Genomic DNA, 57,671 nt, shown 5'->3' with positions numbered 1-57,671 from the left:
CAGCCGCTCCAGATCACCGAGACCATCGGCTTCTTCGGGGAGCGGGTGTCGCAGGTCTGGGCGGAGCTGCCGAAGCTGCTGCGCGGCCCGGACCTGGAGTGGTACCAGTCGATCATGGACGAGCTCATCGGTGAGGGCGTCCCGGAGGAACTGGCCGCCAAGGTCGCCGGTTTCTCCTCCGCCTTCCCGACGCTCGACATCGTCGCGATCGCGGACCGCACCGGCGCCGCTCCGCTGGACGTCGCCGAGGTGTACTACGACCTCGCCGACCGCCTCGACATCACCCAGCTGATGGACCGGATCATCGAACTGCCGCGGGCCGACCGCTGGCAGTCCATGGCCCGCGCGTCCATCCGCGAGGACCTGTTCGCGGCGCACGCGGCGCTGACCGCGGACGTGCTGTCGGTGGGCAACGGCGACTCGACTCCCGAACAGCGCTTCAAGGCGTGGGAGGAGAAGAACGCGGCGATCATCGGGCGCGCGCGGACGACCCTGGAGGAGATCCGGGGCTCGGACGACTTCGACCTGGCGAACCTGTCGGTGGCGATGCGCACGATGCGCTCGCTGCTGCGCACGCACGCCTGACCCGCTCGGCCTGGGCCCCGGCCCCCGGAACACGTTCCGGGGGCCGGGGCCTTCGGCTTGTGCGGCCGGGTCCGCGGTGAGGGCGTCAGGCCTTGGTGAAGGCCTCGTACGCGTCGCAGACCTCCGCCGAGGGGCCGTCCATGCGCAGGACGCCCGACTCCAGCCAGATCGCCCGGTCGCAGGTCTGGCGGACGGTGCCGATGCCGTGGCTGACGAGGAAGACGGTGCCGGCGTGTTCGCGCAGTTCCTCGATGCGGGCCTGGCTGCGGCGCTGGAAGGCCGCGTCGCCGGTGGCCAGGGCCTCGTCGATCATCAGCACGTCGTGGTCCTTGGCGGCGGCGATGGAGAAGCGCAGCCGGGCGCCCATGCCGGAGGAGTACGTCCGCATGGGCAGGGAGATGAAGTCGCCCTTCTCGTTGATGCCGGAGAAGTCGACGATGCCCTGGTAGCGCTCGCGGATCTGCCGCTTGGACATGCCCATCGCGAGCCCGCCGAGGACGACGTTCCGCTCGCCGGTCAGGTCGTTCATGAGGGCGGCGTTCACGCCCAGGAGGGACGGTCGGCCCTGCGAGTAGATCGCGCCGCGGGCGACCGGCTGGAGGCCGGCGATCGCGGCGAGCAGGGTGGACTTGCCCGAGCCGTTGGAGCCGATGAGGCCGATCGCCTCGCCCTTGTACGCGGTGAAGCTGACGCCCTTGACGGCGTGCACCTCGCGGATGCCGGGGGCGGGTCCGCGCGAGAAGATCCGGCTGAGCGCGGCGGTGGCGCCGCCCTTGCGGGCGCCGGAGCCGTGCACCTTGTAGACGACGTGGACCCCGTCCGCGATGACGGTGGGGGTTCGGGTCGCGGTGTGGGTCGCGGTGCGGGTTGCGGTGTCAGCCACGGCCGTACTCCTCCTCGGCTTTCCAGAAGTAGATGAAGCCGCCGACGCCGGCGAGCAGCGCCCAGCCGATGGCGATCGGCCACACGTGGGCGGGCAGCGACTGGGCGGTGAAGCTGTCGATCAGGGCGAAGCGCATCAGGTCGATGTAGACGGCGGCCGGGTTGGCCTTGAGCGCGAGGGAGACCCACTGCGGCAGGTGGTCCGTCCTGAGCAGCGAGTCGATGGACCACATCACGCCCGAGGAGTACATCCACGTCCGCAGGACGAAGGGCATCAGCTGGCTGACGTCGGGACTCCTGCTGCCGATGCGGGCCATGACGAGGGCGCAGCCGGCGCAGAAGACGGCCGTCAGGAGGAGGGCCGGGACGGCCAGCAGCCAGGACGGGCCGGGCCTCTGGCCGAAGGCCAGGAGCAGGAGGATCAGGGCGGCCATCGAGACGAGCAGCTGCTGGAAGAGCTGGACGACGGTGGAGAGGGGGAGGGCGGCCCGCGGGAAGTGCAGCGCCCGGACCAGGCCGCGGTTGCCGTGGACGGCGCGGGTGGCGGCGTTGACGGAGCTGCCGATGAAGTCCCAGACGAAGACGCCGGTGATCAGGAACGGCACGTAGTCGGGTACGTCGTGGCTGGCCCGCATCACGATGCCGAAGACGAAGTAGTAGACGGCGGCGTTGAGCAGCGGGGTCACCAGATGCCAGACCTGGCCGAGCCGGGCGGTGCTGTACGTGGCGTGCATGCGGGCGGTGGCGTACGCCGTCACGAAGTGGCGGCGGTCCCACAGCTGGGCGAGGTAGTGGGGAAGGGTCGGGCGGGCGCCGCTGACGGTGAGGCCGTGGGCTGCCGCCAGGGTCGCGGGGCTCGGGGGGTGCGGGGTGGGTGTGGTGGTGGCGGTCGCGGTCACGGGAGTCGCTTTCGACGGGGTCAGGGCGTCGCTGGCGACGGAACAGGTCCGTATCGTCGCTACGGTGAGGCTAGGCGGCGTAGCGACGGAACGCAACCGTATCGTCGTGACGTCGGGCGCGGCTATGCTGTGGGCATGACCATGGATCCCGCCGCCTCTGCCGCTCCCGCCCGCCGCGCTCCGGCCGGGGCCGCCGTCCTGCGCGAGGACGTCACCGAGGCGATCCGTGCGGCGGTGCTCGCGGAACTGGCCGCGGTCGGCTTCGCCCGGATGTCCATCGAGGGTGTCGCGCGCCGGGCCGGGGTCGGCAAGACGGCCGTGTACCGGCGGTGGAAGTCGAAGCTGCACCTGGTGCTGGACCTCGTGGGGGCCTTCGCCGCCGACGGGCTGCCGGTGCCGGCGACCGGGTCGCTGTACGGGGACGTACGGGCGCTGCTGGAGGTCATGTCACACGTGCTGCGGCACCCGATCGCCTCGGCGGTGATCCCGGACCTGCTGGTGGAGGCCGCGCGGAATCCCGAGATCGCGCAGGCCGTGCGGGGCGCGGTGCTGGACGGCCAGCGGAGGCTCGCCGAGGGGATCGTTGCGGAGGCCGTTGCGCGGGGCGAGCTGGCGGAGTCCGTGACCGCCGAGCGGGCGCTCGATCTGGCGATCGGGCCGTTGTACTGGCGGCAGGTGGTCGTACGGGACGAGGTGTCCGCGGGCTACCTGGACGAGTTGGCGCGGTCGGTGGTGGCCGGGCTGACCGTCGCCTCCGGCTGACCGGGGGGCCGCGCGCCGCGCCTTCTCCCCGCCCCGCCCTTTCGCCATCCCCCAGACTCCGTCCGGGGGGACCCCCAGCTGGGCTCCGCCCCGGACCCCGCGCCCCAAACCCGCCCGGACTCCGTCCAGGGGTACCCCAGGACTCCGTCCAGGGGTACCCCTGGCGGGGCTGGATGGTGCCGACGGGGATGGGCGTGCACGGCGCGGCCGACCGTCGACGGACGGAGTCCGGCGCAGCGGCGCGAGCCGGGGAGGCCCCCTGGGGCCGAGCCGTGCGAGGGGTGCGTCAAGAGAGGAAGATGTGGCGGACTACGCGTTCCGCCGCGTTGCCGTCGTCGTACGGGCAGAAGCGGGAGCGGAACGCCGTGCGGAGTTGGGTGGAGCGGGAGCCCTGCCAGTGGCCCGTGGAGAAGATGTCGACCAGCTCGTCCTCGGTGCGGGCGATCGCGCCCGGCGGGAACGTCCGCAGGTCGAAGTACGTGCCGCGCGCGGCCTCGTACGCCTCCCAGTCGTCCGCGTGGATGACGATCGGCCGGTCCAGTGCCGCGTAGTCGAACATCAGGGACGAGTAGTCGGTGACGAGCGCGTCGGAGGCGAGGCAGAGTTCCTCCACCGACGGGTACGCCGAGACGTCGATCAGCCGGGGGTGCGGGTCGGGGGACCAGCCGGTGTCCGCGTACGTGAGGTGGCTGCGGGTCAGCAGCGTGAAGCGGGGGCCGAGATCGCGCAGGACGCGCTCGAAGTCCAGCGGGTCGGGCCGGCTGCGCCGGTAGTCGCGGTGGGTCGGGGCGTACAGGATCGCCGTGGAACCGGGCGGGATGCCCAGGCGTTGGCGCAGTTCCAGGACGTCGGACGGGGTGGCCCGGTGGAAGGCGTCGTTGCGCGGGTAGCCGTACTCCAGGGTGGTGTACGAGGACGGGACGGCCTTCTCCCAGACGAGGGTGGAGTGGCGGTTCGCGGAGAGCAGGTAGTCCCACTGGTCGGCGCCGCGCAGCAGGCCGGCGAAGTCGGCGGTCGGGGTGGCGGCCGGGCGGTCCTGGAGGTCGAGGCCGACGCGCTTGAGCGGGGTGCCGTGCTGGGTCTGGACGAGGATCTGGCCGGGCCGCTTGACCAGCGCGCGGTCGAAGTTGACGTTGGTGGTGAGATACGTGGCCCGGGCCAGCGCCGTCCAGTACGCCGCCGATCCCGGGCGCAGGAGGGCCGTCTGCCGCGGGAGGGTGGCGGCGTGCTGCGGGTCGCAGATCCAGGCGGTGCGCATCCCGGGGGCCAGCTCGCGCAGCTTCGCCTCGATCGCCGCCGGGTTGCAGGCGTAACCGCCGTGCCAGTAGGCGGAGAAGACGGCCAGCTCAGGGCGCAGCGGGAGGAGGCGCTGGAGACGGTAGTGCAGGCGGAGCGAGGATTCGCGCAGGCCGCGCCGCAGGGTGGAGGAGCCGCGGCCCGTGGCGAGGGCGGCCGAGCGCACGGCCGACAGCAGCCGGTACGTACGCCGGACACCGAGCCGCATCAGCGTGTGCCGTAGCTGGTCGGTGCGGGTCAGCGACAGCGGCAGCGCGCCGCCGCCGCCCGGCGCCCGGTAGCGGCGCAGCAGGGCGGAGGCGCGGGAGAAGAACTCGGGGCGGCTGGCGCGCGGGAGGCGCCGCGGGTCGGCGTACAGGGCGCAGAAGTGCTCGGCCATCCGCCGGTGCACGGCGGGGCGCCAGCGTTCCAGCTCGGGGCGGCCGGCGAGGTAGGCGAAGAGCCGGTCGTACTGGTCGAAGATGTCGAGGTGGCGGCGGCTGGTGGTGGTCAGGATCGAGCCGGTGCGGCGCTGGCGGTAGTGGACGCAGACCCGGTCCAGGACGGCGACGGACTCGGCGGCCAGCAGGGCCGGGTAGGTCCAGGGGGTGTCCTCGTAGAACCCGGGCGGGAAGGTGAGGCCCTCGCGCTCCACGTACTCGCGGCGGTAGGCCTTGTTCCACACCACCATCAGCATGCCGAGGAGCGCCGGGCGGTCGGCGAGCCGGAAGCTGGCCTGGCCCTCTTCCGACAGACGGTGCGCGAGGCGGTTGCGGACCATTTCGCCGGTCCAGAAGGTGCGCGCGTAGTCGTAGATCAGGACGTCGGGGGAGCCGGTGGCCTTCAGCCGGTCGGTGATGGCCTGGAGGGCGCCCGGCGCGAGCGTGTCGTCGCCGTCGAGGAAGATCAGGTAGTCGCCGGTGGCCCGGGCCAGGCCCTCGTTGCGGGCCGGGCCCAGTCCCAGGTTGTGCGCCAGGTGCACGGCGGTGATCCGGGGGTCACGGGCCGCGTAGTCGTCGATGATCGAACCGCAGGCGTCCGGGGACGCGTCGTCGACCGCGATCAGTTCCAGATCCGGGTGCGACTGGGACAGGACAGAGTCCAGACTCTCCTGGAGGTACGCCTGAACCTTGTACGCGGGCACGATGACGCTGAACCGGGGCACGGCACATCCAGGGGTCGGCGCGGGCATATTGCCCAGGAACCGCGGGCGTGGCGATCGGGTTACGCAGCGTGTGGCATTCGAGTTACGCAGCGTCAACGTCCCACGTCACCCCCTTGATGGGATGGACCGTTTGAGCCTACTTGACCGCGCCCGCCATCACCCCCGTCACGAACTGCCGCTGGAACGCGAAGAAGACGACGAGCGGCACCACCATCGACAGGAAGGCGCCGGGCGCCAGTACGTCGATGTTGTTCCCGAACTGCCGTACCTGCTGCTGGAGTGCCACCGTCACGGGCGGATTCGACGAGTCCGCGAAGACGAGCGCCACCAGCATGTCGTTCCACACCCACAAGAACTGGAAGATGCCGAGAGAGGCGATCGCCGGACCGCCCAGCGGCAGCACCACCCGCCAGAACAGCCGCAGTTCGCCGGCGCCGTCGAGCCGGGCCGCCTCCAGCAGCTCGCGCGGGATCTCCGCGAAGAAGTTGCGCAGCAGGAAGACGGCGAAGGGCAGTCCGAAGGCGACATGGAACAGGACCACGCCCGCCGTCGTCTCGAACAGGCCGATGGTGCCGAAGAGTTCGGACACCGGGATCAGCGCCACCTGTACGGGAACCACCAGCAGACCCACGACGATCAGGAACAGCCAGTCCCGGCCCGGGAACTCCAGCCAGGCGAAGGCGTAACCGGCGAACGCGCCCAGCACGAGCACGAGCAGCGTCGCCGGGACGGCGATCGCCACCGTGTTCAGCAGGGAGCCGGTGATCGTGTCGTTCGCCAGCAGCTGCGAGTAGTTCGACGCCGTCAGCCGGGACGGCGCGGTCAGCACCTGCCACCAGCCGCCCTTGTTCAGGTCGGTGGGGGACAGGAAGGAGGAGAGCAGCAGCCCGAGGGTGGGTACCAGCCAGAACAGCGCCGCCAGCAGCAGGAAGACGCGCAGCGCCCCGCCCGCCACCCGCGCGGCCAGCCGTCCGGACGCACTCCGCGCGGCGCTCATCGGGCCCCCTCCTTCCGCAGCCGGCGGATGTTCACCAGCATCACCGGGACCACCAGCGCCAACAGCACCACCGCGATGGCGCTGCCCAGCCCCGGATCGGCGTCCGTGCCGAAGGAGGTCCGGTACAGCTGGAGGGCGAGGACGTTCGCGTCGTCCTGGACCGCCCCCGGCGCGATCACGAAGACCAGGTCGAAGATCTTCATGACGTTGATGACGAGCGTGACGAGGACGACCGCGAGGACCGGCGTCAGCAGCGGCACGGTGATCCGCCGGAACACCTGCCACTCGCTGGCCCCGTCCACCCGCGCCGCCTCCAGCAGCTCGCGCGGTAGGGCGGCCAGCCCGGCCCCGATCAGCACCATCGCGAAACCGGCCCACATCCATACGTACGCCCCGATCACCGCCGGGGTGACCAGGACCGGGCCGAGCCACTCCACCCCCGCGTACGCCTCGCGGAAGTTCGCGGCGGGCAGCCGCAGCAGTGCCCCGTCGGCCCGCGCGGGCAGGGTGAAGGTGCCGTCGGCGCGGGCGGTCGCCGAGGCCACCACCTTGCCGTCCTTGACCGCCTCGATCCGCATCCCGGCGAAGGCCTGCTCGGTGGCGTCGACCGCGTTGGTGCTGCCGCCCCCGCCCCGGGTGAAGTCCTGCCACACCGTGCCGGTGACCTTGCCGGGCTCGGCGTCGGCCGCCCGCGCGGTACGGGTCCCCTCGGGCAGGGCCTCCGGGGCCACCCCGACCAGCGGGAGCAGCACCGGCGCGCCCGCCCGTACGGGGTCACGCGTCACGAAGGCCCCCGCGTCGGCGGGCTCCAGCGGGGAGTCCCGGCCCGGGCGGGCCTTGGGGAAGGCGGAGGCCTCCGCGAAGGTGTCGTGCACCCCGACCCAGACCGCGTTGGCGACACCCCGGTCGGGATCGTGGTCGTAGACGAGCCGGAAGATGATGCCCGACGCCAGCATCGAGATGGCCATCGGCATGAAGACGAGCAGCTTGAACGCCGTGCCCCAGCGCACCCGTTCGGTGAGCACGGCGAAGATCAGGCCCAGCGCGGTGGCCACGGTGGGCGCCAGCACCACCCACAGGGCCGTGTTCTTCAGGGCCGTGCGGAAGCCGCGGTCGCCGAAGATCTCCTGGTAGTTGCCGGCGCCGACGAAGGAGTCGCCGGAGCGGTCGAAGAAGCTGCGGTAGACCGAGTAGCCGATGGGATGCACGACGAGCGCGCCCAGCAGCACCAGGCACGGGAGGAGGAACGCCGCCGCGACCAGGCGGCGGCGCCGGGCCTCGGCGGAGCGGGCCGTCCTCCCGGCCGGGGCGGCGGCGGCAGCGGATGCGCTCGTGGTGCCGGTGACCTTGGCCGTCACGGGATCAGTTCCCGTAGGCCTTGGCCGCGTCCGCCTCCAGTCTCGCCTGGACGCCCGCCACGTCGGACGGGTTCGCCAGGAAGTCCTGGAGCGCCTTCCATTCGCCCGCGCCCGGAGTCCCGCCGAAGGCGGCCGGAGCCTGGTCCGACATGTCGAAGCGGAAGTCGTCGCCCGCCGCGATCAGCGCCTTCGCGATGTCCCGCTGGATGGCGTTCGGATACGCGGCCGGGTCGACGGCCTTGTTCGGGGAGATGAAACCGCCCTCCCGGGCCTGGATCTCCGCCGCGTCCGGCGAGGCGAGGAACGTCAGCAGCGCCTGCGTGCCCTTCGACGGCTTCAGGGCGACCGCCACGTCGCCGCCCGAGACCACCGGTGCCTTCGCGCCCACCGACGGGAAGGGGAAGACGAGCGCGTCCTCGCCGACCTTCGCCTCGGTCTGCGCGATGTTCACCGCCACGAAGTCGCCCTCGAAGACCATCGCGGCGGCAGGCCGGTCACCACCGGTGAAGGTCTGCGTCACCGACTTCGGGAACTCCGTCGACAGGGCCCCGCTCGGCCCGCCCGCCAGGAAGTCCTTGCGCCCGAACAGCTCGCCCAGCGTGGTCAGCGCCTGCTTGACGCTGTCGTCCGTCCACTTGATCTCGTGCTTCGCCAACTGGTCGTACTTCTCCGGTCCCGCCTGCGAGAGGTACACGTTCTCGAACCAGTCGGTGAGGGTCCAGCCGTCCGCGCCGGCCACCGAGACCGCCGGGGTGCCGGAGGCGGACAGGGTGTCGGCCGCCGTCAGCAACTCCTTCCACGTCGTCGGGGGTTTGACGCCCGCCGCCTCGAAGGCCTTCGCGTTGTACCAGATCAGCGACTTGTTGGCCGCCTTGTAGTACACGCCGTACTGAGTGCCGTCCACCGCGCCCAGCGCCTTCCAGCCGGCCGAGTAGTTCGCGTCGAGCTGCGCCTTCGCCTCCGGCCCCACCGGCTGCGCCCACTTGTTGCGCACCGCCGACACCAGCGCCCCCACCTGCGGGAGCAGCGCCACGTCCGGCGGCTGACCGCCCGCGATCTTGGTGCCGAGGAAGTTGACGATCGGATCCTGGGCCGGGACGAAGGTGACGGTGGCGCCCGTCCGCTTCTCGAACTCCTTGAGGACCTTGGTGAAGTTCGCCTGCTCGGGGCCGGTCCAGACGGCGGCGACCGACAGCTTCTCGCCGGACAACTGCGGTAAGGCCACCGGGGGCCTGGTCGCGGTCCGGTCCGACGGCGGGTCCTTCGGATCCGGGGCACCCCCGCACGCGGTGAGCGCCAGCGCGCCCGCCGCGACCAGGGCTGCCCACGCGCGGGTCCTACGGTCCCTGGAACGGCTCCTCGTACGGTCTTTCGTGCGGTTCGCTCCGTGCTGTCTGTGCATGGTTCGCCCCCGATGGCGGTGTGGCCGTGGTGTGTCCCGTGCCACAAGGTCTACGCCGACCCACGCACCCCCGCAATACCGCCTCGCGGGGGTCAGGGCGCCGGCGGGAAGAGCACCGGGACGGCCGAGACCAGATGGGAGGCCCGGTCGAGGGCGCTGGCCAGGAGCGCGAGGTCGGTGGGACCGTTGCCCAGCTCGCGGACCGGGCGGCGGGCCGGCGGATCGCCCATCCGCTCCCACTCCACCGGGACCACAGTCGGCCTCAGCGTCGCCGTCCGCGGGATGCGGCCCGTGACGCGGCCGCCTTGGAAGGGGATCGCACGTCCGTCGGCGTACCGCAGCAGCCCGCGGCCCGGGCCCGGTTGGTCCGGAGCGCCGAGTTCCACCCGCAGGGTGGCCAGCCGTGCCAGCTCGGTCTCGCAAGTGCGGTCCGGACGGGCGCTGGTGGCGATCAGGTGCACGCCGAGCCGGGTGCCCTCCCGGGCCACCGCCTCCAGCGCCCGGACCACCGAACCGGCCGAGGGACGGCCCGTACTGCCCAGCCCCGGCGCGACCAGCGCGTCGAAATCGTCGACCAGGACCACCAGGCGGGGCAGCGGGCTCGGACCCGCCGCCGGATCCGTACGGGTCGCGGACGCGCGCAGCCGCAGGGTGCCGCTGCGCTGGGGGTCCAGATCACCGCGCAGCTCGCCCTGGGTGGGCCGGCGGGGCGAGACCATCCGGTCCGACAGCTCGCGCCGGGCATGCCACTCGGCGAAGGGCACGCCGTCCAGCAACTCGTGGCGGCGCTTGAGCTCCGCGCCGAGGGCCTGTGCGAACTCCCGCATGCGCAGCGGATCGGAGGCCACCAGATGCGCCGAGACGTGCGGCAGCTCCGTGCACGGCAGCAGGCCGTCCCCGCGCTCGCCGCCGGCCCCGTCGAGCAGGACCAGACCGAGCCGGTCGGGGCGGGCCGCGGCGGACAGGGAGGCGGCGATGGAACGCAGCAGCTCGGTCCGCCCGCTCCCGGCGGGTCCCTCGACGAGGAGGTGCGGACCGTCGTGGACCAGCTCGGCGCCGACCGCCCCGCGCCGACCCGTGCCGAGGACGACCTCGGCGAGGCCGCCGACGCCCTGGCCCTGATCGGTGGCGGCCGCCCAACGGGCCATCAGCGACGCCGGGGTGGCGCGCGCCAGCCCCAGCTCGTCCAGCAGCCGCGAGGTCTGCGGCAGGCTGGCCGCGGCCGGTCGGTACCCGGCCGCCGCGCCCGCCGCGTCCGCCCCGTCGGCGCGCAGCGGGGACAGGGCGCGGGCGAACCGCTCCGCCCAGGCGCCGGAGACGGCGTCGGCGACGGCGGTCGCGCCCGGCTGGACCGGGGCTCCGCCGCTGACCGCGAAGGTCCGTACGGCGGTGGCGACATCGCCGCTCAGCAGGGCCACGGTGGCACAGCCCCGGAAGGCGGGGGTGCTGGCGCAGGCGTCCTCGTACGTCGCGGTCACGGGCGAGGCGGCGGTCGCGGCCGGAGCCTCCGCGAGCGCGAGCACATGGATCCCGGCGGCCGGTCCGTGCGAGGCGAGCCGGCCGGTCAGCTCGCGCAGCGGGCCCGCACCGGGATCGCCGTCCAGGACGACGAGGGTGCGGGTGCCGTCGTACGCGTCCACGGCACGGCGCAGGGCGGCCGGGTCGGCGGCGGCCCAGTGGGTGCCGAGGGGGCTGTCGTCGAGGCGCCGGGTCAGTTCACCGGCCCGGGCGGCGGCCTGATCGCGGTCGTAGGCGAGCAGCAGCCGGCAGTCCTGGCCGTGCGCGGGCCGTACGTGGGGCAGCCAGCCGAGCCAGCCCCAGTCGCGGCGGCGTTCCGGGAGCGGACGGGCCCGGTCGGCCGCGATCAGAACGATCTCCAGCTGCCCCGGGGCGTGCAGCCCGGCGAGCTGGGCGACCACCGAGCGGGCCACCCCGGTCAGCCGGGCCCGCGGCCCGGCGATCCCCAGCGAACCGCTCCGGCGCAGCGCTACGCGGCTGCCCGCGCCGAGACCGACGTCCAGCAGCGCCGGATGTCCGGGCCCGCGCGACCACAGCCGCCCGGTCGGCCCGAGCGCCGCCAGCAGCAGCGCGGCGGGATCGTCGGCGTCGGGAACGGCGGCCACCACGGCCTCCGGCCCGACCGCCACGGCCTCGGCGAACTCCTCCCCGCGCACCCACTTCCGCGCCCAGGCCCCGATCCCCCCTCGCCGCTTCGCTCCGCTGGGTGCGGGGTTGCCCTGCGCCCCGGCCAGGGGGCTCCCGCCGACCGAACCTCCGGGGCGGTACCCCGTACCCGCGCTACCGGCTGCGCCGGCGGGGCGGTGTGCCGGGCTGGGGTTACCGGCTGCGCCGGGCCGGCTTCCGGGGCGGTGCTCCGCGCCGGACGTCGGTGCGGTCGGCCATGCCCCGTGGGGTACGGGGTTTCCGGGGCGGGGCCCGGTGGCGGGACCGTCGGTCGCGCCGGGGTTCCCCTGGTGGGGTACGGGGTTTCCGGGGCGGTGGCCCGTGCCGGGGTTTCCGGGGCGGTGTCCGGGGGTCGGGTTACCGGCTGCGCCGGGGTGCCACTGGTCGGGGGCGGGGTTCCCGGGGTCGGCTGCGCCGGGGGTGTCGGCGGGGTTTCCGGGGCGGAGCCCTGGGGCGGGGGCGGGGGCAGAGCCCCCGTTTCGGGAAGGGGCGGGGTGGGGGAAATGCCCTTGCGGGCCCGAGCCCGGCCCGGTGGCCCGGTCGGCGCCGACGGGCGTACCGCCCCGGGCCGGGGGCCAGGCCGAGCTCGCGTCCGCGTCCCCGCTCGTGCCGGAGCCGGCCCGGGCCCCGTCCGCGTCCGGGCCCGTGTTCCCGCCAGGGGCCGTCGTGCCGTCCGAGGTCGGGCCCGCGTCTGAGGTCCCGCCGGAGCCGACCGCGCCGCCCGGGGTCGAGGCCCAGGCCGTGCTCCCGCCGGAGGCGGCCACGCCGCCCGGGGCCGGGGCCCAGGGCGCGTCCGGGCCGCCCGTGTTCCCGCCGGAGGCTCCGGCGGCGCCCGGGGTCGGGGCCGTGCCGGGGGTCCCGGAGCCGGCCGTGGCGCCCGGGGCCCAGGTCGTGCTCTCGCCGGAGGCGGGCGGCAGGGTCCCCGGGAGCGAGAGGTGGCCCTCCAGGTCCGGGATCACCGGCAGCGGCTCCGTGCCCCCGGCGGCCAGCCGAAGGGTCGATTCGCCGATGCGCAGCAGCGCGCCCGGGGGCAGGGCGATCGGCCGGGGCCCCACGACGGCGCCGTCCAGCGTCGTGCCGTTCGTCGATCCGAGGTCGGCCACCGCCACGCGGCCGTCCGGCATCACGGTCACCGCGCAGTGCAGCCGTGACACGTCGGGGTCGTCCAGCGGGACGTCCGCGTCCGCCGAGCGTCCGATCCGTACCGCGCCGGGGTGCAGCAGGTGCACCCCGCCCGCGTCCGGGCCGGCCACCACGTGCAGCTGCGGCACGTCGAGGCCGTCGTCCGGCAGGGGGTCGGCGTCCGGCACGGGCGTGTGGAGGGCCAGTACGGCGCCGTCCACCAGCGGCGGCTCGCCCAGCGAGGCCCGCTGGAGGTCGAGCCGCTGTGATCCGGCGTACAGCACCACCGTGCCGCCGGTGTCGGGTCCGCCCACGGTCGCCGCGAGTCCGGAGGCCACCGCGGCGAGCGGGGTGCCGACGGGTGCGGTGACGAGCACGTCACAGCTGGCGGGGGCGGTGGCGGCCTGGTGGCCGCTGCGCGACCCGAGGACGGTCAGCCGGATCTGCATCGCCGTCAGCGGTCCCTTCTGCGCGGAGCGCAGTGCACGGTGCGTGCGCCCGGCAGGGGGAACGGCGGGACGTGCCTGCCCTGTTGCCCCCCACCCGGCACGGACGCGTCGTCCGGTCAGGTATGCCGGAAAGCGGGGCTCCCGTCCCCGCGTTCCGTACGAATGCATCCTCGCACCTGTCGCGGACAACACGCCCGGCACCCGCCGACAAGTGATCTTGATCGGTCGCCGCACGGTCCGCTCGCCGTACCTTTACGGACAGAAACCTGAGGGAAATCGCCCCCGGCATACCCCGCAAACCTCACCCTCCGTACATATGTGCGGCAACCAACCTTCGCCGACCTGCGTCCTCCCGGGGGACACCCCCTAGAGTTGGGCCGGAAACCCACACAGCGGAAACCCGCACAGCGGAAACCCGCACAGCGGAAAACCGCAACACCGGCATGAAGAGCACCGGCAGAAGAAGACGACAGCAGGGGAGCGCGAGACGTGCGGCCAGTCGGCAGCAAGTACCTGCTCGAGGAGCCGCTCGGACGCGGCGCCACGGGCACTGTCTGGCGTGCCCGCCAGCGGGAGACCGCCGGCGCGGAGGCAGCCGTCGCCGGGCAGCCCGGCGAGACCGTGGCCATCAAGGTCCTCAAGGAGGAGCTGGCCCAGGACGCGGACATCGTGATGCGCTTCCTGCGCGAGCGCTCGGTCCTGCTGCGCCTGACCCACCCGAACATCGTGCGGACGCGCGACCTCGTCGTCGAGGGCGATCTGCTGGCCCTGGTCATGGACCTGATCGACGGCCCGGACCTGCACAAGTACATCCGCCAGAACGGCCCCTTCAGCCCCGTCGCCGCGAGCCTGCTGACCGCCCAGATCGCGGACGCGCTCGCCGCCAGCCACGCCGACGGCGTGGTCCACCGGGACCTGAAGCCGGCCAACGTGCTGCTCGACGAGCGCAACGGCCAGATGAAGCCGATGCTCACCGACTTCGGCATCGCGCGCCTGGCCGACTCCCCGGGGCTGACCCGCACCCACGAGTTCGTCGGAACTCCCGCCTACGTGGCGCCGGAGTCCGCCGAGGGCCGCCCGCAGACCTCCGCCGTCGACATCTACGGCGCCGGCATCCTGCTCTACGAGCTGGTCACCGGCCGTCCGCCCTTCGCCGGCGGCACCGCGCTCGAAGTGCTCCACCGCCACCTGAGCGAGGACCCGCAGCGGCCCGCGACCCTGCCCGAGCCGCTGTGGACGGTCATCGAGCGCTGTCTGCGCAAGGAGCCGGACGAGCGCCCCAGCGCCGAGAGCCTGGCCCGCGGCCTGCGCGTGGTCGCCTCCGGCATCGGCGTGCACTCCTCGCCCGCCGAGGTGGAGGCCGCGCTCGGCGTCGGCGCGCTGCTCGCCCCCGACCCCTCGCCCGCGCCGGTCCCGGCGACCCCCGCGGGCGCCGGCTCGCCGATGGGCGCGTACGACCCGAACGCCATGACCAGCGTGATGCCGCCGGTCGGCGGGGCCGACGCCACCACCGTGCTGCCGAGCACCCCGGGCCCCGGCCGCGGCCCCGACCCGACCTCGGTCATGCCGCCGGTGCAGCAGCCCGACCAGCCGCACCCGTGGCAGTCGCAGATGCGGGCCGCGCGTGACCGCAACGAGCAGACGCAGATGCACTACCTCGACCCGAGCGAGGACCCGCTGCGCCGCCGCCCGCAGCGCCAGGCACCCCCGCCGCCGCAGCACCAGCCGCAGCAGCCTCCCCAGTACCGCCAGGCTCCGCCATCCCAGCAGTACCAGCAGTCTCAACAGCAGCAGTACGCGCCGCCGCCCCAGCAGCAGCCGCAGCACTACCAGCAGCAACAGCAGCGCCAGCCTCAGCCGTACCAGCAGCCGCAGCCGCCTCAGCACCAGCAACCCCAGTACCGGCAGCCGGCGCCGCCGCCCCAGCAGCAGCCGCCGCAGGGCCCTCCGCCGCGGCAGCGGGCCCCGCGCGAGCCCCGCCGCCGCAGCGCCAACCCGGTCCGGATTCCCGGTCTCGGCTGCCTCAAGGGCTGCCTGGTCATGATCCTGCTGTTCTTCGTGGCGGGCTGGCTGGTCTGGGAGCTCACCCCGCTCCAGGAGTGGGTCGGCACCGGCCGCGGCTGGTGGGACCAGGTCTGGACCTGGGGCTCCGAGGCCGCCGACTGGATCGGCACCATCGGGGAGGCAACCGGAGGTGGCGGCACTCCCTGACGAACCGCCAGGGAGCCTCGCCGCGGCCCACCTAGCGCCGACTTCGTGGATTTGTCGACATCCCGGGCGTGATTTCGCCCGCAGAAGTGAAGGTCGCCGCGATCCGGAGCGCCCAACCCCCATTCGGCCGCGTAGCTTTGGTGCGTACGCCAGCCGCTGAGGGAGCAGTCGTGGCACGGAAGATCGGCAGCCGGTACACCGCGCACCAGATCCTTGGGCGCGGCAGCGCGGGCACGGTGTGGCTGGGCGAGGGGCCGGACGGGCCCGTCGCCGTCAAACTGCTGCGCGAGGACCTCGCGTCCGACCAGGAGCTGGTCGGACGGTTCGTCCAGGAGCGCAGCGCGCTGCTCGGCCTGGAACACCCGCACGTCGTCTCCGTCCGCGACCTCGTCGTGGACGGCAACGACCTGGCCCTCGTCATGGACCTCGTACGCGGTACGGATCTGCGTACGCGCCTCGACCGGGAGCGGCGGCTGGCCCCCGAGGCGGCCGTGGCCATCGTCGCGGACGTCGCCGACGCGCTGGCCGCGGCGCACGCGGCGGGCGTCGTGCACCGTGACGTCAAGCCGGAGAACGTCCTGCTGGACATGCAGGGGCCGCTCGGACCCGGCGGCGCGCACCCCGCGCTGCTGACCGACTTCGGCGTGGCCAAGCTCATCGACTCCCCGCGGCGGGCCTCCGGGGTACGGGCCACGGCGCCGACGACCCGGATCATCGGCACGCCCGACTACCTGGCGCCGGAGATCGTAGAGGGCCTGCCGCCGCGTGCGGCCGTCGACATCTACGCGCTGGCCACGGTCCTGTACGAGCTGCTGGCCGGATTCACCCCCTTCGGTGGGGGGCACCCGGGCGCGGTGCTGCGGCGGCACGTCACCGAGACCGTGGTCCCGCTGCCCGGGATCCCGGACGAACTCTGGCAGCTCATGGTCCAGTGCCTGGCCAAGGCCCCGGCGTCCCGGCTGCGGGCCTCCGAGCTCTCGGCCCGGCTGCGGGACCTGCTGCCCCTGCTGGCCGGCATGCCGCCGCTGGACGTGGACGAGCCGGACGACGCGGAGCCGTTCGCCGAGGTGGAGGCCGAGGAAGCGCCCGCCGCCGATCCGGTGCGGCGGCGGGGCGTGGTCCCGTTGGTACCCGGTTCCGCGACGGACTCCAACCGGGACACCCACACCTCCATGCGGGTGCCGGGGCCGGAGGAGCTGGCGGGCGGGGCGCTGGGCACCGCCCGCGTACCGAGGCCCGTCGGCGGGCACCGGCCGGGGTCCGCACGGCACCGGGCCGAGGTCGCGCGCAAGCGGCGGCTGGTGCTGTCCGCGTCCGCCGTGGCGCTGGTGGCCGCGGTCGGGGTCGGCGGCTGGCTCGCCGTTTCGGGTGACGACCCGGCCCCCAGACCTCCGGCCCAGGACAGCAAACGCTCGGCCCCGGCCCACCCGTAGCCCCGGGTTTCCTGGGGCTCCGCCCCGGACCCCGCGCCTCACACTCGGGCGGGGCTGGATGGGTCAGGGCGGAGCCCGGAACGTGGCCCAGGGTCCGGGGCGTAGCCCCGGGGAACGGTGGAAGGGCGGGTAGGGGACAGCCCCGCAGGGCGCCCGCACCGGCCACTGCCCCACGGGGCTCGCACCGGCCACCGGCCCACAGGGTCCGCATCGGCGCAGCGGCCCCCGGGGTCAGGCCACAAGGTTGGGGTGCCAGCGGCGGGCTACCGCGGGGTGGGCGCGGATCCAGCCCTTGAGTTCGTTGCGGCCGTACTCCGCGTGCAGCGGGTTGGCCGCGTCGTGGGCTATGCCCGGCGCCGAGCGCAGGTACTCCCCGGGGACGGTGTCCACCACCGCGTCCAGCCGGGGGTTGTAGAAGAACGGCACCGAGTACCGCTCCACCGCGCCCGGCGGGCTGACCACCCGGTGGTCCGTGGCCCGCAGGTAGCCCTCCGTCGCGATCTCCAGCAGTTCCCCCAGGTTGACCACGAAGGCCCCCGGCATCGGCGGGATGTCGACGTAGGCGCCGTCCCGGACGACCTGGAGCCCGCCGACCGCGTCCTGGAGGAGCAGGGTCAGGAAGCCGTAGTCCTTGTGCGCGCCGACCCCCTGGTCCGTGCCGGACGGGGCGGATCCGGGGTAGCGGATCAGTTTCGTGTGCAGGTGCGGCCGGTCCGCGAAGGCCGCGTCGAAGAAGTGCGGGGGCGCGCCGATCGAGGCCAGCAGCTCCTGGAGCAGCCGGTGGGCCACCGCCGCCAGCCGTGACTGCCACTCCAGTACGACGTCCCGCAGCTCCGGCAGCGCCGCCGGCCACTGGTTGGGGCCCTCCAGCCACAGGTACGCGGGGTCACCCGGCCGCAGCACCGGCGCCGGCCGCTCCGCGCCGATGTCCAGCTGGTCCCGCCAGTCGGAGGCCCCGCCCGTCAGCTCGTGTCCGATCCGGGTGTAGCCGCGGAAGTGGGGGGAGTTCAGATTGCTCACGGCCAGCCGTTCGGCTTCCGGGAGGGCGAAGAAGGTCCGGGCCAGCTCCAGGATCCGGGCGGTTTCCGCCTCGCTGATCCCGTGCCCGGTCAGGTAGAGGAAGCCGGTGTCCCGGGCGGCGGCGTGCAGCTGCTTCCGGAATTCGTCCCGCTCGGCCGGGTCGTCGGCCCGGGAGAGGTCGATCACGGCCAGGGAGAAAGAGGGGTGCACGGACGGCATGACAGCTCCGTTTCGGATGTCACAGGGTCCTGTGCCCCAGAGATGGCGGGGCGACGGGTGGAGCGGGCCGCCGGCAGGGATGGCGCCGGGGGCCGCGTGGCCGCGCGCAGGACCGAAGTCGGATCGGGGTGGATCAGGCTCGTGCGAGGTCCGGCGGCAGACAGCTCGTCGTGGTGACACGCATGTGATCCACATGGCGGCGCTTCACGAGGAGAACGGTCATACGGTGAGCGTACGCCCGTACCCACCCCTGTCCGTACGGGTCGATCAGGCCTGGCCGGAGAGTGCCGTCCGCGGACCGGCTAGGCTGGACCCGTGGCAGTTGTCGATGTATCCGAAGAGCTGAAGTCCCTCTCGTCGACCATGGGGTCGATCGAGGCCGTCCTGGACCTCGACAAACTGAGGGCAGATATCGCCGTGCTCGAGGAGCAGGCAGCCGCGCCGTCCCTGTGGGACGACCCGGAAGCCGCCCAGAAGATCACGAGCAAGCTTTCGCACCTCCAGGCCGAGGTCCGCAAGACCGAGAACCTGCGTGGGCGCATCGACGACCTCGCGGTGCTGTTCGAGCTCGCCCAGGAAATGGACGACGCGGACACCCTGGCGGAGGCGGAGATCGAGCTGGTCTCCGTGCGCAAGGCGCTGGACGAGATGGAGGTCCGCACCCTGCTCTCCGGCGAGTACGCCGAGCGCGAGGCGCTGGTCAACATCCGGGCCGAGGCCGGCGGCGTCGACGCCTCCGACTTCGCCGAGCGCCTCCAGCGCATGTACCTGCGCTGGGCGGAGCGCCACGGCTACCCGACCGAGGTGTACGAGACCTCGTACGCGGAAGAGGCCGGCATCAAGTCGACCACCTTCGTCGTCAAGGCCCCGTACGCGTACGGCACCCTTTCCGTCGAGCAGGGCACCCACCGGCTCGTCCGGATCTCGCCCTTCGACAACCAGGGCCGCCGCCAGACGTCCTTCGCGGGCGTCGAGGTGCTGCCGGTCGTCGAGTCCAGCGACCACGTCGAGATCGACGAGGGCGAGCTGCGCGTCGACGTGTACCGCGCCTCGGGCCCCGGCGGCCAGGGCGTCAACACGACCGACTCGGCCGTGCGCATCACGCACCTGCCGACCGGCATCGTGGTCTCCTGCCAGAACGAGCGCTCGCAGATCCAGAACAAGGCCAGCGCGATGAACGTGCTCCAGGCCAAGCTGCTGGAGCGGCGCCGCCAGGAGGAGAAGGACAAGATGGACGCCCTCAAGGACGGCGGCAGCTCCTGGGGCAACCAGATGCGGTCCTACGTCCTGCACCCGTACCAGATGGTCAAGGACCTGCGGACGGAGTTCGAGGTCGGCAACCCGCAGGCGGTGCTCGACGGCGAGATCGACGGCTTCCTGGAGGCCGGCATCCGCTGGCGCAAGCAGCAGGAGCAGACCGCGTAACGGCGCGTTCAGCGCTTTTCGAGGATTCGAGGAAGGGCCCGGACACCTGCAGGTGTCCGGGCCCTTCCCCATTTCGTGTGATCTACGTGTGATCGGGACGTGGCGGGCGGCTACGCGGTCTGAGCCACCAGCGCCAGCGCTGCCACCAGCACCACCAGAAGCGCGATGAGTGTCACCGGATTCAGGCCGGAGAAGGGGCCCTCCTGCTGGAGGCGCTGTCTGCTCACCCGGCACACCGGGCAGCGGCCCTGGCTGACGGGCGCGGCGCAGTTCGCGCACACGAGCCGGTCATATGTCATGCGCTACTCCTCTCGTCCCCTCGATCCGCTCGTCGGATACAACGGCAGGGGGACCGAGTCCGTTCCCCTACCACTGTGCCAGCTCCGCCGACATTCGGCGCGCCCCGTCCGGACCATCACGATCGGGCTCCGACGGCACCCGTGGATAAAACGGGCAACTCGTGATGCCGGGTCCACACCTCGCGCCCGTTCGCGTATGGTCACGCACACCTACTCCCGGCGACCGTGGTGCACCCGTGATCCGATTCGACAACGTGTCCAAGTCCTACCCGAAGCAGAACCGCCCCGCACTCAGAGATGTCTCCCTGGACATCGCGAAGGGCGAGTTCGTCTTCCTGGTCGGCTCCTCCGGCTCCGGCAAGTCCACCTTCCTGCGGCTGGTGCTGCGCGAGGAACGGGCGAGCCACGGCCAGGTGCACGTCCTGGGCAAGGATCTCGCCAAGCTCTCCAACTGGAAGGTCCCGCACATGCGGCGCCAGCTGGGGACCGTCTTCCAGGACTTCCGCCTCCTCCCCAACAAGACGGTCGCCGAGAACGTCGCCTTCGCGCAGGAGGTCATCGGCAAGCCGCGCGGCGAGATCCGCAAGGCCGTCCCCCAGGTGCTGGAGCTGGTGGGACTCGGCGGCAAGGAGGGGCGGATGCCGGGCGAGCTGTCCGGCGGCGAGCAGCAGCGCGTGGCCATCGCCCGCGCCTTCGTCAACCGCCCCGCCCTGCTGATCGCGGACGAGCCGACGGGAAACCTCGACCCGCAGACCTCCGTGGGGATCATGAAGCTGCTGGACCGGATCAACCGGACCGGCACCACGGTCATCATGGCGACGCACGACCAGCAGATCGTGGACCAGATGCGCAAGCGCGTCATCGAACTCGAACAGGGCCGACTCGTACGCGACCAGTCGCGCGGCGTCTACGGCTACCAGCACTGAAAGGTCCCCAGACGCATGCGCGCCCAGTTCGTCATGTCGGAGATCGGCGTCGGCCTCCGCCGCAATCTCACCATGACCTTCGCGGTCATCATCTCGGTGGCTCTGTCGCTGGCCCTGTTCGGCGGCTCCCTGCTCATGCGCGACCAGGTGAGCGCGATGAAGGGGTACTGGTACGACAAGGTCAACGTCACGGTCTACCTCTGCACCAAGAACGACGCCCTGGAAGCCGCCGGGAGTCCCGCCGCGGGTGCGGCGGCGTCCGGAGCGGCCGAAACGGTCGGTGACGCCAAACCCTGCGCCAAGGGGGCGGTGACCCCCGAGCAGAAGCAGGGGATCGAGACCGAGCTCAAGAAGATGGACCTCGTCCAGACCGTCATGTACGAGTCCTCGGACGAGGCCTACAAGCACTACAAGGAGCGCTTCGGCCACACGGCGCTGGCCTCGGTCGTCACCCCGGACCAGATGCCCGACTCCTTCCGGGTCAAGCTGAAGAACCCGGAGAAGTACGAGGTCATCACCTCCGCCTTCACCGGCCGGGACGGGGTCCAGTCGGTGGCCGACCAGAGCAGCGAGCTGGACAACCTCTTCCAGCTGCTCGGCACGCTCAACTGGGCGGCGCTCGGCATCATGCTGATCATGCTGATCGTGGCGCTGCTGCTGATCGTCAACACCGTGCGCGTCTCGGCGTTCAGCCGTCGGCGCGAGACCGGCATCATGCGGCTGGTGGGCGCCTCCAGCTTCTACATCCAGGTGCCGTTCATCATGGAGGCCGCCGTCGCGGGCCTCATCGGCGCCGTCTTCGCCTGCGGCATGCTGGGCGCCGGCCAGTACTTCGTGATCGACCACGGTGTCGCGCTCCGCGACAAGCTGGAGCTGATCAACTTCATCGGCTGGGACGCCGTCCTCACCAAGCTGCCGCTGGTGTTGGTCATCGGCCTGCTGATGCCCTCCCTGGCCGCCTTCGTCGCGTTGCGCAAGTACCTGAAGGTGTGACGAGCGCCCCGCGTGCGGTCCGGTCAACCTCCCGTACCGCAGTGGGGCTTGTCCTAGACTCGGCGCCATGCCGGGTATGCCCGCCCTCCGTCTCCGGCCCCGCGACCTGCGTCGCGGGGCCGTTTTGACGTTGCTCTTCCTCGCCTCCGTCGCCGCCGCCGCGGGCACCGGCTGCTGGGACGTCGAGGCCCCCCGCGCGACCGGCACCGCGGCGGCCGGCTCCGCGCCCGCCGCGGCCCCGGAGGCCCCCCGCGCGAGCGGCACCGCGGACCGGGAGGCCGTCGCCCGCGCCGTCGCCGAGGCCGTCGCCGACGGGAAGTCGGGCAAGAAGGCCGCCCAGGACGTGGTCAGCCGCAGCGGCGACCGCTGGGGCACGGTCTACGACCGGGGCGAGTACGCCGCCTTCGCCGAGGACCTCGACGGCCGCTGGACCGGGGTCGGGCTCTGGGCCGGGCGGGACCGCGACGGCCGGATCCAGGTCGACAGGGTCCAGCCGGACAGCCCCGCCGCCCGGGCCGGCTTACGCGCCGGGGACCGGCTGCTGAGCGTCAACGGGCACACCGTCACGGGCCTCGCGGTGACCGATGTCGTGGCGCTGCTGCGCGGCGACGCCGGCACCCCCGTCGTGCTGGGCCTCAGCCGCGGCGGCGCCGACCTCACCGAGACCCTCCGCCGCGAGCGCCTGCGCGCCGAGCCGGTGACCGTACGCAGGCTCCCGGACGGGATCACCGTCATCAAGGTCGCCTCCTTCACCCGGGGCTCGGGGGAGCGGGTACGGGCGGCCGTCCGCGCCGCGCCGCCCGGCGCCGGGGTCATGCTGGACCTGCGCGGCAACCCGGGCGGGCTGGTCACCGAGGCGGTGACGGCGGCCTCCGCGTTCCTGGACGGCGGTCTCGTGGCGACGTACGACGTACGGGGCTCCGAGCGCGCCCTGTACGCCGCCCCGGGCGGGGACACTCACCGCCCGCTGGTCGCCCTGGTCGACGGCGGCACGATGAGCGCGGCCGAGCTGGTCACGGGCGCCCTCCAGGACCGCGGCCGCGCGGTGACGGTGGGCAGCCGCACCTTCGGCAAGGGCTCGGTGCAGATGCCCACGGAGCTGCCGGACGGCTCGGTGGCCGAGCTGACGGTGGGCACGTACCGCACACCGGCGGGCCGCAGCCTCGACGGCGGGGGCATCACCCCCGACCTGGCGGCGGGCGAGGGCGCCGAGGAAAGGGCCCGCGCGGTATTGGGTGGCCGCGGGGTGGGTCCGTAGTGCGAAAATGACAGCACTATGGCTAAGGAAACAGGGCGCAAGCTGATCGCCCAGAACAAGAAGGCGCGGCACGACTACACGATCATCGACACCTACGAGTGCGGTCTCGTGCTCACCGGTACCGAGGTCAAGTCCCTGCGCCAGGGCCGGGCCTCCCTGGTGGACGGCTTCGTGACCATGGAGGGCAACGAGGCCTGGCTCTACAACGTCCACGTGCCGGAGTACAGCCAGGGCACCTGGACCAACCACAGCGCCCGGCGCAAGCGCAAGCTCCTCATGCACCGGGAGGAGATCGACAAGCTGGACTCGAAGGCGCAGGAGTCGGGTCACACGATCGTGCCCCTGTCGCTGTACTTCAAGGACGGCCGGTGCAAGGTCGAGATCGCGCTGGCGAAGGGCAAGAAGGAGTACGACAAGCGGCAGACGCTGCGCGAGAAGCAGGACACCCGCGAGACGAACCGGGCGATCGCGGCCGTACGCCGCAAGCAGCGGGGTACGGTTTAACCTCCTGGCACGTGGAGGCCTACTTCGCGTACCATGGTGCGAGCACCCCCCCTCGTGGGGGGAGCGGCTTGTGCAGGACTTAATTCAATAGCGTGAAACATGGGGATGATCGGTTTCGACAGCGGATGTCGATGCAGGGGAAGCGAGCCGAGGAAGCGGCAATGATCTCGTTAACCATATGTCGCAAACAATAATCGCCAACTCCAAGAGCGATAACTCCCGCTTCACCCTCGCTGCCTAATAACAGTGAGCTGAAGCCTCTGTGAGGAGCGTCAGCCCGGAAGTGGTCCCGGTCCGGATCCTGGCGTCAATTAGGGATCTAAACCTCTAGCCCCGGTCACGGGGGTTTGAGGGAAATCAAACAGTGACTGAGCCCGTCGGAGACTTGTCCGTGTGATCTCCGGGGCCGAGAAAAGCGCAGCGGAATGCGCTCGGAGAAGCCCTGCTTCTGCACCGTTGGACGCGGGTTCGATTCCCGCCATCTCCACCACCCCATGTGAGGCAAAGGCCCCGCAGCCTGTCGGCTGCGGGGCCTTTGTCATGCGCTGCCTGCCGCTGTCAGCAGAACGGCACCTTGTTGAGGTTCAGGGCGTAGCGGGCGGAGATCCAGCCGCGGCCGTCGGCCAGCTTGTACCAAATCGAATTGCCTTGGACGTTCTGGCCGTTCACCTTGCACTGGAGGGCGACCACCGAGTTGCTCTTGGCCTTGCCCGTCACGGCGTACTGCGTGCCGGGGCCGGAGCGGATGCCGAGAGCCTTGCTGCCGGACTTGACGATGCGCGCCTTCGGGGCGTGCTTGTCGTTGTGGTGGGCGCCGCACTTCTTGCAGACGCCGGGCTTGCCCTTGTCGCCCTTCGGTCCCTGCGGTCCGGCGGGGCCCTGCGGGCCGGTGGGGCCCTGGGGTCCCTGCGGTCCGGGAGGACCGCCCGAGGGTCCGGTCGGTCCCTGCGGGCCGGTGGGGCCCTGGGGTCCGGCGGGGCCGCCGGAAGGTCCGGTGGGTCCCTGCGGTCCGGCCGGTCCCGAGGGTCCGGCGGGACCGGAAGCTCCCGTGGCTCCCTGCGGGCCGGTGGGGCCCTGGGGACCCTGGGGTCCGGCAGGTCCGCCCGAGGGGCCGGTGGGGCCCTGGGGTCCGGCCGGTCCCGAGGGTCCGGCGGGGCCGGAAGCTCCGGAGGGGCCCTGAGGTCCGGCGGGCCCCTGGGGGCCCTGGGGTCCCTGCGGTCCGGCGGGTCCGCCCGAGGGGCCGGTGGGGCCCTGGGGTCCGGCCGGTCCGGCCGGTCCGGAAGCTCCGGAGGGGCCCTGAGGTCCGGCGGGGCCTTGCGGTCCCTGGGGCCCCTGAGGTCCCTGGGGTCCGGTGTCGCCGCGGTCGCCCTTCTCCCCGCGGTCGCCCTGGTCGCCGCGCTCGCCCTTCTCCCCGCGGTCGCCCTTGTCACCCTTGGGGCCGGGGCGTCCCGGCTTGCCGTGGTGGCCGGGCCTGCCGGGCTGGCCGTCGTGACCGTGGTGGCCGTCGTCGCCCGGGTCGCCCTTGGCGCCCTTCGGGCCGGTCACCGTGGTGGCGACCGCGAACAGGACGGGTTCGTCGGTGCCCGTCGCCCACTCGCCGCCGTCCAGCGTGGTGCCTTCGGGGGCCTTGGGGTCCACCCGTACGGCGACTGCCAGCCGCGTCCGGGTGTTCGCCGGGAAGGTGAAGCCGGCTCGGGTCCCGGCGTTGCAGGTCAGCAGGCGGGCGTTCGCCGAGCGGGTGCACGGGGTGGCGGCCCGCTTGCCGTCCCAGTAGAAGCGGGCCTCCGGGAAGGTCGTCCGCTCCGGAGCGGTGATCCGGAACGTGCTGCTGACGGCCGGAGCGGCTCCGTTGGACGCCGCGATGATGATGCGGCCCGAATTGCCGGGGGCGATCGAGGGAACGTACGGCTGGGAGAACCGGATCGTCGACGAGTCGGCGAGAGCCGGTACGGCCGGTACCAGACAACTCGCGGTGACGGCGGCGACGATCAGGGCCGAGGGCGCGAAGCGTGAAGCAGGCAAGGGGTGTTCCTCCGCAAAGGGAAGGGCGCTGGGGAAGACACCCATAGTTATTGCGGATCATCAGCCGCAGCGGTGGTTACCACGCGGGTGTCATCACCCGCCCGCCGCATGAATCGGCTCGTCGCGGGGGTCAGGAGCAGTGCGAGGAGCGCGGCCGCGGCGGGCACGGCGTACGCCGTCGTGGTGCCGAGGTGGTCGACGGTGAGGCCCGCGGTCGCCGAGCCGGCCGCGATGCCCGCCAGGATGGCGGTGACGGCGACGGTCATGCCCTCGTTGATCCGGCTCTGCGGGGTGGCGCGATGGACGAGGGCCATCGCGGTGACCATCACCGGGGCCGTGGCTATGCCCGCCAGCAGCAGCGCACCGGCCAGCAGGGCCAGGGAGCCGGTGGTCGCGGCGGCCCAGGGCAGCAGCATCGCGGCGGACAGGGCGAGCAGGCAGGCCGGCAGGCCGCGGGGGCGGCGGGTTCCGTAGAACAGGCCGGCGGCGCAGGAGCCCGCCGCCTGGAGGGCGAGGACCGGTCCGACGGCGGCGCCGAGGCCCTGGGCGCCGAGGTGCGCGATCGAGGTGACTTCCATGGAGCCGAAGACCATGCCGGTGGCGAGGAACAGGGCGAGCAGCGGGAGCAGTCCGCGCGCCGGCGAGGGCCCGCGGACGGTCGGTGCTCCGGCAGCGGGGGGCTGCGTGGACCGGTGCGCGGTGAAGACCAGCATGCCGGTGAGGAGCAGGGCGGCGCCGGTGAGGGTGCCCGCCTCCGGGAACAGCGCGGTGCAGAGGAAGGCCGCGGCCACGGGGCCGAGCATGAAGCACAGTTCGTCGGCGGCCTGTTCGAAGGACATCGCCGTGTGGTGCCGGGCGGGAGGCAGGAGGTGGGTCCAGCGGGCGCGGGACATGCCGCCGATGTTGGGGGTGGTGGCGGTCGCGGCGTAGGAGGCGAAGAGGGTCCAGGCGGGGGCCTCGGTGCGGACGCACACGATCAGGCAGAGCGATCCGAGGACGGCGATCACGGTGGCCGGTACGGCGATCCGGGCCTGGCCGTGGCGGTCGACCAGCCGGGCCGTCCACGGCGCGACGAGGGCGGTGGCGGCCAGGCCGGTCGCGGTGACGGCGCCGGCGAGGGCGTACGAGCCGCGCTGCCCCGCGATCATCAGGACCGCGCTGACGCCGAACATGCCCATGGGGAGGCGGGCGATGAGGTTCCCGGCGGTGAAGCCGCGGGCGCCGGGGACGGCGAACAGGCTCCGGTACGGGCCCGGCGGGCGGGTCCGCGCGCGGGCGGGGGAGGGGGTGGCCAGGACCAGGGTGTTGCCGGTCACGGCCATGAGCGGGGTTGTCTGCGGCATGACACGAGCCTGCGGCCAGGACCGTGCGACGGTCCAACACCTGTTCCGGGGCCATTCACGCCATTCGGTTGTTAATCTCCGGGGATGACCTCCCCCGATGTGGATCCCCGGCTGCTGCGCGGCTTCCTCGCCGTGGCCGAGGAACTGCACTTCTCCCGCGCCGCCGCCCGGCTCTACGTCGCCCAGCAGGCCCTCAGCAGGGACGTGCGGCGCCTCGAACAGACCCTGGGCACCGGGCTGTTCGTACGGACCACCCGCGCGGTCGAGCTGACCGCCGAAGGGGAGCGGCTGCTGCCCTACGCCCGCGAGGTGCTGCGCGCGCACGAGGAACTGGCAGCCGCCTTCGCCGGGCCGCCCCGGGCGCTGCTCGTCGACGTCAACACCGACGGACCCGGAACCGGGCGGCGCGTACTGGAGCGGGCCCGTGAACTCGCCCCCCGCCTCGAACTGATGGCCCGCTTCGAGAGCGGACTGACCCACGCCGCCGCCGAGATCGCCGCCGGGAGGCTCGACGTCTCCTTCGGCTACGCGGCCGGGCTGGACCCCGCGCTGCGGGCGCGCCTGGAGCAGCGGCCCGTACGGTACGAGCCGCTCGCCGTGCTGCTGCCCGAGGGGCATCGGCTGGCCGCGCGGGACCACGTGGAGCTGGCCGAGCTGGCCGGGGAGAGGGTGTACGCCGGGGCCGGGAACCCGCGGACCGCGGAGTGGACCGGGCTGGCCCGCGAACTGTTCCGCGGGCGGGGGATCGCGCTGGCGCCGCCCGCGCCGGTGGCGGTCGGCAAGGAGGAATTCGGGCGGGTGATGGCCAAGACCCGCAACCCGGTGCTGGTGACCGTTGACTTCGCCGACATGCCGGGATCCGTGAAGCGGCCCCTGGTCGCCCCCGTACCGCTCTCACCGCTCGCCATGGTGTGGCGCAAGGGCTTCCACCACCCCGGCCTGGACGCCCTCGCCCGGGCGGCCGCCGAGCTCCAGGGCAGCCGCGGATGGCTGGAAGTTCCCCCGGGCAGCTGGCTCCCGGCAGCGCTCACACCGGTGCCGGGCGGCGGGTGAGTGCAAGGTATCTTGCCGGTCACGCGCCGGGGACCGGGGCTGAAACGCGCCGTTCCTAGGGTCTGCCCAAGGATGCGACAGCCTGTGGAGGCGTGTGATGACCGGTACGACCGCACCGCGCAAGGGGGGCCGCTGGATCGAGCGGTGGGATCCCGAGGACGAGACGTTCTGGAGGGAGTCGGGCGAGAAGACCGCCCGGCGCAACCTGCTCTACTCCATCCTCTCCGAGCACATCGGCTTCTCCATCTGGTCGCTGTGGTCCGTGATGGTGCTCTTCATGGGCCCCCAGTACGGCATCGACCCGGCCGGGAAGTTCTTCCTGATCGCGACCGCCACCTGCGTCGGAGCCCTGGTGCGGGTGCCCTACACCTTCGCCGTCGCCCGCTTCGGCGGGCGCAACTGGACCGTCGTCAGCGCCCTGCTCCTGCTCGCGCCGACGGTGGCCGCGCTGCTGGTCATGGAGCCCGGCACCTCGTACGGGACCTTCCTCGCCGTGGCCGCGCTGACCGGGGTCGGCGGCGGCAACTTCGCCTCCTCGATGACGAACATCAACGCCTTCTTCCCGCTGCGCAAGAAGGGCTGGGCCCTCGGACTCAACGCGGGCGGCGGCAACATCGGCGTACCGGTGGTGCAGCTCGTCGCGCTGCTGGTCATCGCGACCGCCGGCGCCGGACACCCCAGGCTGCTGCTCGCCGCGTACCTGCCGCTGATCGTGGCCGCCGCCGTACTGGCCTTCGTACGCATGGACAACCTGGCGCCCGTACGCAACGACACGGGTGCGGTGCGCGAGGCGGTGCGCGACGCGCACACCTGGATCATGTCGTTCCTCTACATCGGCACCTTCGGGTCCTTCATCGGCTACAGCTTCGCCTTCGGGCTGGTGCTCCAGACGCAGTTCGGCCGCACCCCGCTCCAGGCGGCCTCGCTGACCTTCATCGGACCGCTGCTGGGCTCGCTGGTCCGGCCCGTGGGCGGCGCACTGGCCGACCGCTTCGGCGGGGCGCGGATCACGCTCGCCACCTTCCTGGCGATGGCCGCCGCGACCGGCGTCGTCATCCTCGCCTCGGTGCGGGAATCGCTGCCGGTGTTCCTGATCGGATTCGTGGCGCTATTCGCGCTGACCGGGCTCGGCAACGGCTCGACGTACAAGATGATCCCCGGGATCTTCCAGGCCAAGGCACTGGCGCGGGGCATGAGCGGCGAGGACGCCGCCGCGTACGGGCGACGGCTCTCCGGGGCCTCGATGGGGCTGATCGGAGCCGTGGGCGCGCTCGGCGGGCTCGGCATCAACCTGGTGTTCCGCGAGGCGTTCGCGTCCTCCGGATCCGGGACGGCCGCCTTCGTCACCTTCCTCGCCTTCTACGCCGTGTGCTGCGTCGTCACCTGGGCGGTATACCTTCGCCGGCCCGCCCCGGCGCCGGCCCCCGCCGCCGGGACTGCGGCGAAACCGCAGCTCACGTCCGTGTGACGGCGCCTGCGCCGAGGGTGCTTTACGCCGCCGAAATACGGTGGAACCGAGCCTGACACGACGGGTTGGCAGGCTCGGTCACCCCCGACGAGACACCCATCCCCACTGGGCAAGGCAGCCAAGGCAGGTCACCACGATGGACGACGCTACGCAAACCGGACCGCTGGCCGGGTTCACCGTCGGAGTCACGGCCGCCCGGCGGGCCGACGAGCTCATCGCCCTGCTGCGGCGGCGCGGGGCGGCCGTGATGCACGCGCCCGCCCTGCGGATCGTCCCCCTGGCCGACGACAGCGAACTGCTGTCCGCCACCAAGGAACTGATCGACTGCGCCCCGGACGCGGTCGTCGCGACCACCGCGATCGGCTTCCGCGGGTGGATCGAGGCCGCCGACGGCTGGGGCGTCGGCGAGAAGCTCCTCGCCCGGCTGCGCGCCACCGAGCTGCTGGCACGGGGACCGAAGGTCAAGGGTGCCGTACGGGCCGCCGGGCTGGTGGAGACGTGGTCCCCGCAGTCCGAGTCGCTCGCCGAGGTACTGGACCGGCTGCTGGCCGACGGGGTCGCCGGGCGGCGCATCGCGCTCCAGCTGCACGGGGAACCGCTGCCCGGCTTCGTCGAAGCCCTGCGCGCGGGCGGCGCCGAGGTGGTGCCCGTGCCGGTGTACCGGTGGATGCCGCCGGAGGACCTCGCCCCGCTGGACCGGCTGCTGGACGCGGTGGCCGTCGGCTCGGTGGACGCCGTCAGCTTCACCTCGGCCCCGGCGGCGGCCTCAATGCTGTCCCGGGCGGGGGAGCGGGGGCTGCGGGAGGCCGTACTGGAGGCGCTGCGCGGGCGGGTGTTGTCCGCGTGCGTCGGGCCGGTGACCGCGCTGCCGCTCCAGGCGGAAGGGGTGGCCACCGTACAGCCGGAGCGGTTCCGGCTCGGGCCGCTGGTCCAGCTGCTCTGCCAGGAGCTGCCGGGCCGGGCCAGGGTCCTGCCGGTGGCGGGACACCGCCTGGAGGTACGGGGGCACGCGGTGCTCGTGGACCGCGAGCTGCGGCCCGTGCCGCCCGCCGGGATGGCCCTGCTGGAGGCGCTGGCCCGGCGCCCCGGGTGGGTGGTGTCCCGGGCGGAGCTGCTGCGGGCCCTGCCGGGGGCCGGGCGCGACGAACACGCCGTGGAGACGGCGATGGCCCGGCTGCGGGCGGCCCTGGGGATCCCGATGCTGATCCAGACGGTGGTCAAGCGCGGATACCGCCTCTCGGTGGACGCGCGGGGAGAGGGCTGGGTCGGACACCCCGCGTCCTAGTGCACAGGGGCGAGGTGCTTAACCTGATCATGTGATCATCGACGGGGTGGAGATGAGGGGCGTCGCGCTCGACGACGCCGCCGCGCTGGCCGACGTACTGGCCCGCAACCGGGCGTACATGGCGCCCTTCGAACCGCGGCGGCCCGACGCCTTCTACACCGAGGCCGCGCAGCGCGCCCGCATCGAGGAGCTGCTCGCCGACCGGGACGCGGGGCGGGCCGCGCCCTACGTCCTGGTCGAGGCGGACGGCGGGCCGCCGGTCGGCAGCATCAACCTCGTCAGCATCGTGCGCGGAGCGCTGTGCGGCGGCGCCGTCGGCTACTGGGTCGACCGGGCCTGGCACGGCAAGGGGCTGGCCACCGCCGCCCTGGAGGAGGTCTGCCGCAGCGCCCGCGACGAACTCGGCCTGCACCGCGTCGAGGCCGGCACCCTCGTCGACAACACGGCCTCGCAGCGCGTCCTGGCCAAGGCCGGCTTCCAGCAGTACGGGCTCGCCCCCCGCTACCTCCACATCAACGGCGCCTGGCGCGACCACCGCCTCTTCCAGCGGCTGCTGCACGACGATCCGCCCACGCCCTAGTCGGCTGTCACGCGCCCCCCTCGCGGGGGCTTCCGCATCGCCCCCGCCGACGGCACTCTGGGGAGGCTTCCCACGGCGAACGAGGCGGTGACGGGCATGTGGTTCGACTCCGGGCGGGTCTGTCTGGACCTGCTGGCCACCTTCACACCCCACGGGGACGGTGAGGGCATCCCGGACGGCGACGAGCTGCGGCTGTGGCTCGTCGGGGCCGGGCTGGTGCCCGACCGGACCCCGCTCGGGCGGCTCGGACCCGACTGGGTGGCGGCGTTCCGCGGCCTGCGCGGCGATGTGGACACCCTCGTACGGGCGGAACTGGCCGCGGCCGGGGCCGACGAGGGCGCGCTCGCCCGGGTCAACGCGGCGGCCGCCGGTCCGCCTCCGGGACTGTGTGCCGTACGGGACCGGGACGGCCACCTCGTACGGGAACTGCGCGGCGGCGTCGAGTGCGCCGGACTGCTGGCCGCCGTCGCCCGCGACGCCGTGGAACTGCTCACCGACCCCGGCGAGCTGGTGCTGCTGCGGTCCTGCGAGGGCGACGGCTGCTCCCGGATCTACCTCGACACCTCACGCGGGCACCGGCGCCGCTGGTGCTCCAGCGAGCTGTGCGGCAACCGCGAACGGGTCGCCCGCCACCGGCGCCGGGTGCGCACGCCCGTGCCCTGTCCGGGCGAGGCGCACGAACCGGCGTAGCCCGGAGCGGGGTCGGCGCGGGCGGGGTGCGGCGTATCGGGTGGTAACCCCGCGAAACGTCCGCAGCGCGGAACCGGCGTGCGGACAGGCCCTGAATTCGCGTACGGTTGACGGTCGCCCATGCACATCAGAAGGGGGCCTTGGTGGCCGCGCAGAATGCCGCTGTCGACAGCACGGCGGATTCCGTCCGCGATCGGGAGATCGCGGTCGAGCAGACGCATCTCGACCACGTGTACCGACGCCTTGAGGAGAAGATCGACGAGGCGGAATTCCTGATGAACGACGCCGCCAAGCGGGGCCAGGTCGGCACGCCCGGCGCCCTCGCCGAGCGCGACGCGCAGGTCTTCCGCGCCGGGATCCACCTCAACCGCCTGAACAACGAATTCGAGGACTTCCTCTTCGGCCGCGTCGACCTCGTCCTCGGCAAGGACGGCGAGCGCGGCCCCGACGGCGCGTACACCTCCGTCGAACCCGCCGACGACGCGATCCGCCCCGACCTGACCGCCGAGATCGCCGAGACCCTGCACATCGGGCGCATCGGCGTGCTCGACACGGACTACAGCCCGCTCGTCATCGACTGGCGCGCCCCCGCGGCCGCGCCGTTCTACCGCTCCACCCCCAAGGATCCCGGCCGCGTCGTCCGGCGCCGCGTGATCCGCTCCAAGGGGCGCAAGGTGCTCGGTGTCGAGGACGACCTGATGCGCCCCGAGGTCGCCGCGACCCTGAACGGCGAGGAGCTGCCCGTCATCGGCGACGGCGCCCTGATGGCCGCCCTCGGGCGGGCCCGTACGCACTCCATGCGGGACATCGTCTCCTCCATCCAGGCCGAGCAGGACCTGGTCATCCGGGCCCCCGCCGCGTCCGTCGCCGAGGTGGCCGGCGGACCGGGCACCGGCAAGACCGCCGTGGCCCTGCACCGGGCCGCCTACCTGCTCTACCAGGACCGCCGGCGCTACTCCGGCGGCATCCTGATCGTCTCCCCGACCCCGCTGCTCGTCGCGTACACCGAAGGCGTCCTGCCCTCCCTCGGCGAGGAGGGCCAGGTCGCCATCCGGGCACTCGGCTCGCTCGTCGACGGGGCCGAGGCGACCACGTACGACGACCCGGCCGTGGCCCGGATCAAGGGCTCCTCCCGGATGCTCAAGGTGCTCCGCAAGGCCGTACGTGGCGCCCTGGAGCTCGGCGGCGCCAACGGCAGCGCTCCGGAGAGCCTGCGCGTGGTCGCCTTCGGGCGGCGCCAGGAGCTGGAGGCCGCGGAACTCAACCGGATCCGGCAGAACGTGCTCAGCGGCACGGCGCCGGTGAACCTGCTGCGCCCGCGCGCCCGCAAGCTGCTCCTGGACGCCCTCTACGCGAGGTCCGGCGGGCAGGGCCGGCACAGCGACCCGGAACTGGCCGCCGAACTGCGCTCCGCCTTCGACGAGGACATCTCCACCGAGGACGCCTTCATCGGCTTCCTGGGCGCCTGGTGGCCCGAGCTGACCCCGCGCGGGGTGCTGGCGACGATGGCGGACGAGCGCAAGCTCGGCCGCTGGGCGCGCCGGGACCTGAACCCGCGCGAGATCCGCCAGCTGGCCCGCTCCCTGCGCCGCCTGGGCCCGGACGGCAAGGGCCCCCTGTCGGTGCACGACGTGGCCCTGCTGGACGAGCTCCAGCAGCTCCTCGGCGCGCCCGCGCGGCCCAGGCGCCGACGGGAGATGGACCCGCTCGACCAGCTCAGCGGGCTGGAGGAGCTGATGCCGGTCCGCGAGGAGACCCAGTGGGAGCGGGCCGAGCGGATCGCGGCCGAGCGCACCGAGTACGCGCACGTCATCGTGGACGAGGCCCAGGACCTGACGCCGATGCAGTGGCGGATGGTGGGCCGCCGGGGCCGGATGGGCACCTGGACGGTGGTCGGCGACCCGGCGCAGTCCTCCTGGACCGACCCCGAGGAGGCGGCCGCCGCCCGCGACGAGGCGCTGGGGAGCCGGCCGCGCAGGCGGTTCACCCTGACCGTGAACTACCGCAACCCGGCCGAGGTCGCCGAGGTGGCCTCCCGGGTGCTGCGCCTGGCGATGCCGGGCATGGAGCCGCCGACGGCGGTGCGCTCCACGGGCCTGGAGCCCCGTTTCACGGCCGCCGCGGGTGATCTGGGCGCGGCCGTGCGCGAGGAGACCCGCAGGCTGCTGGAGCAGGTGGACGGCACTGTCGGCGTGGTCGTGGCCATGGACCGGCGGGCGCAGGCCGCCGACTGGCTCGCCGACCTGGGCGAGCGGGCGGTGGCGCTGGGCAGCCTGGAGGCCAAGGGCCTGGAGTACGACGCCACGGTGGTCGTCTCCCCGGCGGAGATCGCGGAGGAGTCCCCGGCGGGCCTGCGGGTGCTCTACGTGGCCCTGACGCGCGCGACGCAGCAGCTGACGGTGGTCTCGGCGGAGCGGGACCGGCCGGGCGCCGACGGGGTGCCGGAGCTGCTGCGGCCGGATGGTCCGCGGCCAGGAGCGTGATCCGGGAGACCCGGCGCGCGGGAGGGGGATCGCTTCCGGCGATCCTTTGTTAGCCTGGTGAGGACACCGGCTCGATCCAAGCCCCCGGGCCCAACCTTCGTCGCCTAGAGCGACCACTTGCCGCGAGGCGAGCATGGCGGGCCGGTGTCGTGAACGCAGAGAAACAGGTCCGCGCCTTCCACTCAGTGGGGGGCGCGGACCTGTTTTGTATCAAACCACCATTCCGAAGCCCCGGGATATCTCGTATGGTGGAAGAGTTCTTCCGAAATTTGTAGCTGGTTACCTTGTACTGGCTGGTAGGTGGGACGATCGGACAACAGGTCCGCCACACCTGCCGTGCGGGGGCCCTGTGTACAGAGAACATCAGGGACAGAAGAGGAACACGGCCATGGCAACGGCGCCCAGCGTCTCGTATTCGATGACGGTCCGTCTGGAAGTGCCCGCGAGCGGAACCGCGGTCTCCCAGCTCACCACCGCCGTGGAGTCTTCCGGAGGCTCGGTCACGGGTCTCGACGTGACCGCATCGGGCCACGAGAAGCTCCGTATCGACGTCACCATCGCCGCGACGTCCACCGCGCACGCCGACGAGATCGTCGAGAAGCTGCGCGGCATCGAGGGCGTCAGCCTCGGCAAGGTCTCCGACCGAACCTTCCTGATGCACCTCGGCGGCAAGATCGAGATGGCGTCCAAGCACCCCATCCGCAACCGCGACGACCTCTCGATGATCTACACCCCGGGCGTGGCCCGCGTGTGCATGGCGATCGCCGAGAACCCCGAGGACGCACGCCGCCTCACCATCAAGCGCAACTCCGTCGCAGTCGTGACCGACGGCTCCGCCGTGCTGGGCCTGGGCAACATCGGTCCGATGGCCGCGCTGCCCGTCATGGAGGGCAAGGCGGCCCTCTTCAAGCGCTTCGCCGGCATCGACGCGTGGCCGATCTGCCTCGACACCCAGGACCCCGACGAGATCGTCGCCGTCGTCAAGGCGATCGCCCCGGGCTTCGCCGGCATCAACCTGGAGGACATCTCCGCGCCGCGCTGCTTCGAGATCGAGGCCCGGCTGCGCGAGGCCCTCGACATCCCCGTCTTCCACGACGACCAGCACGGCACCGCGATCGTCGTGCTCGCCGCCCTGACCAACGCACTTCGCGTCGTGGGCAAGGCAGTTGGCGACGTCAAGGTCGTCATGTCGGGCGCCGGCGCGGCCGGTACGGCCATCCTCAAGCTGCTCCTCGCGGCGGGCGTCAAGAACGCCGTCAGCGCTGACATCCACGGCGTCGTGCACGCCGGCCGCCCCGACCTCGTCGACGCGGACCAGGACTCGCCGCTGCGCTGGATCGCCGACAACACCAACCCCGAGGGCTACACCGGCACGCTCAAGGAGGCCGTGGTCGGCGCCGACGTCTTCATCGGCGTCTCGGCTCCCAACGTGCTCTCCGGCGAGGACGTCGCCGCCATGGCCGAGGGGGCCATCGTGTTCGCGCTCGCGAACCCCGACCCCGAGGTGGATCCGGCCGTCGCCCGCCAGACCGCCGCCGTCGTGGCCACCGGACGCTCGGACTTCCCGAACCAGATCAACAACGTGCTGGTCTTCCCGGGCGTCTTCCGCGGCCTGCTGGACGCCCAGTCCCGGACCGTGAACACCGACATGATGCTGGCCGCCGCGAGCGCCCTGGCCGACGTCGTCGGCGAGGACGAGCTGAACGCGAACTACATCATCCCGTCCGTCTTCAACGACAAGGTCGCGGGCGCGGTCGCCGGAGCCGTCCGCAAGGCCGCCTCGGCCGGGTAGTTCCGATCCCCTTGACGGGCCCTGTGACGGGCCTCACCGCTCGCTGATCCCGGCGCGTCGCGAGATGCGGGCCCGGCGGGGCGCCTCTAGGGTTGCGGGGATGCCGGCGTGGCCCCGCGGTCCGCGTCCACCGGAACCCTCTGGTGCGGACGGAGCGTCACCGCGGCGTGACTGTGGCGCTTTTCGTGTGACCCTGGCGGGTGCCGGATTGGCTTTCCCGCCGCTGGTGGGGGCAGGATGCGTAACCGGGCGAGAGGGTCTGACGTTCAGACCCGGGTCCGGGGACTGTCCGAGGGCCCTGGCAGCATCGGCTTCGATCTCACGCCTCTAAGGCAAGTTGAACACGGGAGTACAACATGAACCGCAGTGAGCTGGTGGCCGCTCTGTCCGAGCGCGCCGAGGTGACCCGCAAGGACGCCGACGCCGTTCTGGCCGCGCTCGCCGAGACCGTCGGCGAGATTGTCGCCAAGGGCGACGAGAAGGTCACCATCCCCGGCTTCCTGACCTTCGAGCGCACCCACCGTGCCGCTCGCACCGCGCGCAACCCGCAGACCGGCGACCCCATCCAGATCCCGGCCGGCTACAGCGTGAAGGTCTCCGCGGGCTCCAAGCTCAAGGAAGCCGCCAAGGGCAAGTAGTCCGCCCTTGTGCCGAGGGCCGCACAGGGCCTCGGGACGGCAGGAGTACGCAGTACGCAGCACGTAGAGAAGCCGAAGGGCGGCCACCCCACTGGGGTGGCCGCCCTTCGGTCCGTTCAGGGGCCTCGAAGGCCCTTCGGGGCCCCTGAGGGGCCCTGAAGGGGACTCAGACGAGATCGCCGTTCGGGAGCTCGACCTTGGCGCCCAGCTCGACGAGCTTCTCCATGAAGTTCTCGTAGCCGCGGTTGATCAGGTCGATGCCGTGCACGCGCGAGGTGCCCTCGGCCGCCAGCGCCGCGATCAGGTACGAGAACCCGCCGCGCAGGTCGGGGATGACCAGGTCGGCGCCCTGGAGCTTGGTGGGGCCGGAGACGACCGCCGAGTGCAGGAAGTTGCGCTGGCCGAAGCGGCACGCCGAACCGCCCAGGCACTCCCGGTACAGCTGGATGTGCGCACCCATCTGGTTGAGCGCCGAAGTGAAGCCGAGGCGGGACTCGTAGACCGTCTCGTGGACGATCGACAGGCCCGAGGCCTGGGTCAGGGCCACGACCAGCGGCTGCTGCCAGTCGGTCTGGAAGCCCGGGTGCACGTCCGTCTCCAGCGCGATCGCCTTCAGCGGGCCGCCCGGGTGCCAGAAGCGGATGCCCTCGTCGTCGATCTCGAAGGCGCCGCCGACGCGGCGGAAGGTGTTCAGGAAGGTCATCATCGAGCGCTGCTGCGCCCCGCGGACGTAGATGTTGCCACCGGTCGCCAGGGCCGCGGAAGCCCACGAGGCGGCCTCCAGGCGGTCCGGGAGCGCCTTGTGGTTGTAGCCGCTGAGGCGGTCGACACCGGTGATCCGGATGGTCCGGTCGGTGTCGACCGAGATGATCGCGCCCATCTTCTGCAGGACGCAGATGAGGTCTTCGATCTCGGGCTCGACGGCGGCGTTGCTGAGCTCGGTGACGCCTTCGGCCAGTACGGCCGTCAGCAGGACCTGCTCGGTCGAGCCGACCGACGGGTAGGGCAGGCGGATCTTGCATCCGCGAAGGCGCTGCGGGGCCTCCAGGTACTGACCGCCCTCGCGCTTCTCGATGGTCGCGCCGAACTGGCGGAGCACGTCGAAGTGGAAGTCGATCGGCCGGCCGCCGATGTCGCAGCCGCCCAGGCCCGGGATGAAGGCGTGGCCGAGGCGGTGCAGCAGCGGGCCGCAGAAGAGGATCGGGATCCGGGAGGAACCCGCGTGCGCGTCGATGTCGGCGACGTTGGCGCTCTCGACATAGGTGGGGTCGAGCAGCAGCTCGCCCGGCTCCTCGCCGGGGCGCACGGTCACTCCGTGCAGCTGGAGCAGCCCGCGCACGACCCGCACGTCACGGATGTCGGGAACGTTGCGCAGCCGGCTGGGTTCACTGCCGAGCAGAGCGGCGACCATGGCCTTCGGCACGAGGTTCTTCGCGCCGCGGACACGGATCTCACCCTCGAGCGGGGTACCGCCGTGGACAAGCAGTACATCGTCACTGATGCCGGTCATGGATCTCGCGTTCCGGAGAGGGATGGGCAGGGGGCCAGGGAAAAGGGTAAGGGCCACCACCCCGATCTTTGTATGGCTGACGCGGCCGTAGGACTGTATGAATCCGGCACGGCACCCACAGTGCGCGGCAGGTAGCGGAGCGTCGCGTTCCGGCCGTTCGGGTGGGGCGCGCTCCTTTTTGCCGCCGTGCGCCCTGAGCTGCGTACGGTCAAAACCCGCCGCACGCTCCCCGCGCGGGGGGATAGTGCGAGATCATGTCCGCATGACCGAGGTGTCCTCCCTCACAGGGCGGCTGCTCGTGGCCACCCCCGCCCTCGCGGACCCGAATTTCGACCGCGCGGTGGTGCTGCTGCTCGACCACGACGAGCAGGGCTCCCTCGGCGTTGTCCTCAACCGGCCCACCCCGGTGGACGTGTCCGACATCCTGCTGCCGTGGGCGCCGCTCACCGGTGACCCGGGCGTGGTGTTCCAGGGCGGCCCCGTGGCGATGGACTCGGCCCTGGGGATCGCGGTGATCCCGGGCGAGGAGGGCCCGCTCGGCTGGCGCCGGGTGCACGGGGCGATCGGCCTGGTCGACCTGGAGAGCCCGCCGGAGCTGCTGGCCGCCGCGCTGGGGGGCCTGCGGATCTTCGCCGGCTACTCCGGATGGGGGCCCGGCCAGCTGGAGGCCGAGCTGGGCAACGGCGCCTGGTACGTCGTGGACTCGGAGCCGGGCGACGTCTCCTTCCCGGACCCCGAACGGCTGTGGAGGGCGGTCCTGCGCCGCCAGCGCAGCGAGCTGGCCATGGTCGCCACCTATCTGGACGACCCGTCGCTGAACTGACCCCGGCGCGGTTCAGTACCCTGGGTTTTATGAGCACTCTTGAGCCCGATCGCGGGACTGGTACGGGGACCCTCGTAGAGCCGACGCCACAGGTGTCCCACGGCGACGGCGATCACGAGCGCTTCGCCCACTACGTCCAGAAGGACAAGATCATGGCGAGCGCGCTCGACGGCACCCCCGTCGTCGCGCTCTGCGGCAAGGTCTGGGTACCGGGCCGCGACCCGAAGAAGTACCCCGTCTGCCCCATGTGCAAGGAGATCTACGAATCCATGGGCGCCGGTGGCGACAAGGACAAGGGCGGCAAGGACACGTAGCGGTCCGGCCCTCTTTCGCGGGACCGAGGCCTCTGTGCGCACGTGTGCGCCCGGGGGCCTTTTCCGTGCCCGGGGGGCGGGCTAGGGTCGGCCGCGCGGGCGGCGCGCGGAACGGCCGTTGCGCGGCACGCAACGAGCTGCCGGACTGCTGCGAAGGGCCGACGCGCATGGATCTGATCCCCCGACCCCAGGTCGTCGTCCTGCGAGAGGACGAGCCGCGCTTCGTGTTCGGGCCCGAGCCGGTGCTGGCCGTCGCGCCGGGCACCGAGGGCGCCGCGCGCCGGCTGCGGCGGGAGCTGGGGCCGGCCACCGGGTGGGACCTGCCGGCCGCCGGGCCGGGAGTGGCGGGCGACATCCGGCTGCGCCTCGATCCGGAGGCCGGTGAGGGGCTGGGGCCCGAGGGCTACCGGATCGCCGTCGGGGAGGGTGGCGTGGACCTGACCGGCGGGGGCGCCGCCGGGCTGTTCTGGGGCGCGCAGACGCTGCGTCAGCTGCTGGGGCCCGACGCCTACCGCAAGGCCCCGCTGCCCGGCCGCGGCGCTTGGAGCCTGCCCCGGGGCCACATCGTCGACAGCCCCCGCTTCGGATGGCGCGGCATGATGCTCGACGTCGCACGGCACTTCATGCCCAAGGACGGGGTGCTGCGCTACATCGACCTGCTCGCCGCGCACAAGCTCAACGTGCTGCACCTGCACCTGACGGACGACCAGGGCTGGCGGATCGAGATCAAGCGCTACCCGAAACTCACGGAAGTCGGCGCGTGGCGCACCCGCAGCCGCTGGGGGCACCGGGCGTCACCGCTGTGGAACGAGACCCCGCACGGAGGCTTCTACACGCAGGACGACGTCCGCGAGATCGTCGCGTACGCGGCGGAGCGGCACGTGCGGGTGGTGCCCGAGATCGACATCCCCGGGCACTCGCAGGCCGCCATCGCCGCCTATCCGGAACTGGGGAACGCCGACGTCGTGGACACGGCGGCGCTGGAGGTGTGGGACGACTGGGGCATCACCGAGAACGTGCTCGCGCCGTCCGAGGACGTACTGCGGTTCTACGAAGGGGTCTTCGAGGAGCTGCTGGAGCTGTTCCCGGCCGAGGTCTCGCCGTTCGTGCACGTGGGCGGGGACGAGTGCCCCAAGGCGCAGTGGAAGGCGTCCGGGACCGCGCAGGCGCGCATCAGGGAGTTGGGGGTCGACGGGGAGGACGGGCTCCAGTCCTGGTTCGTCCGGCACTTCGACCGCTGGCTCGCCGCGCGCGGGCGGCGGCTGATCGGCTGGGACGAGATCCTGGAGGGCGGACTGGCCGACGGCGCGGCCGTGTCCTCGTGGCGCGGGTACGCGGGCGGCGTCGCCGCCGCCGAGGCCGGGCACGACGTGGTGATGTGCCCGGAGCAGCAGGTGTACCTGGACCACCGTCAGGCGGGCGGCGGGGACGAGCCGATGCCCATCGGCTACGTGCGTTCGCTGGAGGACGTGTACCGCTTTGAACCGGTGCCGCCGAAGCTGTCGGCGCAGGCGGCGGCGCACGTGCTGGGCGCGCAGGCCAACGTGTGGACCGAGGTGATGGAGAGCCAGGGCCGCGTCGACTACCAGGTGTTCCCCAGGCTGTCGGCCTTCGCGGAGGTGGTGTGGTCGCGGCTGCCGGAACCGGAATCCCGGGACTACGCCGGCTTCGCGGAGCGCATGACGGCGCATTACGCACGGCTGGACGCGCTGGGGGTCGAGTACCGGCCGCCGGGAGGCCCGCTGCCGTGGCAGCGGCGGCCGGGGGTGCTGGGGCGGCCGATCGAGGGGGAGCCTCCGATCGTGTGACGTGTGGGGCGGATGGTCACCACAGGGACGGATAGCTGGAAGCGGAACTCTTTGGGAATCTTTGGAACTCCATCCCCAATGGGGCCGATTCGGGGGAAATTCGGAGGAAAAGGGGCGTCCCGGCGAGTGGGTGAGCGGGGGCCGAGCGACGCGTGCGGGTGGGCTTCCGGTGGGCCGGACGGGGCCGGGGCGGGCGCGGGATGGGCACGTGGCGGGCTCGGCGCGGGCTCGGCGAGGCTCGGCCCCGGCTCCTGGTGCGAGCGGCGCGGGCGCCCGGGCGACCCTCGCGCCGGGTGCCGCGGAAGATGTGCCAGAGTTGCCACCTCCCGGCGGTGAGGACGTACCGTACGGCGGACAGGCGCGAGCGCCGGGACCGGGACATCGGGAAGGGGCAGCTGGGTTGACCACGCACGCACCGCACGCATCGCATTCAGCTCAGGGGCTGCAAGCGGCCCAGGCGGCGCAGTCCGTGACGCTGCCGGCCTCGCTCGACGAGGCCGTGGCGGCGCTCGCCGCCATGCCCGCCGCCGTCCCCGTGGCCGGCGGCACCGACCTCATGGCCTCCGTCAACGCGGGCCTGCTGCGGCCCGCCGCACTGGTGGGCCTGGGGCGGATCAACGAGATCCGCGGCTGGCAGTACCAGGACGGGCACGCGCTGCTCGGCGCCGGCCTGACGCACGCCCGGATGGGACGGCCGGATTTCGCCGCTCTGATCCCGGCTCTGGCGGCAGCCGCGCGCGCCGCCGGTCCACCGCAGATCCGCAACGCCGGCACCCTCGGCGGCAACATCGCCACGGCCGCCCCGACCGGTGACGCGCTGCCGGTGCTGGCGGCGCTGGAAGCGGTCCTGATCATCGTCGGACCCGGTGGATCTCAGCGCGAGATCCCGGTCTCCCACCTGCTGGCCGGCCGCGAGATGCTGCGGCCGGGCGAACTGATCGGCTTCGTACGGGTCCCGCTGCTGCACGCCCCGCAGGTGTTCCTGAAGGCCACGGGGCGTACGGGGCCGGGGCGCGCGGTGGCGTCCGTGGGGCTCGTACTGGACCCCGCGCGCCGGGGCGTGCGCTGCGCCGTCGGCGCGGTCGCCCCGATGCCGCTGAGGCCGCTGGAAGCGGAGCACTGGGTGGCCTCGCTGATCGACTGGGACGGGGACCGGAGCCTGGCCCCCGAGGCGCTGGAGGCCTTCGGCGAGTACGTCGCGGCCGCCTGTGTGCCCGACCAGGGTGAACCGGCGACCTCCGGAGTACTGCATCTGCGGCGGACGGTGGCCGTGCTGGCGCGCAGGGCCCTGGGGAGGGCGCTGACCTCATGAGCGAGAACGAGAACCAGAACATGAGCGGAAGCGGAAGCGGAAGCGGAAACGGAAGCGGGACGAACAGGGACGCGGGCGGCACGGGCGGTGCGGGCGGCGACTGGGGCTGGGAGCCGGTGCCGCACGGAGGCGAGTACGACTCCGATGCCACGGCCTTCGTGCAACTGCCGCAGGACATGCTGGACGCGCTCGACAGCGGGGAGCCGCTGGCCGCGCCCGGTCACGGGTACGTGCCGCCGCCGATGATCGTGCCCCTCGGGTCGGCCAGCGCTGACCCGGCGGCCACCGGCACCTGGACGATGCCGGTGCGGTGGCCCGAGGCGGGGACCCCGGCCACGGGCGACACCGGCGCGCACGGGCCGGTCGGTGGCCCGGGTCGCGGGCCGGTCGGCGGGCCGATCCCGGCGTCGATCCCGCTGCCGCCGTCGGTGGCGGCGGCCTTCGGAGAGCCCGCCGCGGCCCAGGCGGACCCGGATTCGGGTGCGACGGCCGAGTGGCGCTTCCCCGAGGCGGCGCAGCAGCCCTCCGACGAGTCGACGACCACCGGGCAGTGGGCACTGCCGACGTTCCCGGATCAGGGTGACTACCAGCGCGGCGGCGCCCTGGACAGCGACTGGAGCCAGGCCCCGGCGACGCTCCCGGGCGGTGCGGCGGCCCCCTGGGCGGACGCCTGGACCGAGTCCGGCGAGCTGCCCCCGCGGGCAGTCGACGCCGGTTCCGGCGGGCCCGAGGGGCTGCTGAGCTCCGGAGTGCTGCCGGCCGACAGCGGTCAGAATGCCGCGCAGCGAGCCGGTGGGGCCGGTGCGGGGCCGGGACGCGGCCCGAGGGTGCTGGGCGGGCCCGGTGTGGGGACGCCGCTGCCGCCGTCGCAGCCGCTGTCCGTGGCGTCGGAGCTCGAACCCGAGGGGGCGCTGCACGCCGCCCCGGACATCGACGCCGCCCACGGGCCGGCCCCGACGCCGGTCGAGGGGGAGCGCCCGCGTCCGGTGGACGCCGAGGGCGCCGGCCTGGGTGACGGACACGGCTTCGCGGAGACACTGCCCGCGCCCGCCGAAGCGGGGGCCGCGCCCACGCCGGACGAGGGCGCCGCCGACAGCGGCGTGACACCGCCGGACGAGGGCATCGGCGAAGGTTTCCCGGCCCAGGAGCCGACGTACGAGGACGAAGGAATCCCGGCCGCCGCCCATCACGAGCACCCGTCGGCTTCCTACGTCCTGCGCGTCAACGGCGCCGACCGGCCCGTCACCGGCGCGTGGATCGGCGAGTCACTCCTCTACGTGCTGCGCGAGCGCCTCGGCCTGGCCGGCGCCAAGGACGGCTGCTCGCAGGGCGAGTGCGGGGCCTGCGCGGTACAGGTCGACGGGCGGCTCGTCGCCTCCTGCCTGGTACCGGCGGCGACGGCGGCCGGGAGCGAGGTGCGCACCGTCGAAGGTCTCGCGACGGACGGGGAACTCTCGGACGTGCAGCAGGCGTTGTGCAGGTCGGGCGCGGTGCAGTGCGGATTCTGCGTACCGGGCATGGCCATGACGATCCACGACCTGCTGTCGGGCAACCACGCCCCCAGCACCCTGGAGACCCGCCAGGCGCTGTGCGGCAACCTCTGCCGCTGCTCCGGCTACAAGGGCGTCCTGGAGGCGGTCCGCGAGGTCGTCGCCGAGCGCGACGCGGCGTCTTCCGGTACGGGCTCGGGCAGCGGCTCCGCCTTCGAGGACTCCTCACCGGCCGAGCCGCGCATCCCCCACCAGGCACCGCCCGGCGAGGGCGGGATCCACGGGATGCCCGGGGGGCACGGGATGCCCGGTAACCACGGGAACCACGGGAACCACGGGATCGACCACAACGGAGGCATGGTGTGAGCGGGCACGACGCGGCCACGGCGACGACCAGCGTCACGACGACGGTGAGCCTCGCCCCCGAGGGCGAGCAGCCGCGGCTCCTGCGCGGAATCGGAGTCTCCGTCCCGTCCGCGGACGCCCGCGCCAAGGCCGAGGGCACCTTCCCGTACGCCGCCGACCTCTGGGCCGAGGGCCTGCTGTGGGCCGCGGTGCTGCGCTCCCCGCACGCCCACGCCCGCATCCTCTCCATCGACACCTCCGCCGCCGCCGAGATGCCCGGCGTCCGCTGCGTCCTCACCCACGCCGACGTCCCCGGCGCGACCACGCACGGCCGCCGCATCGCCGACCGGCCCGTCTTCGCCCACGACGTCGTACGCCACCACGGCGAACCCATCGCCGCCGTCGCCGCCGACCACCCCGACACGGCGCGGCTAGCGGCCGCCGCCATCACCGTCGAGTACGAACTCCTCGACGCCGTCACCGACCCCGAGCAGTCCTTCGGCGCCGCCCCGCTGCACCCCGACGGCAACCTGATCCGGCACATCCCGCTGCGCTACGGCGACCCCGAGGCGACCGGCGAGATCGTCGTCGAGGGCCTCTACCGGATCGGCCGCCAGGACCCCGCGCCCATCGGGGCGGAAGCCGGACTGGCCGTGCCGCGCCCCGACGGGGGCGTGGAGATCTACACCGCCTCCACCGACCCGCACACCGACCGCGACCTGGCGGCGGCCTGCTTCGGCCTCGACCCGGACCGCGTACGGGTCGTCGTCACCGGCGTCCCGGGCGCGACCGCCGACCGCGAGGACCCCGCCTTCCAGCTCCCGCTCGGACTGCTGGCGCTGCGCACGGGCTGCCCCGTCAAGCTGGCCGCCACCCGCGAGGAGTCCTTCCTCGGCCACGCCCACCGCCACCCCACCCTGCTGCGCTACCGCCACCACGCGGACGCCGAGGGCCGGCTGGTCAAGGTCGAGGCCCAGATCCTGATGGACGCGGGCGCGTACGCCGACGCCTCCGCGGAATCCCTCGCGGCGGCCGTGGCCTTCGCCTGCGGCCCGTACATCGTCCCGCACGCCTTCGTCGAGGGCTGGGCCGTCCGTACGAACAACCCGCCGTCGGGCCATGTCCGCGGCGAAGGCGCCTTCCAGGTCTGCGCGGCGTACGAGGGCCAGATGGACAAGCTGGCCGCCGCCCTCGGCATCGACGGCGCGGAACTGCGCATGCGCAACGTCCTGTCCACCGGCGACCTCCTGCCCACCGGCCAGACGGTCACCTGCCCCGCCCCGGTGGCCGAACTCCTCCGAGCCGTCCGCGACTTCCCGCTGCCCTCCCTCCCGAAGGACGCCCCGGAGGAGGAGTGGCTGCTGCCCGGCGGCCTCGAAGGCGCGGGCGAACCGGGCGCCGTACGGCGCGGAGTCGGCTACGGCGTGGGCATGGTCCACATGCTCGGCGCCGAGGGCGCGGACGAGGTCTCCACCGCCACCGTGAAGGTGGTCAACGGCGCCGCGACCGTCATCTGCGCGGCGGTCGACACCGGCCAGGGCTTTTCCACCCTGGCCCGCCAGATCGTCCAGGAGACGCTCGGCGTCGACGAGGTGGTGACGGCCCCGGTCGACACCGACCAGCCGCCGGCGGGCCCGTCGGCGCACGGCCGGCACACGTGGGTGTCGGGCGGAGCGGTGGAGCGGGCGGCCAAGATGGTCCGTACGCAGCTGCTCCAGCCGATGGCCCACAAGCTGGGCATGTCGACGGAACTCCTCCAGATCGCGGATGGCCGGATCACGTCGTACGACGGCGCCTTCTCCACGACGGTCGCGGAGGCGATGGAGGGCAAGGAACTCTGGGCGACGGCCCAGTGCCGGCCCCACCCGACCGAACCGCTGGACGCGGACGGCCAGGGGGACGCCTTCGTCGGCCTCGCCTTCTGCGCGATCCGCGCGGTGGTCGACGTGGACATCGAACTCGGCTCGGTCCGGGTCGTGGAACTGGCCGTCGCCCAGGACGTCGGCCGCGTCCTCAACCCCCGCCAGCTGGAGGCCCGTATCGAAGCGGGCGTCACGCAGGGCGTGGGCGCGGCCCTCACGGAGAACCTCCGCTCGGTGGCCGGCCTCGTCCGCCACCCCGACCTGACGGGCTACGCCCTGCCGACCTCGCTGGACGCCCCGGCGGTCCGCATCGTCAAACTGGTCGAGGAACGCGACGTGGTGGCCCCCTTCGGAGCGAAGGCCGCAAGCGCGGTCCCGGTGGTCACGACCCCGGCGGCGGTGGCCTCGGCGGTCCGCGCGGCCACGGGCCGCCCGGTCAACAGGATCCCGATCCGGCCATCGGCGGCGGTCGCGGTGCCCAACTCGTGACCGTGTGACCTGCATTGCACCTGCAACCCGAGCTTGGGACTGTCAGCGCCGATCGTTAGAGTGGTCCACGACGCTGGGCACGTATGTGTGCGGGCGGGTGTGAACGGGCGCGAACGGGGACACGGCGCGCGCGGTGACGGGGAGTCGGGGAGGCCATCGTGGCAGTGGACAACGGATCAGGGGTGCTCGGAGGCGGCGTCTCCGCGAGCGTCGCGGACGCGGTGATGCGTCAGGCGAAGGCGCTCGAGGTCGAGTACGAATCGCTGAGCGACTACAAGAAGCTGGTCGACGACCTCCTGAAGAAGCTCGACGGCTCCGAGGCTGACGACAAGAAGCTCGCCCACGGCACCCTGCCGGAGGGCACGCTGGGCAAGGGCTTCGCGGAGGCGGACGCCCTCTTCAAGGCCTACACGACCGTGCACAGCGAGCTGCAGAAGCTGTCCCAGGGCCTGGCGGGCCAGATCGAGGGCCTGGGCATCGCGATCATGACGGCGGGCAAGGGCTACGGCGAGGTCGACGAGGACACGCAGGAGCGCATGCGGGCCATCATCCGGCGATCGAAGCAGGACTACGTCCCTGACCGCGACCCGCTGGTCCGCCAGGAGAAGCAGGCGCAGCAGGCCGCCGGCGCCGGCGGCGACACGAGCACGTCGGGAGGCACGGTCTGATGGCGACGAACTTCGAGGGCTACACGCACGAGCAACTGCTCGCCATGATCGCGTCGCTGAACCCGGAGACGGTCAAGGCCCGCGGCACCCAGCTCACGCAGGCAGCTGACACGATCAAGGAAATCGGCAGAAACCTCAAGAAGCACCAGGTCAAGGGCTGGGAGGGCGAAGCGGCCCAGGCCTTCCAGGACTGGGTGAGCCGAGCGGGCAGCGCGACGCTGCTCCTGGGCGACTACAGCGCCGCGGGCGGCAAGTGGATGACCGAGGCCGCCCAGACGATGGTCGAGGTCAAGGCCAACACCCCCAAGTACGACACGGGCGCGGCGGCCAACCTCGCGGCGGCGCGCGAGTACCGCAACGACCCGGACTCCCAGGAGATGGGCCAGACGGCACACTCCAAGCTGAGCGGCGACCGCCAGCAGGCCATCCAGCAACTGACGAAGCTGGCGCAGTCGTATGACGCGTCGGCGACGCAGATGGGGAAGGCGGAGGTTCCGACGTTTCCGCCGCCGCCGGGGGATTTTGAGCCCAAGGGTGTCTTTGCCGGCTCCTACATGGACCGTTCCAGTGGTGGCTCCGGTGGTGAATCTGGTTCTGGGGCGTCCTCGTACGCGGTGTCGGTCCCAGAGGGTGGCGCTCGTTCGAACGAGCCCGGCCGGACGGCCGTTCAGCCGGCTGCGCCGGACAATACGCGGCCTCCGACAGCAGAGCCTTTGCCCACGTTGCCTCCTCTGGTCATGCCGGACCGTGATGTGAACGTGGATCTCGACCATGTCGCCACGCTCCCGGACAAGACCCTGCCTCCGACCACCGGGTTGCCCGGCGGGCCAGGCCCCGGAACTCCTGTCGGCCCGGGTGTCCCGGGGCCTTTCCCCAGCGGCCCGATGCCGTCCTTGACGCTTCCGTCGAAGGGCGGCCCGTCGCTTCCGGGCGGCGGCCCGCTGCCGCCGGGTACGAGGCCTCCGAGCGGTCTCGGCGGCAAGGTCGGACTGCCCCCGCGCGACACCGGCATCATGGGTGGTCGGCCGATTACCTCGGGCCCCACCGCCGGCATTCCGCGCGGCACGGTCATCGGCGGGGAAGGCACGCACGCCGGTGGCCGAGGCCCGGGCGGCATGATGGGCGGCGGCCTTGGTGGCCCCCACGGCGGCCAGGGTGGTTCAGCGGCTGGTCGTCGGCTGGCCATGGAGCAGGGCGGTGTCGTCGGTGGCCGCCAGGCCGCTGCGGGCGGCCGGCCGGTCGCGGGTGGCCAGCCGTTCACCCAGGGAGGCTCGGGCCTCGTACGCAACGGGGCAGGCTCTGGTGGAATGGGCCACGCCGGTACGGGTGCCCAGAACCCGGGCACGCGACGCAATGACCGGGGGGGCGAGCGCCCCGACTACCTGGCCGAGGACGAAGAGACCTGGCAGGGCAACCGTCGCGTTGTGCCGCCAGTGATCGACTGAGTAGAACGGACGTTGCACGGTATGCGCATGGGTAAGGCGACCTCGGCCCTCATGGGTCTGCTGCTCGTCGGGGTCGCCGCGACCCCGGCCCATGCGCAGACGATCCGAGAGAAGCAGTGGCACCTCGGTGCCATGAAGGCCGACGACATCTGGAAGATCAGTACGGGTAAGGGCGTCACCGTCGCCGTCATCGACAGTGGTGTTGCACGGATTCCCGAACTAGAGGGTCAAGTACTCCCCGGTAAGGACTTCGCGACGGAGCTTGAAGGGGACGAGCGGACCGACTACGACAGACACGGCACCGCTATGGCTGCAGTGATCGCTGGTTCTGGAAAGCATCCAAGCGGTGATGGCGCGTTCGGCCTTGCTCCCGGCGCGAAAATTCTTCCGATCCGGGTGCCACACGAGTTCAATGACACAAGCCCGTCATGGACTGCAGCGATTCGGTATGCGGCAGACTCGAATGCCAAGATCATCAATATCTCCATGGTCACATCCAAGGACGATCCCGAGCGTCTTGCCGCTGTGAAATACGCCCTCTCCAAGGGAAAGCTGATCTTTGCTGGTGTGGGCAATGATGGCGATACAACGAACGAGATCCGCTACCCGGCTGCGACGCCTGGCGTGGTTGGCGTCGGAGCGGTAGACCGTGGTGGGGTTGCGACCAAGGAGTCGCAGCACGGTCCGCAGGTTGACATGTCAGCCCCCGGCATTGACATCGTCACCGCCTGTGCTGGCAAGACGGAGCTCTGCAACACCCACGGCACCAGCGACGCCACCGCCCTCGCCTCCGCCTCCGCAGCCCTCCTCTGGTCCGCTCACCCCGACTGGACCAACAACCAGGTCCTCCGGGTCCTCCTGAACACCGCGGGCAAGCCCGTCGACGGCGTCGAGCGCAACGACTACGTCGGCTACGGCGTGGTCCGCCCCCGGATCGCGATTCCCACGCCCGGTGACCCCGGCCCGGCGGACGTGTTTCCGCTTCCCGACCTGGCCGCGGCCGAGGCGAAGCAGTCGCCTTCGGCCTCGCCGTCGGCCGGTGACACCGGCCCCAAGCCCGCGCCGCAGGCCGAGGCCAAGAAGGACGATGACGGCAGCATCGTCCCCTGGATCGCCCTGGGTATGGGAGCCTGCCTTCTCATCGGCGGCGCCGTGACGGCAGTCGTCGTGCGCCGCAGCAAGCGATGACCTGACCTGACCTCCCCTGAAACAGGAGTGCACGCGATGTCGTTCGACGAGGAATGGTCCGCCGCCCGTGCCACCGCCACGGCCAACGTCAACATGCGGCTCAACCAGGTCCCCTCCGATCCCGGCGGCAGCAGCGGCGGCAGCGCCGATCTCGAGCTGAACCAGGACCACATCGGCGCCGTCGGCTCCGAGGCGCACAAGCTGCACTCCCGGCTCCAGACGGACGGCAAGCACGCCGCCACCGCCACCGCCGAGGCGGCCGGCGCGCTGTCGAAGGAGGGCTTCGCGAGTGGGGCGGCGCTCCTCAAGGTCAACACCCGTTGGGAGAATCAGGTGAAGACCCTCGTGGCCGCCTGCGCGAACATCTCCAACGGTCTGAACTACTCGCTCTCCTCCCACAACAAGGAAGAAGAGCGGCTGTACGCCGAGTTCACGTCGTCCAAGATCGACGAATACCTCAAGTAGGCGCCTCCTCGGACAGAAAGGCGTACGGCCGCGTGCTGACGTACGAGAACGTGATGAACGCCCCCGTCGACAAGTTAGCCACCGCGATCCGCGACTGGCAGGCGATGGTCGCCAAGCTCGACGAGCTGGCCGAGGCCGCTCGCAACGGCATGAAGGCCAAGTCCGACAAGGCCGAGTGGAGCGGTGTCACCGCCGGCGTGGCCCGGCCCTTCGTCGACAAGACGGCCAAGGAGTTCGAGGACGCCGCCAAGGAAGCCAAGGGCATCCATCAGGCACTCACCCAGGGCCACGCCACCTTCAAGTCCTCCCGTGACCAGCTGAAGAAGATCTCTGAGGAAGAGGCCCCCGCCGCCGGCTTCCAGGTCGACGCCAAGGGCAAGGTCACGCCCGTTCCCCTCGCCGACAAGGACCGCTACGCGGCACGGCACGACCCCGACTACCAGGAGTCGATCCGCGTCAACCGGCCGCTGTGGCAGGCGAAAATCGACGCCGTCATCGACGCGTGTGACGACGTCGACCAGTCACTCGCCCGGCTGCTCAACGCCAACGTCACCGAGGACCACAATTTCAGCGGTCCGAAGTACTCCAGTCTCGCCGCCGAACAGGCCGGCCGCGCCGCCGACCTGGCGAAGAAGGGCCGGGAGCTCACCCACGCCGAGCTCGTGGAACTCAACGAGCTGCTGGCGGACAACGCCAAGGTGGCGGAGTTCTCCACCAAGTTCTACGACACCCTTGGCCCCAAGGGTGCGCTGCAGTTCTTCGGGTACTTGTCGACCGACACGCACGAGTACGGCAAGGTCGACGAGCAGCGGCTCAAGGATGTCCAGGAACTCCAGAAGAACCTCGGCCTCAACCTCGCCACCGCCACCCGGTCGACGTCCGAGCCGCACCTGCCCGACAGCTATGCCCAGGAGCTCCGCAAGCTCGGCACCCAGCACATCCCGCTGGCGCGGTACGACCAGAACCCGCCCTACGGGTACCAGCTGCTCGGCGGCATCATGCGCTACGGGAACTACGACCCCAAGTTCCTGGTCCCCATCGCCGAGCACGCGACGCAGATCCACGCCAAGAACCCGGATTTCTTCAACCAGACCCGGCAGCTCAACGGCTACGGCAAGAACATGCTCAACCCCTCCGGGATCAACGGCGCCGGCTACGACCCGGTGGTCAGCTTCCTGGAGGCACTGGGCCACAGCCCGGACGCGGCGAAGAAGTTCTTCGACCCCGAACGCCCACCGCAGGCCTACAGCCACGACGGCTCGGAGAAGTCCGGTCCGGCGGATCTGGGCAAGGGCAAGGACAAGCAGCCGATCAAGAACTACCTCGACTTCTTCGGCCACGAGAAGTACGACTTCACCATCGATATGGAGGGCACCAATCCGGACGACCTGAAGAAGGTCAAGCAGTACATGCCGGATGCTCTGGGACACGCTCTGGAAGCGGCGACGCTCGGCCACGCGTGGGACGACCCCTCGCCCAAGCTGTCGCGCGACGACACCTCCGCGAGCATCATGAAGGAGGTCGTAACCAAGTACGGGGGCGACGCTGGACTGCTCAATGAGCAAGAGGCGCTGGCGGATAGCGTGGGCAACATGACGGCCGGCTATATCGACGACGTCAACCGGGCGCTCACTGAGAACGATGCCAGCAGCCCGTTTGAGCCGCGGGGCGGTTCCACCGGTCACGTGACACTCGAGCGAGACGAAGCCCGCAAGCTGCTGAGCGCACTCGGTCAGCACCCTGACGCCTACGCCACGGTGTCCACCGCCGAGCGGATCTACACGACGTCGGTCCTGGAGGCCCAAGTGGGCCCGGACGGCCAGATCGACAAGGGAGCTTCCCGGGAGGCCGCACGCGTAGGCGCGGAGGTGCAGGGGATGCTGGACAAGGCCCGCGCAGACCAGGTGCAGGAACACCATGTGGAGAAAGACGAGGCGTACAACAAGGCGCTGGAGGAGCGCAGCGCATGGATCCAGTTCGGTGCAGGAGCGGCGGTCGCGGCGGGAGTCGCCTTCCTACCGGCGACCGCTGCGGTAGGTGCTGCCGCCATCCTGGTTCCGCTCGCCGTGGACACAGGTAGTGGCGCCTTGGAGACGATGGCGGGTCAGGTCGTCGGCGACTGGTCGGAGGCGGAGAAGAAGAAGAACGAGGACGACTCCAAGAAGGAGCTCCGCGACCAGAAGGACGAGATCTACCGAGCGGGCGAGGAGACGATGCAGGCGCCCTCGAGGCGGTTCATCAACCAATACAACCTGAGAGAGAGCGACTCTGACTTCGCGGAGGACCTGCGCCAGGCCGCTCTGATCGGCTATGGGACAGGCTCCGACCGAGAGGACCAGCACGGTCATGATCCGGAGTAGAACGTCGTGTCTCTTGGCACGAATGCGAGGGCCACTGGCCGTCGGCATGACGGCGGCGCTCCTCGCCACTGGATGTGGAGCGTGGGGTGACGGCGAGAAAGATGATGCGCCGAGCGCAGAAGCGGACGTTGGCGCAGGTGAGGTCTGTCACGGGCTTTTCGCCGGGGAGGCAGAAAAGGCGCTCCAGGCGACATTGGGCACCGAGGGCTTCTCACGCTCGACGGACGGGGACGGTGTGAAGGACGCGGCCGAGAAACTGGCCGGTGAGCCAGTGGCTGGAGGCGACTCCTGGCGTGAGCGACGGATCTGTGGGGTCTATGAGCAAGAGGCTTCCACGATTGCCGGGCTGACCGTGACTGCTGAGCGGGTGGTGCCGGCTGTCGCGGACGCGCCGCACACCAGCCCGGAGGTGGCGCGGTACCAGCTGGGGCGCACTGCCTGGGCCAACGCGAACAGGGCCGTTGTGTACATCGACTGCATCAGTCCCAGGCTGGCCGGCGCGGAGGAGGCCAACCCGGCCGTCCTGGCTGTCAGTGCGTGGAACCGAAGGTTCCCTCAGGGAGACGTCGCCAAGTACCGGGAGGCGAACTTGGCACTCGCATACGTGGCCTCGGTCGCGCTGGTCAAGGAATTGGGCTGCAAGAACAACGGCGGTCTGGCGGACCGGCTCACCGTGCAGGAGGTTCCGGCAGGGTAGCGAGGTCTGCGGGGGCCTAGGGCCAGGGGCTGACGTGGGGTACGTCGAATGACAGGGGCGTGGAGGGGGCGTGGGCCTTACTCTGGGGCGATGAGTGCTCTTGAACGCCGTGTGCCGAGTGGGCCCGATATAGCCGTGGCGGGGTCGGCGGCGGCTTCCGGGGGTGGGATTCTGGCTCCCGCGTACCGGACGCTCAGTATCGGGATCATCTCCGTGATCTTCCTGATCGCCTTCGAGGCCACCGCCGTGGGGACGGCCATGCCCGTCGCCGCGCGGGAGCTCGACGGGATCGGGCTCTACGCCTTCGGGTTCTCCGCCTACTTCACGACCAGCCTGTTCGGGATGGTCCTGTCCGGGCAGTGGGCCGACCGGCAGGGGCCGTTGCGGGCGCTGACCGTCGGGATCGGGGCCTTCGCCGCCGGGCTGGCGTGTTCGGGGACCGCAGAGGTCATGTGGATGTTCGTCCTCGGGCGGGCCGTGCAGGGCTTCGGCGGCGGGCTCGTCATCGTCGCCCTGTACGTCGTCGTCAGCCGGGCCTACGAGGAGCGGCTGCGGCCCGCGATCATGGCCGCCTTCGCCGCGAGCTGGGTGGTGCCGTCGATCGTCGGGCCGCTGGCCTCCGGGACGGTCACCGAGCACCTCGGCTGGCGGTGGGTGTTCCTCGGGATACCGGCGTTGGTGGTGGTGCCGCTGGTGGTCGCCCTGCCGGCGATACGGCGGACCGCTTCCGGTCCCGTCGACGCGGGCGGGACCCCCGTCGCCTTCGACCGGCGGCGGATCCGGCTCGCCCTGGGGATCTCGGTCGGCGCGGGGCTGCTCCAGTACGCCGCCCAGGACCTGCGGTGGCTGTCGCTCGTACCGGGCATCGCCGGTGCGGCCCTGATGGTGCCGGCGGTTCTGGGACTGCTGCCGCGCGGGACGTACCTGGCCCGGCGCGGGCTGCCGTCCGTGGTGCTGCTGCGCGGGCTGGCGGCGGGGTCGTTCATCGCGGCGGAGAGCTTCGTACCGCTGATGCTGGTCACCCAGCGCGGCCTGAGCCCGACGCTGGCCGGGTTCTCGCTGGCGCTGGGCGGGGTGACCTGGGCGACCGGCTCGTGGGTGCAGTCGAAGGGGCGGATGGCGCCGTACCGGGAGCGGCTGATGGTCGGCGGGATGGTGATGGTGGCCGTGGCGATCGCCGCAGCTCCCGCGGTGCTGATCGAGTCCGTGCCGGTGTGGACGCTGGCGGTGGCGTGGGCGCTGGGCTGTCTCGGCATGGGGCTGGTGATCGGTTCGACCAGCGTGCTGCTGCTGAAGCTGTCGGCGCCGCAGGAGGCGGGCGCGAACTCCGCCTCGCTGCAGATCTCGGACGCGCTGGCGAACGTGGTGCTGCTGGCGGGCGGGGGCGCCGCCTTCGCCGCGCTGGGCGGGGGAGCGGTGGGGGCCGGTCACGCCGTGGCCGAGGGGGCGGGGGCCTCGCATCCCGCCGCCTTCGTCGTGGTGTTCCTGCCGATGGCCGCCGTTGCGCTGGTGGGGGCGTGGGTCGCGACCCGGCTGGATCCCGTCCCGGCCTCCTCTTCCGCCGCAAAGTAGTACCACCTTGGCCCCACCGGTGGTACCGTTTTGGTATGGCGATGAACCTGCGTCTCCGCGACGACCAGCAAGAGGCCCTCAAGATTCGCGCTGAGGAAGAGGGCCGCAGCATGCACGCCATAGTGCTCCAGGCGATCGACCGCTACCTCGAACAGGAGGCGGACCGCGAGACGGTCCGCCGATTGGGTGAGAAGTACGCCAAGGGTCACGCCGACCTGCTGCGCCGCCTGGGGGAGTGAGTGAAGTACCTGACCGTCCAGGAAGCCCTGGACCTGGCGGAGCTCGCCATGGCGGGACAGCAGGTCGCGGTGCGCGACCTGGGCCTGCTCAGCTCCGCCGTGCACCGGCCGCAATCCCAGATGTTCGCGGTCGAGGCGTACACGGACCTGTTCGAGAAGGCCGCCGCGCTGCTGCAGTCACTCGCCGTCAACCACCCTCTGGTGGACGGCAATAAGCGCATGGCGTGGATGTGCACTGTCGTGTTCCTCGACTTCAACGGGACCGAAATGATCGATGTCGATCAGGACGAGTCGTACAAGCTGGTGATCGAGGTGGCCGCAGGCAGCCTCGAAGACGTGGGGGAGATCGCACGCCGTCTGCGGACGCTGCACGAAGCCATGTGACGCTCGCCGCACCGCCCAAGTTCCGGGCCCGTCCCTCCGCGAGGGGCGGGCCCGGGCCGGTAGGGTGGCCCGGTTGTCCTACGTACGACTGCCGAGAGCGACGAGCCGGAGACCGTGACCACTACCGCCTCCCACCACCTCTCACCCGCCTTCCCCGGCCGCGCGCCGTGGGGCACCGCCAGCAAGCTGCGTGCCTGGCAGGAGAGTGCCCTGAACCGGTACCTGGAGACGCAGCCGCGTGATTTCCTCGCGGTCGCGACCCCAGGAGCGGGCAAGACCACCTTCGCGCTCACGCTCGCCTCCTGGCTGCTGCACCACCACGTGGTCCAGCAGGTGACCGTCGTCGCGCCGACCGAGCACCTGAAGAAGCAGTGGGCCGAAGCGGCCGCCCGGATAGGCATCCGGCTGGACCCGGAGTACTCCGCCGGGCCGCTCAGCAAGGACTACCACGGGGTCGCCGTGACGTACGCGGGCGTCGGCGTACGGCCGATGCTGCACCGCAACCGCTGCGAGCAGCGCAAGACCCTGGTGATCCTCGACGAGATCCACCACGCGGGCGACTCCAAGTCCTGGGGCGAGGCCTGCCTGGAGGCCTTCGACCCCGCGACCCGGCGCCTGGCCCTGACCGGTACGCCCTTCCGGTCCGACACCAATCCGATTCCCTTCGTCGCGTACGAGGAGGGCAACGACGGGATCCGGCGGTCCTCGGCCGACTACACCTACGGGTACGGGAACGCCCTGGGCGACGGCGTCGTGCGGCCCGTCATCTTCCTCTCCTACAGCGGCAACATGCGCTGGCGCACCAAGGCGGGCGACGAGATCGCCGCCCGGCTCGGCGAGCCGATGACCAAGGACGCCATCTCCCAGGCCTGGCGTACGGCGCTCGACGCGCGCGGCGACTGGATGCCGAACGTGCTGCGCGCGGCCGACCAGCGGCTGACCGAGGTCAGGAAGGGCATCCCGGACGCGGGGGGCCTCGTCATCGCTTCCGACCAGGACTCGGCGCGCTCGTACGCCAAGCTGCTGAAGGAGATCACCGGCAGCAAGGCGACCGTGGTCCTGTCCGACGACACCGGCGCGTCGAAGCGGATCGACGAGTTCAGCGAGGACGGCAGCCGCTGGATGGTCGCGGTCCGGATGGTGTCCGAGGGCGTCGACGTACCGCGCCTCGCGGTGGGCGTGTACGCGACCACCATCTCGACGCCGCTGTTCTTCGCACAGGCCGTCGGGCGGTTCGTGCGATCGCGCAGGCGCGGCGAGACGGCGTCCGTGTTCCTTCCTACGATCCCCTACCTCCTCGGCTTCGCCAACGAGATGGAGGTCGAACGCGACCACGTCCTCGACAAGCCGAAGAAGCAGGGCGAGGAAGACCCGTACGCCGACTCCGAGAAGGAGATGGACGAGGCGAACCGGCAGGAGGACGAGGACACCGGCGACGACGAGCAGATGTCCTTCGAGGCGCTGGAGTCCGACGCCGTCTTCGACCGGGTGCTCTACGACGGCGCCGAGTTCGGCATGCAGGCGCACCCCGGTAGCGAGGAGGAGCAGGACTACCTCGGCATCCCCGGGCTGCTGGAGCCGGACCAGGTGCAGATGCTGCTGCAGAAGCGGCAGTCGCGGCAGATCGCGCACAGCAGGCGCAAGCCGGACGGTGAGGCGGACCTGCTGGAGCTGCCGGCCGACCGGCGGCCGGTGGTCTCGCACAAGGAGCTGCTGGAGCTGCGCAAGTCGCTGAACACCATGGTGGGCGCGTACGTCCACCAGAGCGGCAAGCCGCACGGCGTGATCCACACTGAGCTGCGCCGGGTGTGCGGCGGGCCGCCGAGCGCCGAGGCGACGGCGGGGCAGCTGCGGGAGCGGATCAAGAAGGTGCAGGAGTGGGCCACGCGGATGCGGTGACGCTGCCGCTGCCGCTGCCGCTGCCGCTGGTGTGAGGGGGCTGGGGAACGCGGAACGGGGTCCGTGCGCTGGTGCGCAC

General features: G+C 72.2%; 45 protein-coding genes and 1 other RNA gene (1 of these 46 running past the window's edge). 34 read left to right on the top strand and 12 right to left on the bottom strand.

Annotated elements, in window-relative coordinates:
- Nucleotides 1–585 carry the end of an NAD-glutamate dehydrogenase gene (locus ACWDYJ_RS18315; protein ID WP_451566588.1) on the top strand. Its footprint begins 4,449 nt before the window's first position, so 585 of the gene's 5,034 nt are visible here — the last part of the coding sequence; its start codon lies beyond the left edge, outside the window; the stop codon is at nucleotides 583–585.
- Nucleotides 586–670: 85 nt separating this feature from the next.
- Here the strand turns inward: ACWDYJ_RS18315 and ACWDYJ_RS18310 are convergent, their stop codons facing one another.
- Nucleotides 671–1,468, bottom strand: a complete 798-nt coding sequence (locus ACWDYJ_RS18310; protein WP_451566587.1) for an ABC transporter ATP-binding protein — start codon at nucleotides 1,466–1,468, stop codon at nucleotides 671–673.
- On the bottom strand, nucleotides 1,461–2,366 hold the full coding sequence (locus ACWDYJ_RS18305) for an ABC transporter permease (RefSeq protein WP_451566586.1): 906 nt from the start codon (nucleotides 2,364–2,366) through the stop codon (nucleotides 1,461–1,463). Before ACWDYJ_RS18305 ends, ACWDYJ_RS18310 begins: the two co-directional genes overlap by 8 nt.
- A 135-nt stretch (nucleotides 2,367–2,501) precedes the next feature.
- Between ACWDYJ_RS18305 and ACWDYJ_RS18300 the strand changes: the two genes are divergently transcribed.
- Entirely contained in the window at nucleotides 2,502–3,128 is a 627-nt protein-coding gene (locus tag ACWDYJ_RS18300) for a TetR/AcrR family transcriptional regulator (protein ID WP_451566585.1), read from the top strand.
- A 286-nt stretch (nucleotides 3,129–3,414) separates the two neighbouring features.
- Here ACWDYJ_RS18300 and ACWDYJ_RS18295 read toward each other — a convergent pair whose 3' ends face one another.
- The 5 genes from ACWDYJ_RS18295 to ACWDYJ_RS18275 form a co-directional block, all read right to left on the bottom strand.
- Nucleotides 3,415–5,568, bottom strand: a complete 2,154-nt coding sequence (locus ACWDYJ_RS18295; RefSeq protein ID WP_451566584.1) for a bifunctional glycosyltransferase/CDP-glycerol:glycerophosphate glycerophosphotransferase — start codon at nucleotides 5,566–5,568, stop codon at nucleotides 3,415–3,417.
- A 136-nt stretch (nucleotides 5,569–5,704) separates the two neighbouring features.
- Nucleotides 5,705–6,565 (bottom strand): carbohydrate ABC transporter permease, encoded by an 861-nt coding sequence (locus tag ACWDYJ_RS18290; protein ID WP_451566583.1) that lies wholly within the window; start codon nucleotides 6,563–6,565, stop codon nucleotides 5,705–5,707.
- On the bottom strand, nucleotides 6,562–7,923 hold the full coding sequence (locus ACWDYJ_RS18285) for a carbohydrate ABC transporter permease (protein ID WP_451566582.1): 1,362 nt from the start codon (nucleotides 7,921–7,923) through the stop codon (nucleotides 6,562–6,564). Before ACWDYJ_RS18285 ends, ACWDYJ_RS18290 begins: the two co-directional genes overlap by 4 nt.
- A gap of 4 nt (nucleotides 7,924–7,927) precedes the next feature.
- A complete protein-coding gene (locus tag ACWDYJ_RS18280) occupies nucleotides 7,928–9,325 on the bottom strand; it encodes an ABC transporter substrate-binding protein (protein ID WP_451566581.1) in 1,398 nt (465 codons plus the stop codon).
- A 92-nt stretch (nucleotides 9,326–9,417) separates the two neighbouring features.
- Nucleotides 9,418–13,080, bottom strand: a complete 3,663-nt coding sequence (locus ACWDYJ_RS18275) for an FHA domain-containing protein (RefSeq protein WP_451566580.1) — start codon at nucleotides 13,078–13,080, stop codon at nucleotides 9,418–9,420.
- Between the two features lie 489 nt (nucleotides 13,081–13,569).
- Between ACWDYJ_RS18275 and ACWDYJ_RS18270 the strand changes: the two genes are divergently transcribed.
- On the top strand, nucleotides 13,570–15,291 hold the full coding sequence (locus ACWDYJ_RS18270) for a protein kinase domain-containing protein (RefSeq protein WP_451566579.1): 1,722 nt from the start codon (nucleotides 13,570–13,572) through the stop codon (nucleotides 15,289–15,291).
- A 170-nt stretch (nucleotides 15,292–15,461) separates the two neighbouring features.
- Nucleotides 15,462–16,724 carry a serine/threonine-protein kinase gene (locus ACWDYJ_RS18265; RefSeq protein ID WP_451566578.1) on the top strand — a complete coding sequence of 421 codons (1,263 nt, stop codon included), beginning with the start codon at nucleotides 15,462–15,464 and terminating at the stop codon, nucleotides 16,722–16,724.
- Between the two features lie 231 nt (nucleotides 16,725–16,955).
- Here the strand turns inward: ACWDYJ_RS18265 and ACWDYJ_RS18260 are convergent, their stop codons facing one another.
- On the bottom strand, nucleotides 16,956–17,963 hold the full coding sequence (locus tag ACWDYJ_RS18260) for an isopenicillin N synthase family dioxygenase (protein ID WP_451566577.1): 1,008 nt from the start codon (nucleotides 17,961–17,963) through the stop codon (nucleotides 16,956–16,958).
- A 315-nt stretch (nucleotides 17,964–18,278) separates the two neighbouring features.
- Here ACWDYJ_RS18260 and prfB point away from each other — a divergent pair, with 315 nt between their 5' ends.
- Nucleotides 18,279–19,388, top strand: coding sequence for a peptide chain release factor 2 (gene prfB, locus ACWDYJ_RS18255; protein WP_451566576.1), 1,110 nt, complete (start codon nucleotides 18,279–18,281; stop codon nucleotides 19,386–19,388).
- A gap of 110 nt (nucleotides 19,389–19,498) precedes the next feature.
- Here prfB and ACWDYJ_RS18250 read toward each other — a convergent pair whose 3' ends face one another.
- Nucleotides 19,499–19,687 carry a hypothetical protein gene (locus tag ACWDYJ_RS18250; RefSeq protein WP_451566575.1) on the bottom strand — a complete coding sequence of 63 codons (189 nt, stop codon included), beginning with the start codon at nucleotides 19,685–19,687 and terminating at the stop codon, nucleotides 19,499–19,501.
- Nucleotides 19,688–19,923: 236 nt separating this feature from the next.
- Between ACWDYJ_RS18250 and ftsE the strand changes: the two genes are divergently transcribed.
- The 5 genes from ftsE to ssrA all read left to right on the top strand — a co-directional run bounded on the left by ftsE (nucleotide 19,924) and on the right by ssrA (nucleotide 23,858).
- Nucleotides 19,924–20,613, top strand: a complete 690-nt coding sequence (gene ftsE / locus ACWDYJ_RS18245) for a cell division ATP-binding protein FtsE (protein ID WP_030240478.1) — start codon at nucleotides 19,924–19,926, stop codon at nucleotides 20,611–20,613.
- 15 nt (nucleotides 20,614–20,628) lie between these two features.
- Nucleotides 20,629–21,606, top strand: a complete 978-nt coding sequence (ftsX, locus tag ACWDYJ_RS18240; RefSeq protein WP_451566574.1) for a permease-like cell division protein FtsX — start codon at nucleotides 20,629–20,631, stop codon at nucleotides 21,604–21,606.
- A 67-nt stretch (nucleotides 21,607–21,673) separates the two neighbouring features.
- Complete coding sequence (locus tag ACWDYJ_RS18235; protein WP_451566573.1) at nucleotides 21,674–22,864, top strand: S41 family peptidase; 1,191 nt, start codon at nucleotides 21,674–21,676, stop codon at nucleotides 22,862–22,864.
- Nucleotides 22,865–22,882: 18 nt separating this feature from the next.
- Nucleotides 22,883–23,368 carry an SsrA-binding protein SmpB gene (smpB, locus tag ACWDYJ_RS18230; protein ID WP_451566572.1) on the top strand — a complete coding sequence of 162 codons (486 nt, stop codon included), beginning with the start codon at nucleotides 22,883–22,885 and terminating at the stop codon, nucleotides 23,366–23,368.
- Nucleotides 23,369–23,469: 101 nt separating this feature from the next.
- Nucleotides 23,470–23,858, top strand: a transfer-messenger RNA (tmRNA) gene (ssrA, locus tag ACWDYJ_RS18225).
- A 68-nt stretch (nucleotides 23,859–23,926) separates the two neighbouring features.
- Here the strand turns inward: ssrA and ACWDYJ_RS18220 are convergent.
- Nucleotides 23,927–25,390 carry an SH3 domain-containing protein gene (locus tag ACWDYJ_RS18220; RefSeq protein ID WP_451566571.1) on the bottom strand — a complete coding sequence of 488 codons (1,464 nt, stop codon included), beginning with the start codon at nucleotides 25,388–25,390 and terminating at the stop codon, nucleotides 23,927–23,929.
- Nucleotides 25,391–25,437: 47 nt separating this feature from the next.
- Complete coding sequence (locus ACWDYJ_RS18215) at nucleotides 25,438–26,733, bottom strand: MFS transporter (RefSeq protein ID WP_451566570.1); 1,296 nt, start codon at nucleotides 26,731–26,733, stop codon at nucleotides 25,438–25,440.
- Nucleotides 26,734–26,817: 84 nt separating this feature from the next.
- Here ACWDYJ_RS18215 and ACWDYJ_RS18210 point away from each other — a divergent pair, with 84 nt between their 5' ends.
- The 8 genes from ACWDYJ_RS18210 (at nucleotide 26,818) to ACWDYJ_RS18175 (ending at nucleotide 36,722) form a co-directional block, all read left to right on the top strand.
- Entirely contained in the window at nucleotides 26,818–27,786 is a 969-nt protein-coding gene (locus ACWDYJ_RS18210) for a LysR family transcriptional regulator (protein WP_451566569.1), read from the top strand.
- A 97-nt stretch (nucleotides 27,787–27,883) separates the two neighbouring features.
- On the top strand, nucleotides 27,884–29,254 hold the full coding sequence (locus tag ACWDYJ_RS18205) for a nitrate/nitrite transporter (RefSeq protein WP_451566568.1): 1,371 nt from the start codon (nucleotides 27,884–27,886) through the stop codon (nucleotides 29,252–29,254).
- Between the two features lie 136 nt (nucleotides 29,255–29,390).
- On the top strand, nucleotides 29,391–30,539 hold the full coding sequence (locus tag ACWDYJ_RS18200; protein ID WP_451566567.1) for a uroporphyrinogen-III synthase: 1,149 nt from the start codon (nucleotides 29,391–29,393) through the stop codon (nucleotides 30,537–30,539).
- Between the two features lie 52 nt (nucleotides 30,540–30,591).
- Entirely contained in the window at nucleotides 30,592–31,119 is a 528-nt protein-coding gene (locus tag ACWDYJ_RS18195; RefSeq protein ID WP_451566595.1) for a GNAT family N-acetyltransferase, read from the top strand.
- Between the two features lie 96 nt (nucleotides 31,120–31,215).
- Nucleotides 31,216–31,809: a CGNR zinc finger domain-containing protein gene (locus tag ACWDYJ_RS18190; RefSeq protein ID WP_451566566.1), complete on the top strand. Its 594-nt coding sequence runs from the start codon at nucleotides 31,216–31,218 to the stop codon at nucleotides 31,807–31,809.
- Between the two features lie 143 nt (nucleotides 31,810–31,952).
- The gene (locus ACWDYJ_RS18185) at nucleotides 31,953–34,292 is read left to right on the top strand and encodes a HelD family protein (protein ID WP_451566565.1); all 2,340 of its coding nucleotides are present in this window, start codon (nucleotides 31,953–31,955) and stop codon (nucleotides 34,290–34,292) included.
- Nucleotides 34,293–34,680: 388 nt separating this feature from the next.
- Complete coding sequence (locus ACWDYJ_RS18180; RefSeq protein ID WP_451566564.1) at nucleotides 34,681–36,084, top strand: malic enzyme-like NAD(P)-binding protein; 1,404 nt, start codon at nucleotides 34,681–34,683, stop codon at nucleotides 36,082–36,084.
- A gap of 356 nt (nucleotides 36,085–36,440) precedes the next feature.
- The gene (locus ACWDYJ_RS18175) at nucleotides 36,441–36,722 is read left to right on the top strand and encodes an HU family DNA-binding protein (RefSeq protein ID WP_007264399.1); all 282 of its coding nucleotides are present in this window, start codon (nucleotides 36,441–36,443) and stop codon (nucleotides 36,720–36,722) included.
- Nucleotides 36,723–36,888: 166 nt separating this feature from the next.
- Here the strand turns inward: ACWDYJ_RS18175 and murA are convergent, their stop codons facing one another.
- The gene (gene murA, locus ACWDYJ_RS18170; protein WP_451566563.1) at nucleotides 36,889–38,232 is read right to left on the bottom strand and encodes a UDP-N-acetylglucosamine 1-carboxyvinyltransferase; all 1,344 of its coding nucleotides are present in this window, start codon (nucleotides 38,230–38,232) and stop codon (nucleotides 36,889–36,891) included.
- 262 nt (nucleotides 38,233–38,494) lie between these two features.
- On the opposite strand from murA, the gene ACWDYJ_RS18165 reads away from it, so the two are divergent.
- From ACWDYJ_RS18165 to ACWDYJ_RS18090, 16 genes are all read left to right on the top strand, one after another.
- Nucleotides 38,495–39,055, top strand: a complete 561-nt coding sequence (locus ACWDYJ_RS18165) for a YqgE/AlgH family protein (RefSeq protein WP_451566562.1) — start codon at nucleotides 38,495–38,497, stop codon at nucleotides 39,053–39,055.
- Nucleotides 39,056–39,084: 29 nt separating this feature from the next.
- Nucleotides 39,085–39,369 (top strand): DUF3039 domain-containing protein, encoded by a 285-nt coding sequence (locus tag ACWDYJ_RS18160; RefSeq protein ID WP_451566561.1) that lies wholly within the window; start codon nucleotides 39,085–39,087, stop codon nucleotides 39,367–39,369.
- 167 nt (nucleotides 39,370–39,536) lie between these two features.
- Nucleotides 39,537–41,177: a beta-N-acetylhexosaminidase gene (locus ACWDYJ_RS18155; protein ID WP_451566560.1), complete on the top strand. Its 1,641-nt coding sequence runs from the start codon at nucleotides 39,537–39,539 to the stop codon at nucleotides 41,175–41,177.
- Nucleotides 41,178–41,577: 400 nt separating this feature from the next.
- Nucleotides 41,578–42,489 carry an FAD binding domain-containing protein gene (locus tag ACWDYJ_RS18150; protein ID WP_451566559.1) on the top strand — a complete coding sequence of 304 codons (912 nt, stop codon included), beginning with the start codon at nucleotides 41,578–41,580 and terminating at the stop codon, nucleotides 42,487–42,489.
- Nucleotides 42,486–44,345, top strand: coding sequence for a (2Fe-2S)-binding protein (locus ACWDYJ_RS18145; protein WP_451566558.1), 1,860 nt, complete (start codon nucleotides 42,486–42,488; stop codon nucleotides 44,343–44,345). Before ACWDYJ_RS18150 ends, ACWDYJ_RS18145 begins: the two co-directional genes overlap by 4 nt.
- Entirely contained in the window at nucleotides 44,342–46,675 is a 2,334-nt protein-coding gene (locus ACWDYJ_RS18140; protein ID WP_451566557.1) for a xanthine dehydrogenase family protein molybdopterin-binding subunit, read from the top strand. The genes ACWDYJ_RS18145 and ACWDYJ_RS18140 overlap by 4 nt, the downstream gene beginning before the upstream one ends.
- 158 nt (nucleotides 46,676–46,833) lie before the next feature.
- On the top strand, nucleotides 46,834–47,343 hold the full coding sequence (locus ACWDYJ_RS18135; RefSeq protein ID WP_451566556.1) for a DUF2563 family protein: 510 nt from the start codon (nucleotides 46,834–46,836) through the stop codon (nucleotides 47,341–47,343).
- Entirely contained in the window at nucleotides 47,343–48,788 is a 1,446-nt protein-coding gene (locus ACWDYJ_RS18130) for a WXG100 family type VII secretion target (RefSeq protein WP_451566555.1), read from the top strand. The genes ACWDYJ_RS18135 and ACWDYJ_RS18130 overlap by 1 nt, the downstream gene beginning before the upstream one ends.
- A 27-nt stretch (nucleotides 48,789–48,815) precedes the next feature.
- Nucleotides 48,816–49,976, top strand: coding sequence for a type VII secretion-associated serine protease mycosin (gene mycP, locus ACWDYJ_RS18125; protein ID WP_451566554.1), 1,161 nt, complete (start codon nucleotides 48,816–48,818; stop codon nucleotides 49,974–49,976).
- 36 nt (nucleotides 49,977–50,012) lie between these two features.
- On the top strand, nucleotides 50,013–50,441 hold the full coding sequence (locus ACWDYJ_RS18120; RefSeq protein ID WP_451566553.1) for a hypothetical protein: 429 nt from the start codon (nucleotides 50,013–50,015) through the stop codon (nucleotides 50,439–50,441).
- Nucleotides 50,442–50,473: 32 nt separating this feature from the next.
- Complete coding sequence (locus ACWDYJ_RS18115; RefSeq protein WP_451566552.1) at nucleotides 50,474–52,801, top strand: hypothetical protein; 2,328 nt, start codon at nucleotides 50,474–50,476, stop codon at nucleotides 52,799–52,801.
- Between the two features lie 46 nt (nucleotides 52,802–52,847).
- Nucleotides 52,848–53,498 carry a hypothetical protein gene (locus tag ACWDYJ_RS18110; RefSeq protein WP_451566551.1) on the top strand — a complete coding sequence of 217 codons (651 nt, stop codon included), beginning with the start codon at nucleotides 52,848–52,850 and terminating at the stop codon, nucleotides 53,496–53,498.
- 90 nt (nucleotides 53,499–53,588) lie between these two features.
- Entirely contained in the window at nucleotides 53,589–55,070 is a 1,482-nt protein-coding gene (locus ACWDYJ_RS18105; RefSeq protein ID WP_451566550.1) for an MFS transporter, read from the top strand.
- A 41-nt stretch (nucleotides 55,071–55,111) separates the two neighbouring features.
- Complete coding sequence (locus ACWDYJ_RS18100) at nucleotides 55,112–55,309, top strand: Arc family DNA-binding protein (RefSeq protein WP_362056460.1); 198 nt, start codon at nucleotides 55,112–55,114, stop codon at nucleotides 55,307–55,309.
- On the top strand, nucleotides 55,310–55,693 hold the full coding sequence (locus ACWDYJ_RS18095; RefSeq protein WP_451566549.1) for a type II toxin-antitoxin system death-on-curing family toxin: 384 nt from the start codon (nucleotides 55,310–55,312) through the stop codon (nucleotides 55,691–55,693). It begins immediately after the preceding gene.
- A gap of 114 nt (nucleotides 55,694–55,807) precedes the next feature.
- On the top strand, nucleotides 55,808–57,592 hold the full coding sequence (locus tag ACWDYJ_RS18090) for a DEAD/DEAH box helicase (protein WP_451566548.1): 1,785 nt from the start codon (nucleotides 55,808–55,810) through the stop codon (nucleotides 57,590–57,592).
- Nucleotides 57,593–57,671: the final 79 nt, after the last annotated feature.

This window comes from Streptomyces sp. NPDC003042, from assembly GCF_053591315.1.
This window is presented reverse-complemented; position numbering and strand designations above follow the sequence as displayed.

Bases quoted from the DNA above. Each gene is read 5' to 3' on its own strand.
- ACWDYJ_RS18300 (WP_451566585.1), top strand. From the start codon at position 2,502: ATGACCATGGATCCCGCCGCCTCTGCCGCTCCCGCCCGCCGCGCTCCG.
- ACWDYJ_RS18290 (WP_451566583.1), bottom strand. From the start codon at position 6,565: ATGAGCGCCGCGCGGAGTGCGTCCGGACGGCTGGCCGCGCGGGTGGCG.
- ACWDYJ_RS18280 (WP_451566581.1), bottom strand. From the start codon at position 9,325: ATGCACAGACAGCACGGAGCGAACCGCACGAAAGACCGTACGAGGAGC.
- ACWDYJ_RS18275 (WP_451566580.1), bottom strand. From the start codon at position 13,080: ATGCAGATCCGGCTGACCGTCCTCGGGTCGCGCAGCGGCCACCAGGCC.
- ACWDYJ_RS18260 (WP_451566577.1), bottom strand. From the start codon at position 17,963: ATGCCGTCCGTGCACCCCTCTTTCTCCCTGGCCGTGATCGACCTCTCC.
- ACWDYJ_RS18250 (WP_451566575.1), bottom strand. From the start codon at position 19,687: ATGACATATGACCGGCTCGTGTGCGCGAACTGCGCCGCGCCCGTCAGC.
- ftsX (WP_451566574.1), top strand. From the start codon at position 20,629: ATGCGCGCCCAGTTCGTCATGTCGGAGATCGGCGTCGGCCTCCGCCGC.
- ACWDYJ_RS18235 (WP_451566573.1), top strand. From the start codon at position 21,674: ATGCCGGGTATGCCCGCCCTCCGTCTCCGGCCCCGCGACCTGCGTCGC.
- smpB (WP_451566572.1), top strand. From the start codon at position 22,883: ATGGCTAAGGAAACAGGGCGCAAGCTGATCGCCCAGAACAAGAAGGCG.
- ACWDYJ_RS18215 (WP_451566570.1), bottom strand. From the start codon at position 26,733: ATGCCGCAGACAACCCCGCTCATGGCCGTGACCGGCAACACCCTGGTC.
- ACWDYJ_RS18210 (WP_451566569.1), top strand. From the start codon at position 26,818: ATGACCTCCCCCGATGTGGATCCCCGGCTGCTGCGCGGCTTCCTCGCC.
- ACWDYJ_RS18205 (WP_451566568.1), top strand. From the start codon at position 27,884: ATGACCGGTACGACCGCACCGCGCAAGGGGGGCCGCTGGATCGAGCGG.
- ACWDYJ_RS18200 (WP_451566567.1), top strand. From the start codon at position 29,391: ATGGACGACGCTACGCAAACCGGACCGCTGGCCGGGTTCACCGTCGGA.
- ACWDYJ_RS18195 (WP_451566595.1), top strand. From the start codon at position 30,592: ATGAGGGGCGTCGCGCTCGACGACGCCGCCGCGCTGGCCGACGTACTG.
- ACWDYJ_RS18190 (WP_451566566.1), top strand. From the start codon at position 31,216: ATGTGGTTCGACTCCGGGCGGGTCTGTCTGGACCTGCTGGCCACCTTC.
- ACWDYJ_RS18180 (WP_451566564.1), top strand. From the start codon at position 34,681: ATGGCAACGGCGCCCAGCGTCTCGTATTCGATGACGGTCCGTCTGGAA.
- ACWDYJ_RS18175 (WP_007264399.1), top strand. From the start codon at position 36,441: ATGAACCGCAGTGAGCTGGTGGCCGCTCTGTCCGAGCGCGCCGAGGTG.
- murA (WP_451566563.1), bottom strand. From the start codon at position 38,232: ATGACCGGCATCAGTGACGATGTACTGCTTGTCCACGGCGGTACCCCG.
- ACWDYJ_RS18165 (WP_451566562.1), top strand. From the start codon at position 38,495: ATGACCGAGGTGTCCTCCCTCACAGGGCGGCTGCTCGTGGCCACCCCC.
- ACWDYJ_RS18160 (WP_451566561.1), top strand. From the start codon at position 39,085: ATGAGCACTCTTGAGCCCGATCGCGGGACTGGTACGGGGACCCTCGTA.
- ACWDYJ_RS18155 (WP_451566560.1), top strand. From the start codon at position 39,537: ATGGATCTGATCCCCCGACCCCAGGTCGTCGTCCTGCGAGAGGACGAG.
- ACWDYJ_RS18145 (WP_451566558.1), top strand. From the start codon at position 42,486: ATGAGCGAGAACGAGAACCAGAACATGAGCGGAAGCGGAAGCGGAAGC.
- ACWDYJ_RS18130 (WP_451566555.1), top strand. From the start codon at position 47,343: ATGGCGACGAACTTCGAGGGCTACACGCACGAGCAACTGCTCGCCATG.
- mycP (WP_451566554.1), top strand. From the start codon at position 48,816: ATGGGTAAGGCGACCTCGGCCCTCATGGGTCTGCTGCTCGTCGGGGTC.
- ACWDYJ_RS18120 (WP_451566553.1), top strand. From the start codon at position 50,013: ATGTCGTTCGACGAGGAATGGTCCGCCGCCCGTGCCACCGCCACGGCC.
- ACWDYJ_RS18110 (WP_451566551.1), top strand. From the start codon at position 52,848: ATGACGGCGGCGCTCCTCGCCACTGGATGTGGAGCGTGGGGTGACGGC.
- ACWDYJ_RS18105 (WP_451566550.1), top strand. From the start codon at position 53,589: ATGAGTGCTCTTGAACGCCGTGTGCCGAGTGGGCCCGATATAGCCGTG.
- ACWDYJ_RS18100 (WP_362056460.1), top strand. From the start codon at position 55,112: ATGAACCTGCGTCTCCGCGACGACCAGCAAGAGGCCCTCAAGATTCGC.